71 protein-coding genes and 1 tRNA gene (1 of these 72 running past the window's edge) are annotated in these 54,259 nt (G+C 29.2%); 32 read left to right on the forward strand and 40 right to left on the reverse strand.

What is annotated here, in order from left to right; translation table 11 throughout:
- Positions 1-192, forward strand: partial view of an NAD(P)-dependent oxidoreductase gene (locus ACTTBO_RS05855; RefSeq protein WP_440656786.1) — the final stretch only. The gene continues 684 nt to the left of window position 1, outside the view; only the last 192 of its 876 coding nucleotides appear in the window; the start codon falls outside the window, past its left edge; its stop codon occupies positions 190-192.
- 3 nt (positions 193-195) lie between these two features.
- The gene (locus ACTTBO_RS05860) at positions 196-801 is read left to right on the forward strand and encodes a flavin-binding protein (RefSeq protein WP_440656787.1); all 606 of its coding nucleotides are present in this window, start codon (positions 196-198) and stop codon (positions 799-801) included.
- Here the strand turns inward: ACTTBO_RS05860 and ACTTBO_RS05865 are convergent.
- Genes ACTTBO_RS05865 through ACTTBO_RS05875 form a run of 3 tightly spaced genes read right to left on the reverse strand, consistent with a single transcriptional unit; the run spans position 798 to position 2,555 of the window.
- A complete protein-coding gene (locus tag ACTTBO_RS05865; RefSeq protein WP_440656788.1) occupies positions 798-1,088 on the reverse strand; it encodes a DUF1330 domain-containing protein in 291 nt (96 codons plus the stop codon). The two genes, ACTTBO_RS05860 and ACTTBO_RS05865, sit on opposite strands and share 4 nt — an antisense overlap.
- Positions 1,089-1,110: 22 nt before the next feature.
- Entirely contained in the window at positions 1,111-2,031 is a 921-nt protein-coding gene (locus ACTTBO_RS05870; protein ID WP_440656789.1) for an ROK family protein, read from the reverse strand.
- A gap of 11 nt (positions 2,032-2,042) precedes the next feature.
- Positions 2,043-2,555 carry a gamma carbonic anhydrase family protein gene (locus ACTTBO_RS05875; RefSeq protein WP_440656790.1) on the reverse strand — a complete coding sequence of 171 codons (513 nt, stop codon included), beginning with the start codon at positions 2,553-2,555 and terminating at the stop codon, positions 2,043-2,045.
- Positions 2,556-2,575: 20 nt separating this feature from the next.
- On the opposite strand from ACTTBO_RS05875, the gene ACTTBO_RS05880 reads away from it, so the two are divergent.
- The 3 genes from ACTTBO_RS05880 to ACTTBO_RS05890 are packed head-to-tail and all read left to right on the forward strand — an operon-like array spanning position 2,576 to position 5,099.
- A complete protein-coding gene (locus tag ACTTBO_RS05880; RefSeq protein WP_440656791.1) occupies positions 2,576-3,130 on the forward strand; it encodes a thioredoxin family protein in 555 nt (184 codons plus the stop codon).
- Complete coding sequence (locus ACTTBO_RS05885; protein WP_440656792.1) at positions 3,130-4,212, forward strand: glycosyltransferase family 4 protein; 1,083 nt, start codon at positions 3,130-3,132, stop codon at positions 4,210-4,212. The genes ACTTBO_RS05880 and ACTTBO_RS05885 overlap by 1 nt, the downstream gene beginning before the upstream one ends.
- Positions 4,209-5,099, forward strand: a complete 891-nt coding sequence (locus tag ACTTBO_RS05890; RefSeq protein WP_440656793.1) for a DMT family transporter — start codon at positions 4,209-4,211, stop codon at positions 5,097-5,099. The genes ACTTBO_RS05885 and ACTTBO_RS05890 overlap by 4 nt, the downstream gene beginning before the upstream one ends.
- Here ACTTBO_RS05890 and ACTTBO_RS05895 read toward each other — a convergent pair whose 3' ends face one another.
- The 3 genes from ACTTBO_RS05895 to ACTTBO_RS05905 are packed head-to-tail and all read right to left on the reverse strand — an operon-like array spanning position 5,100 to position 8,084.
- Complete coding sequence (locus ACTTBO_RS05895; RefSeq protein ID WP_440656794.1) at positions 5,100-6,596, reverse strand: tripartite tricarboxylate transporter permease; 1,497 nt, start codon at positions 6,594-6,596, stop codon at positions 5,100-5,102. It abuts the gene before it with no gap.
- On the reverse strand, positions 6,593-7,063 hold the full coding sequence (locus ACTTBO_RS05900) for a tripartite tricarboxylate transporter TctB family protein (protein ID WP_440656795.1): 471 nt from the start codon (positions 7,061-7,063) through the stop codon (positions 6,593-6,595). The genes ACTTBO_RS05895 and ACTTBO_RS05900 overlap by 4 nt, the downstream gene beginning before the upstream one ends.
- A gap of 34 nt (positions 7,064-7,097) precedes the next feature.
- A complete protein-coding gene (locus tag ACTTBO_RS05905; RefSeq protein WP_440656796.1) occupies positions 7,098-8,084 on the reverse strand; it encodes a tripartite tricarboxylate transporter substrate binding protein in 987 nt (328 codons plus the stop codon).
- A 115-nt stretch (positions 8,085-8,199) separates the two neighbouring features.
- Here ACTTBO_RS05905 and ACTTBO_RS05910 point away from each other — a divergent pair, with 115 nt between their 5' ends.
- Complete coding sequence (locus tag ACTTBO_RS05910) at positions 8,200-8,898, forward strand: IclR family transcriptional regulator (RefSeq protein WP_440656797.1); 699 nt, start codon at positions 8,200-8,202, stop codon at positions 8,896-8,898.
- The gene (locus tag ACTTBO_RS05915; RefSeq protein WP_440656798.1) at positions 8,898-9,950 is read left to right on the forward strand and encodes an AbrB family transcriptional regulator; all 1,053 of its coding nucleotides are present in this window, start codon (positions 8,898-8,900) and stop codon (positions 9,948-9,950) included. The genes ACTTBO_RS05910 and ACTTBO_RS05915 overlap by 1 nt, the downstream gene beginning before the upstream one ends.
- On the opposite strand, the gene ACTTBO_RS05920 is transcribed toward ACTTBO_RS05915, so the two are convergent.
- Positions 9,940-10,881: a glycosyltransferase family 9 protein gene (locus ACTTBO_RS05920; RefSeq protein WP_440656799.1), complete on the reverse strand. Its 942-nt coding sequence runs from the start codon at positions 10,879-10,881 to the stop codon at positions 9,940-9,942. The two genes, ACTTBO_RS05915 and ACTTBO_RS05920, sit on opposite strands and share 11 nt — an antisense overlap.
- A 32-nt stretch (positions 10,882-10,913) precedes the next feature.
- Here ACTTBO_RS05920 and ACTTBO_RS05925 point away from each other — a divergent pair, with 32 nt between their 5' ends.
- Positions 10,914-11,303 (forward strand): DUF6165 family protein, encoded by a 390-nt coding sequence (locus ACTTBO_RS05925; protein WP_440656800.1) that lies wholly within the window; start codon positions 10,914-10,916, stop codon positions 11,301-11,303.
- On the opposite strand, the gene ACTTBO_RS05930 is transcribed toward ACTTBO_RS05925, so the two are convergent.
- Genes ACTTBO_RS05930 through ACTTBO_RS05965 form a run of 8 tightly spaced genes read right to left on the reverse strand, consistent with a single transcriptional unit; the run spans position 11,293 to position 18,018 of the window.
- Positions 11,293-12,081 carry a phytanoyl-CoA dioxygenase family protein gene (locus ACTTBO_RS05930; protein WP_440656801.1) on the reverse strand — a complete coding sequence of 263 codons (789 nt, stop codon included), beginning with the start codon at positions 12,079-12,081 and terminating at the stop codon, positions 11,293-11,295. The genes ACTTBO_RS05925 and ACTTBO_RS05930 overlap by 11 nt on opposite strands.
- A 1-nt stretch (position 12,082) precedes the next feature.
- The gene (locus tag ACTTBO_RS05935) at positions 12,083-12,760 is read right to left on the reverse strand and encodes an ABC transporter permease (RefSeq protein ID WP_440656802.1); all 678 of its coding nucleotides are present in this window, start codon (positions 12,758-12,760) and stop codon (positions 12,083-12,085) included.
- On the reverse strand, positions 12,760-13,452 hold the full coding sequence (locus ACTTBO_RS05940; protein ID WP_440656803.1) for an ABC transporter permease: 693 nt from the start codon (positions 13,450-13,452) through the stop codon (positions 12,760-12,762). The genes ACTTBO_RS05935 and ACTTBO_RS05940 overlap by 1 nt, the downstream gene beginning before the upstream one ends.
- Before the next feature lie 44 nt (positions 13,453-13,496).
- Entirely contained in the window at positions 13,497-14,348 is an 852-nt protein-coding gene (locus tag ACTTBO_RS05945) for a transporter substrate-binding domain-containing protein (protein ID WP_440656804.1), read from the reverse strand.
- A gap of 57 nt (positions 14,349-14,405) precedes the next feature.
- Positions 14,406-15,446, reverse strand: coding sequence for an adenosylmethionine decarboxylase (gene speD, locus ACTTBO_RS05950; protein WP_440656805.1), 1,041 nt, complete (start codon positions 15,444-15,446; stop codon positions 14,406-14,408).
- A 3-nt stretch (positions 15,447-15,449) separates the two neighbouring features.
- Positions 15,450-16,082, reverse strand: coding sequence for a class II aldolase/adducin family protein (locus ACTTBO_RS05955; protein WP_440656806.1), 633 nt, complete (start codon positions 16,080-16,082; stop codon positions 15,450-15,452).
- Positions 16,079-17,149 carry an S-methyl-5-thioribose-1-phosphate isomerase gene (gene mtnA, locus ACTTBO_RS05960; protein WP_440656807.1) on the reverse strand — a complete coding sequence of 357 codons (1,071 nt, stop codon included), beginning with the start codon at positions 17,147-17,149 and terminating at the stop codon, positions 16,079-16,081. Before mtnA ends, ACTTBO_RS05955 begins: the two co-directional genes overlap by 4 nt.
- Positions 17,146-18,018 carry an S-methyl-5'-thioadenosine phosphorylase gene (locus ACTTBO_RS05965; protein ID WP_440656808.1) on the reverse strand — a complete coding sequence of 291 codons (873 nt, stop codon included), beginning with the start codon at positions 18,016-18,018 and terminating at the stop codon, positions 17,146-17,148. Before ACTTBO_RS05965 ends, mtnA begins: the two co-directional genes overlap by 4 nt.
- Before the next feature lie 33 nt (positions 18,019-18,051).
- On the opposite strand from ACTTBO_RS05965, the gene ACTTBO_RS05970 reads away from it, so the two are divergent.
- From ACTTBO_RS05970 to ACTTBO_RS05980, 3 genes are read left to right on the forward strand one after another with little or no spacing between them, the layout of a single operon-like run.
- On the forward strand, positions 18,052-18,579 hold the full coding sequence (locus ACTTBO_RS05970; protein WP_440656809.1) for an adenine phosphoribosyltransferase: 528 nt from the start codon (positions 18,052-18,054) through the stop codon (positions 18,577-18,579).
- A 44-nt stretch (positions 18,580-18,623) separates the two neighbouring features.
- Positions 18,624-19,424: a class I SAM-dependent methyltransferase gene (locus tag ACTTBO_RS05975; RefSeq protein WP_440656810.1), complete on the forward strand. Its 801-nt coding sequence runs from the start codon at positions 18,624-18,626 to the stop codon at positions 19,422-19,424.
- Between the two features lie 29 nt (positions 19,425-19,453).
- Positions 19,454-20,467, forward strand: coding sequence for a hypothetical protein (locus ACTTBO_RS05980; protein WP_440656811.1), 1,014 nt, complete (start codon positions 19,454-19,456; stop codon positions 20,465-20,467).
- A 50-nt stretch (positions 20,468-20,517) separates the two neighbouring features.
- On the opposite strand, the gene ACTTBO_RS05985 is transcribed toward ACTTBO_RS05980, so the two are convergent.
- Positions 20,518-20,594: transfer RNA gene (locus tag ACTTBO_RS05985), tRNA-Met, on the reverse strand.
- Positions 20,595-20,865: 271 nt separating this feature from the next.
- Between ACTTBO_RS05985 and ACTTBO_RS05990 the strand changes: the two genes are divergently transcribed.
- Genes ACTTBO_RS05990 through ACTTBO_RS06000 form a run of 3 tightly spaced genes read left to right on the forward strand, consistent with a single transcriptional unit; the run spans position 20,866 to position 22,876 of the window.
- Complete coding sequence (locus ACTTBO_RS05990; protein ID WP_440656812.1) at positions 20,866-21,876, forward strand: HNH endonuclease; 1,011 nt, start codon at positions 20,866-20,868, stop codon at positions 21,874-21,876.
- A 23-nt stretch (positions 21,877-21,899) separates the two neighbouring features.
- The gene (locus ACTTBO_RS05995) at positions 21,900-22,274 is read left to right on the forward strand and encodes an HIT family protein (protein ID WP_440656813.1); all 375 of its coding nucleotides are present in this window, start codon (positions 21,900-21,902) and stop codon (positions 22,272-22,274) included.
- Between the two features lie 2 nt (positions 22,275-22,276).
- The gene (locus ACTTBO_RS06000; RefSeq protein ID WP_440656814.1) at positions 22,277-22,876 is read left to right on the forward strand and encodes a hypothetical protein; all 600 of its coding nucleotides are present in this window, start codon (positions 22,277-22,279) and stop codon (positions 22,874-22,876) included.
- Positions 22,877-22,879: 3 nt separating this feature from the next.
- On the opposite strand, the gene ACTTBO_RS06005 is transcribed toward ACTTBO_RS06000, so the two are convergent.
- Complete coding sequence (locus ACTTBO_RS06005) at positions 22,880-23,176, reverse strand: hypothetical protein (protein ID WP_440656815.1); 297 nt, start codon at positions 23,174-23,176, stop codon at positions 22,880-22,882.
- Between the two features lie 24 nt (positions 23,177-23,200).
- On the opposite strand from ACTTBO_RS06005, the gene ACTTBO_RS06010 reads away from it, so the two are divergent.
- From ACTTBO_RS06010 to ACTTBO_RS06035, 6 genes are all read left to right on the forward strand, one after another.
- Positions 23,201-23,518 (forward strand): hypothetical protein, encoded by a 318-nt coding sequence (locus ACTTBO_RS06010; RefSeq protein ID WP_440656816.1) that lies wholly within the window; start codon positions 23,201-23,203, stop codon positions 23,516-23,518.
- Positions 23,518-23,694 (forward strand): hypothetical protein, encoded by a 177-nt coding sequence (locus tag ACTTBO_RS06015; RefSeq protein WP_440656817.1) that lies wholly within the window; start codon positions 23,518-23,520, stop codon positions 23,692-23,694. Before ACTTBO_RS06010 ends, ACTTBO_RS06015 begins: the two co-directional genes overlap by 1 nt.
- Positions 23,695-23,868 (forward strand): hypothetical protein, encoded by a 174-nt coding sequence (locus tag ACTTBO_RS06020; RefSeq protein ID WP_440656818.1) that lies wholly within the window; start codon positions 23,695-23,697, stop codon positions 23,866-23,868.
- On the forward strand, positions 23,868-24,104 hold the full coding sequence (locus ACTTBO_RS06025; protein ID WP_440656819.1) for a hypothetical protein: 237 nt from the start codon (positions 23,868-23,870) through the stop codon (positions 24,102-24,104). The genes ACTTBO_RS06020 and ACTTBO_RS06025 overlap by 1 nt, the downstream gene beginning before the upstream one ends.
- 72 nt (positions 24,105-24,176) lie before the next feature.
- Complete coding sequence (locus ACTTBO_RS06030) at positions 24,177-24,356, forward strand: hypothetical protein (RefSeq protein ID WP_440656820.1); 180 nt, start codon at positions 24,177-24,179, stop codon at positions 24,354-24,356.
- The gene (locus ACTTBO_RS06035) at positions 24,343-24,507 is read left to right on the forward strand and encodes a hypothetical protein (RefSeq protein ID WP_440656821.1); all 165 of its coding nucleotides are present in this window, start codon (positions 24,343-24,345) and stop codon (positions 24,505-24,507) included. Before ACTTBO_RS06030 ends, ACTTBO_RS06035 begins: the two co-directional genes overlap by 14 nt.
- A gap of 218 nt (positions 24,508-24,725) precedes the next feature.
- Here the strand turns inward: ACTTBO_RS06035 and ACTTBO_RS06040 are convergent, their stop codons facing one another.
- The 6 genes from ACTTBO_RS06040 to ACTTBO_RS06065 form a co-directional block, all read right to left on the reverse strand.
- Positions 24,726-26,594 carry an AAA family ATPase gene (locus tag ACTTBO_RS06040; RefSeq protein WP_440656822.1) on the reverse strand — a complete coding sequence of 623 codons (1,869 nt, stop codon included), beginning with the start codon at positions 26,592-26,594 and terminating at the stop codon, positions 24,726-24,728.
- A gap of 370 nt (positions 26,595-26,964) precedes the next feature.
- Positions 26,965-27,561 carry an HD domain-containing protein gene (locus ACTTBO_RS06045; RefSeq protein ID WP_440656823.1) on the reverse strand — a complete coding sequence of 199 codons (597 nt, stop codon included), beginning with the start codon at positions 27,559-27,561 and terminating at the stop codon, positions 26,965-26,967.
- 30 nt (positions 27,562-27,591) lie between these two features.
- Positions 27,592-28,047 carry a hypothetical protein gene (locus tag ACTTBO_RS06050; RefSeq protein ID WP_440656824.1) on the reverse strand — a complete coding sequence of 152 codons (456 nt, stop codon included), beginning with the start codon at positions 28,045-28,047 and terminating at the stop codon, positions 27,592-27,594.
- Between the two features lie 6 nt (positions 28,048-28,053).
- Positions 28,054-28,212 (reverse strand): hypothetical protein, encoded by a 159-nt coding sequence (locus tag ACTTBO_RS06055; RefSeq protein ID WP_440634481.1) that lies wholly within the window; start codon positions 28,210-28,212, stop codon positions 28,054-28,056.
- Entirely contained in the window at positions 28,212-28,463 is a 252-nt protein-coding gene (locus ACTTBO_RS06060; protein ID WP_440656825.1) for a GIY-YIG nuclease family protein, read from the reverse strand. The genes ACTTBO_RS06055 and ACTTBO_RS06060 overlap by 1 nt, the downstream gene beginning before the upstream one ends.
- Before the next feature lie 25 nt (positions 28,464-28,488).
- A complete protein-coding gene (locus tag ACTTBO_RS06065) occupies positions 28,489-28,680 on the reverse strand; it encodes a hypothetical protein (protein ID WP_440656826.1) in 192 nt (63 codons plus the stop codon).
- Positions 28,681-28,812: 132 nt separating this feature from the next.
- Here ACTTBO_RS06065 and ACTTBO_RS06070 point away from each other — a divergent pair, with 132 nt between their 5' ends.
- Together ACTTBO_RS06070 and ACTTBO_RS06075 are read left to right on the forward strand one after the other, a co-directional pair.
- A complete protein-coding gene (locus ACTTBO_RS06070) occupies positions 28,813-29,112 on the forward strand; it encodes a hypothetical protein (RefSeq protein ID WP_440656827.1) in 300 nt (99 codons plus the stop codon).
- Between the two features lie 114 nt (positions 29,113-29,226).
- A complete protein-coding gene (locus ACTTBO_RS06075; RefSeq protein ID WP_440656828.1) occupies positions 29,227-29,463 on the forward strand; it encodes a hypothetical protein in 237 nt (78 codons plus the stop codon).
- Between the two features lie 2 nt (positions 29,464-29,465).
- On the opposite strand, the gene ACTTBO_RS06080 is transcribed toward ACTTBO_RS06075, so the two are convergent.
- The 11 genes from ACTTBO_RS06080 to ACTTBO_RS06130 form a co-directional block, all read right to left on the reverse strand.
- Positions 29,466-29,744 carry a hypothetical protein gene (locus ACTTBO_RS06080; protein ID WP_440634477.1) on the reverse strand — a complete coding sequence of 93 codons (279 nt, stop codon included), beginning with the start codon at positions 29,742-29,744 and terminating at the stop codon, positions 29,466-29,468.
- A gap of 3 nt (positions 29,745-29,747) precedes the next feature.
- The gene (locus ACTTBO_RS06085) at positions 29,748-29,990 is read right to left on the reverse strand and encodes a hypothetical protein (protein ID WP_440656829.1); all 243 of its coding nucleotides are present in this window, start codon (positions 29,988-29,990) and stop codon (positions 29,748-29,750) included.
- Positions 29,991-30,028: 38 nt separating this feature from the next.
- Positions 30,029-30,340: a hypothetical protein gene (locus ACTTBO_RS06090; protein ID WP_440656830.1), complete on the reverse strand. Its 312-nt coding sequence runs from the start codon at positions 30,338-30,340 to the stop codon at positions 30,029-30,031.
- A 30-nt stretch (positions 30,341-30,370) separates the two neighbouring features.
- Positions 30,371-30,667: a hypothetical protein gene (locus tag ACTTBO_RS06095; protein ID WP_440656831.1), complete on the reverse strand. Its 297-nt coding sequence runs from the start codon at positions 30,665-30,667 to the stop codon at positions 30,371-30,373.
- A complete protein-coding gene (locus ACTTBO_RS06100) occupies positions 30,660-31,508 on the reverse strand; it encodes a hypothetical protein (RefSeq protein WP_440656832.1) in 849 nt (282 codons plus the stop codon). The genes ACTTBO_RS06095 and ACTTBO_RS06100 overlap by 8 nt, the downstream gene beginning before the upstream one ends.
- Positions 31,508-31,852 (reverse strand): hypothetical protein, encoded by a 345-nt coding sequence (locus tag ACTTBO_RS06105; RefSeq protein WP_440656833.1) that lies wholly within the window; start codon positions 31,850-31,852, stop codon positions 31,508-31,510. The genes ACTTBO_RS06100 and ACTTBO_RS06105 overlap by 1 nt, the downstream gene beginning before the upstream one ends.
- Positions 31,852-31,995 (reverse strand): hypothetical protein, encoded by a 144-nt coding sequence (locus ACTTBO_RS06110; RefSeq protein ID WP_440656834.1) that lies wholly within the window; start codon positions 31,993-31,995, stop codon positions 31,852-31,854. The genes ACTTBO_RS06105 and ACTTBO_RS06110 overlap by 1 nt, the downstream gene beginning before the upstream one ends.
- Entirely contained in the window at positions 31,992-32,318 is a 327-nt protein-coding gene (locus ACTTBO_RS06115) for a hypothetical protein (RefSeq protein ID WP_440656835.1), read from the reverse strand. The genes ACTTBO_RS06110 and ACTTBO_RS06115 overlap by 4 nt, the downstream gene beginning before the upstream one ends.
- A 201-nt stretch (positions 32,319-32,519) precedes the next feature.
- Positions 32,520-35,078, reverse strand: a complete 2,559-nt coding sequence (locus tag ACTTBO_RS06120) for a hypothetical protein (RefSeq protein WP_440656836.1) — start codon at positions 35,076-35,078, stop codon at positions 32,520-32,522.
- A 2-nt stretch (positions 35,079-35,080) separates the two neighbouring features.
- A complete protein-coding gene (locus ACTTBO_RS06125; RefSeq protein ID WP_440656837.1) occupies positions 35,081-35,383 on the reverse strand; it encodes a hypothetical protein in 303 nt (100 codons plus the stop codon).
- Positions 35,370-36,128 (reverse strand): PD-(D/E)XK nuclease family protein, encoded by a 759-nt coding sequence (locus tag ACTTBO_RS06130; protein WP_440656838.1) that lies wholly within the window; start codon positions 36,126-36,128, stop codon positions 35,370-35,372. Before ACTTBO_RS06130 ends, ACTTBO_RS06125 begins: the two co-directional genes overlap by 14 nt.
- A gap of 222 nt (positions 36,129-36,350) precedes the next feature.
- Between ACTTBO_RS06130 and ACTTBO_RS06135 the strand changes: the two genes are divergently transcribed.
- From ACTTBO_RS06135 to ACTTBO_RS06160, 6 genes are read left to right on the forward strand one after another with little or no spacing between them, the layout of a single operon-like run.
- On the forward strand, positions 36,351-36,641 hold the full coding sequence (locus ACTTBO_RS06135; RefSeq protein WP_440656839.1) for a hypothetical protein: 291 nt from the start codon (positions 36,351-36,353) through the stop codon (positions 36,639-36,641).
- On the forward strand, positions 36,631-37,188 hold the full coding sequence (locus ACTTBO_RS06140) for a hypothetical protein (protein ID WP_440656840.1): 558 nt from the start codon (positions 36,631-36,633) through the stop codon (positions 37,186-37,188). Before ACTTBO_RS06135 ends, ACTTBO_RS06140 begins: the two co-directional genes overlap by 11 nt.
- A complete protein-coding gene (locus ACTTBO_RS06145; protein WP_440656841.1) occupies positions 37,181-37,522 on the forward strand; it encodes a hypothetical protein in 342 nt (113 codons plus the stop codon). The genes ACTTBO_RS06140 and ACTTBO_RS06145 overlap by 8 nt, the downstream gene beginning before the upstream one ends.
- Positions 37,479-37,994, forward strand: a complete 516-nt coding sequence (locus ACTTBO_RS06150; RefSeq protein WP_440656842.1) for a hypothetical protein — start codon at positions 37,479-37,481, stop codon at positions 37,992-37,994. The genes ACTTBO_RS06145 and ACTTBO_RS06150 overlap by 44 nt, the downstream gene beginning before the upstream one ends.
- Positions 37,994-41,665, forward strand: a complete 3,672-nt coding sequence (locus ACTTBO_RS06155; RefSeq protein ID WP_440656843.1) for a S8 family peptidase — start codon at positions 37,994-37,996, stop codon at positions 41,663-41,665. The genes ACTTBO_RS06150 and ACTTBO_RS06155 overlap by 1 nt, the downstream gene beginning before the upstream one ends.
- Positions 41,662-42,099 (forward strand): hypothetical protein, encoded by a 438-nt coding sequence (locus ACTTBO_RS06160; protein ID WP_440656844.1) that lies wholly within the window; start codon positions 41,662-41,664, stop codon positions 42,097-42,099. Before ACTTBO_RS06155 ends, ACTTBO_RS06160 begins: the two co-directional genes overlap by 4 nt.
- 33 nt (positions 42,100-42,132) lie before the next feature.
- On the opposite strand, the gene ACTTBO_RS06165 is transcribed toward ACTTBO_RS06160, so the two are convergent.
- From ACTTBO_RS06165 to ACTTBO_RS06185, 5 genes are all read right to left on the reverse strand, one after another.
- The gene (locus ACTTBO_RS06165) at positions 42,133-43,122 is read right to left on the reverse strand and encodes a tyrosine-type recombinase/integrase (RefSeq protein ID WP_440656845.1); all 990 of its coding nucleotides are present in this window, start codon (positions 43,120-43,122) and stop codon (positions 42,133-42,135) included.
- Between the two features lie 195 nt (positions 43,123-43,317).
- Positions 43,318-45,762 (reverse strand): GcvT family protein, encoded by a 2,445-nt coding sequence (locus ACTTBO_RS06170; RefSeq protein ID WP_440657129.1) that lies wholly within the window; start codon positions 45,760-45,762, stop codon positions 43,318-43,320.
- Positions 45,755-46,492: a WecB/TagA/CpsF family glycosyltransferase gene (locus ACTTBO_RS06175; protein WP_440656846.1), complete on the reverse strand. Its 738-nt coding sequence runs from the start codon at positions 46,490-46,492 to the stop codon at positions 45,755-45,757. The genes ACTTBO_RS06170 and ACTTBO_RS06175 overlap by 8 nt, the downstream gene beginning before the upstream one ends.
- A 64-nt stretch (positions 46,493-46,556) precedes the next feature.
- A complete protein-coding gene (gene ald, locus ACTTBO_RS06180; RefSeq protein WP_440656847.1) occupies positions 46,557-47,675 on the reverse strand; it encodes an alanine dehydrogenase in 1,119 nt (372 codons plus the stop codon).
- Between the two features lie 30 nt (positions 47,676-47,705).
- A complete protein-coding gene (locus tag ACTTBO_RS06185) occupies positions 47,706-49,052 on the reverse strand; it encodes an aspartate aminotransferase family protein (RefSeq protein WP_075505902.1) in 1,347 nt (448 codons plus the stop codon).
- A 203-nt stretch (positions 49,053-49,255) separates the two neighbouring features.
- On the opposite strand from ACTTBO_RS06185, the gene ACTTBO_RS06190 reads away from it, so the two are divergent.
- The 4 genes from ACTTBO_RS06190 (at position 49,256) to ACTTBO_RS06205 (ending at position 54,011) form a co-directional block, all read left to right on the forward strand.
- Positions 49,256-50,197 carry an ABC transporter substrate-binding protein gene (locus tag ACTTBO_RS06190; RefSeq protein WP_440633514.1) on the forward strand — a complete coding sequence of 314 codons (942 nt, stop codon included), beginning with the start codon at positions 49,256-49,258 and terminating at the stop codon, positions 50,195-50,197.
- Between the two features lie 86 nt (positions 50,198-50,283).
- A complete protein-coding gene (locus ACTTBO_RS06195; protein ID WP_440656848.1) occupies positions 50,284-51,081 on the forward strand; it encodes an ABC transporter ATP-binding protein in 798 nt (265 codons plus the stop codon).
- Complete coding sequence (locus ACTTBO_RS06200) at positions 51,081-53,006, forward strand: ABC transporter permease (protein ID WP_440656849.1); 1,926 nt, start codon at positions 51,081-51,083, stop codon at positions 53,004-53,006. Before ACTTBO_RS06195 ends, ACTTBO_RS06200 begins: the two co-directional genes overlap by 1 nt.
- Positions 53,007-54,011 carry an Ldh family oxidoreductase gene (locus ACTTBO_RS06205; protein ID WP_440656850.1) on the forward strand — a complete coding sequence of 335 codons (1,005 nt, stop codon included), beginning with the start codon at positions 53,007-53,009 and terminating at the stop codon, positions 54,009-54,011.
- On the opposite strand, the gene ACTTBO_RS06210 is transcribed toward ACTTBO_RS06205, so the two are convergent.
- The gene (locus ACTTBO_RS06210; RefSeq protein WP_440656851.1) at positions 54,000-54,197 is read right to left on the reverse strand and encodes a hypothetical protein; all 198 of its coding nucleotides are present in this window, start codon (positions 54,195-54,197) and stop codon (positions 54,000-54,002) included. The genes ACTTBO_RS06205 and ACTTBO_RS06210 overlap by 12 nt on opposite strands.
- Positions 54,198-54,259 lie beyond the last annotated feature (62 nt).

The following is a 54,259-nucleotide window of genomic DNA, read 5'->3' on the forward strand; positions in this document are numbered from 1 at the left end:
AAGTTTGATTATGGATTTGCTATTGATTGGATGAGAAAAGATTTAAAAATTGCAATTGAAGAAGCAAAAAGAAATGGTTCACCTGTGCCAATTACAGAAATCATAGATGGTTACTATGCTGAAGTTCAAGAAATGGGTGGTAACCGTTGGGATAGTTCTGCATTAATTGCTCGATTAAAAAAGAAAAAATAATCTGTGACTGAAAGCGTTCCTTATTATGAGGACTTTGCAGAGATCAAAAAGAAGCTTTGGTCTATGTTAGACAATGCTGTCAAAGACAGAAGTTCATCTTTTAGAATACCAGTATTTATTTGTGGTAGCCAATCTGATTTAGATGGGAGAATTGTAGTTCTTCGTAAATCAGATGAGGCTAACAATTTAGTTCAGTATCATAGCGATATTCGATCAGATAAAATTGAAAAATTAAAATCAAATAAAAATGCGGCGATGTTATTTTATGATAAAGAGGAAAAAATTCAGGTTAGACTGAAAGTAGAGTGCACTATTAATCATAATAATGAAGTAACTAAAGAATCTTGGTCAAAAACCCAACACATATCTAGAAAATGTTATTTAGTTGATAATGGACCAGGAACTGAGTCTGATACTCCTACATCTGGACTAAAACCTGAGCTTGATAATTTTGATTACACTAAAGAACAAAGTGAAGAAGGTTACAAAAACTTTACTGTTATTCAGTGCAAAATAAAATCAATAGAATGGTTGTATTTAGCAGCCAAAGGTCATCGAAGAGCTAAATTTGATTTAGAGAATAATAAAGATACCTGGTTAGTACCTTAAATTCCTTTTACAATTATATTACTTCCCTCAGAGTTTTGGAGACGAATGTCTTTAACTGGCTTATACTCATCAGAGTGATACCACTCCAAAGCTTTTTCATATGATGGAAATTTAATTATTACTAATCTTGGAAAATTATCTTCACCCTCTACTACTTGGTATTCACCATTTCTAACAAGATATTCTCCACCAAATTTTTTTACAACCTCTGTAACTTTAGCTACGTATTCTTTATAGTTTTCTGTATTTGTTACTTTTAATTGAGCTATCACGTAACCTGCTGACATAATTACCTCTCCTTTTTATTTATTATTCATTATTCCAAAGCCAAGCTGCCCCTCTCACTCCACTTGAATCCCCATGTAAATTTTTTAATACTTTAGTTTCTACTTTATTTGAAAAAGTATACTTTGGTATCAAAGAAGGAATATTTTTATAAAATCGATCAATATTTGACATCCCTCCACCAAGAATTATGGCATCAGGATCAAAAATTCCTATCATTACAGCCATTAGTCTTGCCATTCTATCTTCATACAAACCCAATTCTAAATTAGCTCTTTGATCATTTTCTAAATCAAGTTTAGCAATCTCTTCCGAAGTAAAATTAGTGTCATATTTTTCATTAAACCTATCTTTAAAACCAATACCAGACATAAATTGTTCTGCACATAAAGGTCTGCCGCAGTTATTTGAAGGACAACTAATTTTTATTTCCTGTTCATCTTTAGTTGGATAAGGCAAAGGTTGGTGACCCCAATCCCCTGCAATTTGATTTGACCCCTCAATAATTGATTTGTCATAGGACAATCCACCCCCAAAACCTGTACCAATAATTATACCAAAAATAGATTTGTAATCTTTTCCAGCTCCATCTACAGCTTCAGACAATGTAAAACAATTTGCATCATTCATTAATCTTACTTCTCTATTTAAAGCTAATTCCAAATCTTTTTTAAAAGGTTTGTCATTTAACCAAAGAGAATTTGCGTTAGTAATTATTCCAGTTTGTCTCGAGGAAAATCCAGGAATACCAATACCAACAGAACATACTTCTTCACTAATTTTATCAAATTCATCTACAAGCTTTTTTACAGTTTCAATTCCTGATAAATAATTTCTTTCATATGAATATCTTTTTCTTTCCAGCTGTTTGCCATCATGATCTAAAAGAATACCTTCAATTTTAGTACCTCCGTAATCAATCCCTATTTTAAATTTACTCTTCATAAATTTAACTTTTAAAAAATAGATTTAGAATATTTCTTCCAGTTATTTTGATAGTGTTTGGTATTTTCCTCTATTGCTTTTTTTTCTTCCTCGGTAACTTCTCTTACAATTTTTCCAGGTGATCCCACTACTAAAGAATTATCTGGTATAACTTTATTTTCAGTTATTAGTGCTTTTGCTCCAATGATGCAGTTTTTTCCTATATTTGCTTTATTTAAAATTACTGCACCAATTCCAATTAAGCTATTATCTCCAATGGTACATCCATGAAGCATCACTAAATGACCTACTGTAACATTTTTTCCTACTTTTAATGGGCAGCCAGGATCTGTGTGTAACACACTACCATCTTGAATGTTGGATCCCTCACCTATGTGAATATTTTCTATATCTCCTCTTAAAACAGCATTGAACCAAATGCTTGTATTTTTCTCTAATGTGACATCTCCAATTAGAGTTGCATTAGGAGCTACCCAATTTTCGCCAGAGTTTTTTGGTTTTTTATCTTTTAAATCATAAAACATAATTTATATATTCTTACAGTATGCCAATACAAACTCCAATATGTGATTTTGGTCAAAAAGCTATTCCATTTGAATTAAAATCAACAAATAATAAAATTCTTTCATTAGAAGATATCAAAGGAGAAAATGGAACTTTGATAATGTTTATTTGCAATCATTGCCCTTATGTAAAAGCAGTCACAAAAGAAATAGTTGAAGATTGTAATGAATTAAAAAAAATTGGAATAAATTCAGTTGCAATCTGTGCAAATGATGCAGAAAATTATCCTGAAGATTCTTTTGAAAATATGATTAAATTTTCAAAAGATAATAATTTTAATTTTCCTTACTTAAACGATGAAACTCAAAATATTGCAAAAGCATATGATGCTGTCTGTACACCAGATTTTTTTGGATATAACAAAAATTTAGAACTTCAATACCGAGGAAGATTAAGAGAGTTAAGAAATCTTATACCTGTTAAAGAAGGTGAAAGTGATTTGTTAAAAGCTATGAAACAAATTGCTAATACAGGTGAAGGTCCTAAAGACCAAATTCCTAGTGCTGGCTGCAGCATAAAATGGAAAACTAATTAATGTATTTAATTGTTACTAGATCTTTTCCTCCTGAGCTTGGTGGAATGCAAAGCTTGATGTGGGGTTTATCAAGAGGGTTATCTAAAAACTTTATGATAAAAGTGTTTGCAGATTATATTGATAATCATAAAGATTTTGACGAACAAGCTTCGTTCTCAATTGAAAGAGTTGGTGGAATAAAACTTCTTAGAAAATACAGAAAAGCTCAATTAATAAATGAGTTTATTAAAGATAATAAAGTTGAAGGAATAATTGGAGATCATTGGAAAAGTTTAGAATTAATTAAAACCTCCAAAAAAAAATATTGTCTTATTCATGGCAAAGAGATCAATCATCCTAAAGGATCAAGTCAAAATAAAAGAGTTTTGAATGTTCTTAATAATGTAGAAAAAGTTATTGCTAACTCACAATATACCAAAAACCTTGCTATTGAATGTGGGGTTAATGAAAATAAAATTATTGTAATTAATCCTGGTGTTGATCCAGCTCGAAAATTAAACAAAAAATCATTGGAAAAAGTTGAAAGCTTATTAAAAGTTAAAACGCCAAGATTAATTACTGTTTCAAGATTTGATAAAAGAAAAAATCATGAAAAAATAGTGATGGCTCTTAGAAATCTAAAACAAATTTATCCAGATATTGTCTATATTTGTATTGGATACGGTGACGAAGAAGAAAATATTAAAAAATTAGTAAAAGAATTGAAATTAGAGGAACAAGTAATGTTTTTTAAAGACATCAGTGATGATTTAAAAAATGCTCTCGTCACTAAATCAAATTTATTTGTAATGCCTTCTGTAATTCATAAAAAATCTGTTGAAGGATTTGGAATTGCTTATGTTGAAGCAGCACAATACGGTGTACCATCTATAGGCGGTAAAGATGGAGGTGCGGCAGATGCAATAGATCATGAAAAAACTGGTTTAATATGTGATGGAAATAATCTGGATGATATTTATTCTTCAATTAACTCAATGTTAGAAAATAAAAAATATTTAGAACATGGAAAAAATGCAAAAGAATTTGTGAATAAATTTCAATGGTCAAAAATAATTGAAGAATACAAAAAGATACTAAATTGATTTCGAACAATAAATTAGCAATTTTTTTAATTATAATCTCAGTTTTTTGTGGAACATTAATGTTAACCTTTTTAAAATTAGCACAAGAGGAAGTTAATGTTTACGTTGCAGGTTTCTTCAGATTTTTATTCGGTTTCCTTGTCATTTTTCCTTATATGTTAAAAACTAAATTTACAGTTTTTAAATCAAATCATCATAAAAAACATTTTCTTAGAGCTATTTTAAACTTGCCTTCAATGCTTTTATATTTCTCAGCTTTAACAATGATGCCAATTGAAAAAGCTACTGCAATATCTTTTGCTGTTCCTTTCATGGTAACTATTTTGGCTGTTTTGTTTCTTGGAGAAAAAATTTATATCTACAGAAGTTTTGCACTGGTTTTAGGATTTGTTGGTATGCTGGTAATTTTAAGACCAGGTATTATTGACATCTCTATTGGAGTGTATATGGCACTGGCATCTTCTTTTATGTGGTCAATAGTGATTATAATTACAAAAACTATTACAAAAGACGATAGTTCAATTACAATTTTATCTTATGGATACTGTTATATGACTATTTTTAGTTTCATTATTGCATTGTTTTATTGGCAAACACCTAGTTTACAAACTTTGATTTATTTATTTTTTGCAGGTCTATCTGGCACATTGTTACACCTTTGTATTAATCATGCTTATAAATTAGTTGATGTAAGTATGACACAGCCATATTCTTTTCTAAGTTTAGTGTTTGCTTCTCTAATTGGTTATTATGTTTTTAGTGAAACACCTGATCTCTTCACTTGGATTGGTGCAAGTATTATATTTTTAGGAGTTTTCATTATGTCATATCGTGAAATGAAGCTTAATAAAGAAATTATTAGAAAACGAATAGATATTAAATCTTAATTATTTTTTAACAAAAGCTCTGTATATTTGCCAGCCTACAATTGAAATAGTTGTTAATAAAATAATTAAAGTTAATGGTCTGTCCCATAAAAAACTAAAAGAACCATCACTAATTAATAACGATCTTCTTAAATTTTCTTCCATTAGTTTTCCTAGTACAAAAGCAAGGATTAATGGTGGCATTGGAAAATCATATAAGCGCATAAAAAGGGCTATAACAGCAATACCAATCATTAAATAAATATCAAAATTATTAAATGACATTAAATAAATTCCTGTGATTGAAAAAAATAAAATTAAAGGAATCAAAAAATTTCTTGGAACAGCAAGTATTCGAGCAATGTAAGGAATTAATGGTAAATTTAAGATAAGTAATACTACCATTCCAATATACATAGACATAATAACTGACCAAAAAATTTCAGGATTAGTTTGATATAATCTTGGACCCGGTTGAATTCCAAAGCCTAGTAATGCACCTAACATTACTGCCGTTGTTCCACTTCCAGGAATACCTAAAGTTAATAATGGAACAAATGATCCAGAGCATGCTGCATTATTTGCTGTTTCTGGAGCTGATAAACCGTGAACACTACCTTTTCCAAATTTTTCTTTCTCTTCATCATTTACATAATTTCTTTCCATTCCATATGCCAAGAAAGATGCTATCGTTGCTCCTGCTCCAGGCAAAACTCCAATTAAGAATCCTAAGATAGAAGAACGAGGTATAGTTTTTGCCATTTTAATTGTTTCTTCTTTATTAACTTTAATAGATCCTAATTCTGTTAATGAAATTTGTTTTGCTGCCCTATTTGGATCTTTTCCTCTAAATATGATTGTTAATGCTTCACTCATTGCAAATGTTGCCATAACAATTAATACAAAGCTTATTCCATCTGACAAATTCATATTACCAAAAGTAAATCTTGAAATATCAGACAAAGAATCTTGACCAATTGAAGATAACATTAAACCTAAAACTACCATCATCATTGCTTTTAAAAATTGTCCTTTTGAAGAAAATGCTGAAACAGCAGTTAATCCCAATACCATCAGTGCAAAATAATCTGGAGATCTAAATGATAAACTAATTTTAGATAAACTGGGAGCTGCTATTAATAAAAATATTGCAGAAATTGTTCCACCAGCAAATGAACTATAAGCAGCAATTGCAAGAGCCTTACCGGCTTTACCTTGTTGTGCCATAGGGTAACCATCAAATGCTGTTGCAACTGTACCAGGTACACCTGGAGCGTTTAATAATATTGAAGAGGTAGATCCTCCAAAAACTGCTCCATAATATACTCCAGCCATTAAAATTAATCCTGAAGCTGGATCAAAACCATATGTAATTGGTATCATTAATGCAATTGCAGTCATTGGACCTAATCCTGGAAGCATTCCAATTATGGTACCTGCAAAACATCCAATCATAACAATTATGATGTTTTGAAAAGATAAAGCAGTGTTTAAACCAATTAAAATTCCATCAATCATCCGATAATTCCTAAATATTTTAATAATGGATCTCTTAGATAAATATTAAGCAATCCATGAAGTAAAAACATAAATACTGCTACAAATGGAAATGAAAGTAAAAACATCCATAACCATCTTCTTTCACCTAAGAAATAGTAAGAAGCAATTAAAAATAACGAAGTAGATAAAAAGTAGCCAATTTTTAGAATTACTGCTCCATAAATTAATGAAATTAAAACTAGATAAATAATACTTTTATAATCAAGGTGTTTATGGTTCACCTCTATCTTAGTTTTTTCGGGTAATATTATTATCAAACTTGAGATTAAAATTCCTGCCCAACCTAAATAAATTGGAAAAGTTCTTGCATTAAACGGGGCATTCTCATCAAAAGTAAAAACCACTATTTGATGTGCTGTATATAAATAAAAAGCTGAAAAAATAAAAAAGAGCAGTGAGATAAATTTAGTTGGACTAATTCTCACTGCTCTTCCTATATATTACTTAATCCAAACTGGATTAAATAACTCCTAGTTTTTTCATTAGATCTGTCATTTCGTCAGTTTGTTTTTCTAAAAACTTAACGAAATCATCACCTGGGTTATAAATATTTACCCAAGCGTTTCTTGCTCTTACAGCTTCCCACTCTGGAGTTTTTTGTACATCGCCAAGCTTTTTAGCAAGAGCTGATTTTTCAGAATCACTCATGCCTGGAGGTCCAAAGAAACCTCTCCAGTTAACAAACTGTACATCATAACCTTGTTCTTTTAGCGTTGGTACGTCTGGTGCATCAGAAACTCTTTCAGGTGCAGTGATACCAATAATTCTTACTTGGTCTCTTGCTCCCATAAGTTCACCTAAACCTGTAGAAATCATTTGAGTTTCACCAGATAAAAGTCCAGCTAATGCTTTTCCACCTGCATCGTAAGGAACATAAACTACATCATTTGGATTAGCTCCAGCAGTTTGGAATGCTAAAGCACCAATTAAATGGTCCATGCTTCCTCTTACAGATCCACCAGCCATTTTTACAGACTTAGGATCTTTTTTGTATGCATCAACAACGTCTTTAAAGTTGTTGTATGGTGAGTCTTTTGCAACTGCAATAGCACCATAGTCACCAATTACACCAGCAATTGGCACAACATCCTTATAAGATAGTACTCCGCTTCCACCACCAGTCACATATCCTTCGTGTCGAGTAATTGATCTTAATACTAACGGTGTTGATTGAACTAAAATAGTGTCAGCAGGCTTATTGTTAATCATATAAGCAAGTGCTTTACCACCACCACCACCTGACATATTTTCAAATGATGCACTTTTTAACAAACCAGCTTTTGTTAAAGCTTCTCCAGTACCTCTAGCAGTTCCATCCCAACCACCACCAGCACCACCACCGATCAAAAAGTGCAATTTTTCATGCGCTACTGAGCTAGTAGTTGTTGCTGAGAACAATAGGATTGCTGAGAATAATACTGAAAATAGTTTTTTTATGTTTTTCATTATTTTCCCTCTCTATTTAATTAAGTTGGATTTAATTTATTTTAATGACCGGTGTCTAAATAAATAAATAATATTGTTCTATTGAATAGAACAATATATTCTATCCAATAGAATTATGAAAACTGACAAAAAAACTATTGGTGTAGATGCAGTAAATAAGGCTTTAGAAATCCTAAATTGTTTTACCGAAAAAAATGAAGCTTTAACGATAACAAAAATAGCTAATATTACAGGAGAACATAAAAGTAGAATTTCAAGAATATCTAAATCACTTGAGAATTTTGGATACATTAGGAAAATAAAAAGTGGTGAGTTTAAAATTGGTCATACAATCTCAAGATTATTTGAAATTTATGAGAGTAGTTTTAATTTAAAAAATTCTATCAAAGCTGAATTAGATTTCATATCATCCAAAACAAAAGAGACAGCAAGTTTTTTTGTTAGACAAAATGATGTAAGAGTATGTATCCAATCAAGTTCACCTAGTAAATCAATAACTCACCGAGAAATTATTGGAGGTAAAAAACCTATTAACAAAGGTTCAAGTGGTCATGTTTTGTCGGCTTATAATAATTTAGAAATTAAAGATAAAGATAAAGTTTTAAAAAATGGATATGCTATGACTTTTGGAGAAAGAGATTCTGAAATGGCATCTATATCAGTTCCAATCTTTAGAAAAAAAAATCAAATTCTTGGTGCATTAACTGTTGCAGGTCATATTTCTAATTTTAATAAAAAAAACTGTATTAGCTTTCTAAATGTTCTTAGATCTTCTAGAGTTAAAATTGAAAAGAATTTAATTGAAACTAGATAATGCTAAAACAGATTAATCAAATTTTTACAGTTAAATTTATTTCTGTTTTAATTATTGCTTTTCCTAGTGCAATATTTGCAGAATATTTAAATCTACCTCTAGCTTGGTTTTTGGGGCCAATGATAATCACTTCAATTGCTGCATTATCAGGACTAAAAATCATTATGCCTAAAATTGTATTAAGTTTTATCTTGATAATTTTAGGTTTGCATATTGGAAATTACATCGATCAAAATCTATTTAATCAAATGTTTGATTGGATTTGGACTTCGCTAATTATGCTAATCTACATAATAATTTGTATTTTAGTTGTTGCTAAATACCTCCAAAAATTTGCTAGTTATGAAGAAAAAGCTTCCATCTTTTCGGCAGCTCCTGGTGCGCTGGGTCCTTTAATGATTTTAGCTGAAAATGAAAAAACGGATTTATCTCAAGTTGCAACCTCCCACTTAATTAGATTAATCATCATAATAACTGTCATTCCATTTATTATAGTTAATAATACTGACAACAATGTTTTATTAAATGATAACTTCAATTATTTAACTCAAAATCATTTAAATTTAATTTTACTTATTGTTGCATCTTTATTCTTTATTTTTGTTTTTGATAAAATTAGAATTCCTGCTGCTTTACTATCTGGAACATTATTTGCGAGTGGTTTGTTACAAATAACAGATATAGCCTCATATAAATTACCAGACGAAACGGTAAATTTTTGTCTGCTAATTCTTGGCTCTTCTGTCGGATGTAGGTTTGCTGAAAAAACTGTTAAAGAGATAGCCAGTAATTCTCTTCATAGTATTGTGGCTACCACTATTTTGGTAGTATTAGGTTTGGTTGCAGCCTATGTTGCGACATTCTTTGTTGATACGAATATTTTAACTTTAATATTATCTTTTAGTCCTGGAGGAATTTATGAAGTGGCAGTTATTGCAATTGCTTTTGATTTAAACCCAGACTTTGTTGCTTTTCATCATATTATAAGATTACTTTTTATCCTTTTCACAGTTCCAATATTTCTAAGATTTTTAGAAAAAATTAAGAAATAATTTCAGAAAGTCTTTCAAAAACTTTTTCTACTGAGAGTTTTGATAATTCGGGGACTTGTATTGCTTTAAAGTTATCTCTTTCAATACTTACTTTAAAAGGAGTTGTATGAGAACCAAATAAAGCAATTCCTTTTGATCCTAAGTGTGCTGTTATATGTGCAGGTCCAGTATCATTAGCAACGACAAACGAACTATCTTTAATCAATGCAGATAATTGCGAAATATTTAAAGCTTTACCGTTATCTAGAACACATAAAGCATTTATATTTTTTGCATCTTCAATTTCATCAGGTCCAGGTGCAGTAACCACTTTAAATATATTTTCGAATTTTTCATTAATCATAGTAATTAGATCGTTATAGTAAGGCCATTTCTTTGAGGTTAAATGAGGTGAGCAAAAAGGAAAAAGTATTATGTATTTATCTAGTTCATAACTTTTTTTTATTTCTGAAATATCAACTGTACTCCATGAAAAATCTGGTTTCATTGTATGATTGGTATTAATTCCTGAAGATTTTAACTGATGATCAAATCTTGAAAGAACTGAATCTTTATCAAAATCTTTTTTGGTTGTTCCCTCTGGAAGAGTTGTTTCTGTTGAACACCAGATAGTTTTGTCAGCTTTAGGGAATAATATATTTTTGTAAAATGATGTTCTGCTAGAATTTTGAAGATCATAAACTTTTATGAAATTATATTTTTTGATCTCTCTCATTAGTAAATATAAATAAATTAAGTTAATTTTTGATAATCTCTTATCTAGAATAACATTTGAAATATGTGGGTTTTTTTTAAATAGCTCAAAATAAGGTTTGGTTGTTAATAAATGAATTTGATCTCCTTTATGATATTTAGAAATATCTTGAATTGCCCCGCATGCTTGAGCTATATCGCCTAAAGATCCATGTTTAATGATTAAAATATTAGACATAATTCTAACAACTTAACATAGTATAAAGTTTTATGAATAAAATTATAGTAGAGGTTTCAGTTGGAGAGCTTTTAGACAAGATTTCAATATTAGAAATCAAACAAGATAAAATTAAAGACCCAGAAAAATTAAGTTATATAAATAACGAACACTCTATTCTTAAAAATCAGTTAGAAAAAAATGTTAAGTCTGATGAGAAGCTTGAAAAATTGTTTCAAGACTTGAAAGATATAAATGTTAAACTTTGGGTTATTGAAGATAACAAGAGAGATTGTGAAAAAAATAAAGATTTTGGAGAAAAATTTATAAAACTTTCTAGAGAGGTTCATTTTTTAAATGATGATCGTGCAAAAATAAAATTAGAAATGAATAACCATACTGGCTCTGCTATTAAAGAAATTAAAGAGTATACTAGTTACTAAAAACTTTTGGGAACCAATCCTCTCTCATCTGATCCCCTGATTTTAAATTAATTCCATCAAATGGTGGTGATGTTGGACCACCTCTTTCAACAAATGTAACATCATCACCTATAAATCTCATAGAAAATGCTCTACGAGATTGAGTACTTTGATTTCCAGTTGATCCATGAACAGTTTTAAAATTAAACAACACTGCATCACCTAATTTTAGATCAGGAACTAATATATCTTCTTCAAATTCTTCTATTTGAGGAAGACTCATAAACGATCTATCATCTTCATACCAAGGTTGATCGTTAGACCATTTAGTAGGTCTTAAAAGTTTTTGCCATTTGTGAGATCCTAAAATTAATTTAAGGTTATTTTCTTTATTTACTTCATCTAATGGTATCCAAAAACTTCCTGTGTCATCTCCATTAACACAGTAATATGGCATATCTTGATGCCAAGGTGTTTCTTTGTTTGTTCCTGGATCTTTAATAAAAAGATGATCATGAAAAATTTGTATAGATTTTGAATTTGTAGCTTCAGCAACTATTTGAGCTGCAAGAGAATTAAACATACAATCTTTGAATTCTTTTATTCTTTCCCAATTACAATAATCTTCAAAAAATCTTCCCTCATTTTCTCTAACATTCTCTCTTCCATGTTGACTTGGGTTGTCTAAAACTTTTTGAAAACCACCTCTTAATGTTTCGATCCAATCTTTAAATGCACCTTTAATAATAATTGCACCAAGATTTTGATAATCATCAATCTGTTTTTGAGATAAATACATTTTATTGTTGGAAACTATATTTTTTTTCTAAATACTTAATCACATTATGAATAACAAAAGTCATAAACAAATATATTCCACCAGCTACAACAAATACTTCTATAGGCTTAAATGTTGTTGATATGATGTATTTTGCAACACCAGTTAAATCCATTAGTGTTACGGTGCTTGCTAATGAAGTACCTTTCATCATTAAAATTATTTCATTTCCATATGCTGGAAGTGATTGCCTAATCGCAATAGGTATTTGAATTTTATAAAATATAATTTTATTTGAAATACCTAGACTTTTTCCAGCTTCAATAACTCCGGGTTTTATAGTTTGAAATGCAGATCTCAATATTTCAGAGGTATATGCCCCAGTATTTAATGTGAAAGCAATTATTGCACACCAATAAGGTTCTTTTAAAACAACCCATAAAAATGTTGATCTTAAATATTCAATTTGTCCTAACCCATAGTAAATAATAAAAATTTGAACTAATAAAGGAGTACCTCTGAATAGATAAGAATATCCATAGGCAAATTTATTAATAAATATATTTTTGTTTAATCTTAAAATTGCAAAAAATAATCCAAGAAATAATCCAAAAAATAAAGAAGCAGACAAAAGCTTTAAAGTAATAACAGTTGCTCCTAATAGTTTTGGAAAACTGGTGATCATTAAATCAAAATCCATTAATAACCCCTACTATATTTGGCTTCTAATTTATTAATTAACTTCATGCTTATGTAAGTGAGCATTAAATATAATACTGCTGCAAAAGAATAAAAAAATAATGGGTCTCTTGTAGATCCTGCAGCAATATATGATTGTCTCATGATTTCAACTAATCCAGTTACAGATATTAAAGAAGTATCCTTTAAAGTGATTTGCCAAACATTGCTTAGATTTGGAATTGCTAATCTTAACATTTGAGGAAAAATTATTTTATAGAATTGACCAAATTTGCTGATACCTAAAACTTTAGCAGCTTCAAACTGCCCTTTATCAATTGATTGTATAGCTCCTCTAAAAACTTCTGTTGAATATGCTCCTGAAATAATACCAATAGCAACAGCACCAGTAATAAATGCATTAATCTCTATATATTCGTAATAACCAAATATTGACGCAACATACATGATAGCGCCACTGCCACCAAAAAATAATAAATATATTACTAATAATTCAGGAACACCTCTTATTACTGTGGTGTAAAAATTACCTATAAAGTTTAGTGTTTTGTATTTTGAAAGTTTAAGTGGAGTAAATATTAATGCAAAAAGAAAACCAACCAACATTGCTGTAACAGATACAGCAACAGTCATTAAGGTTGCATAAAATAACTCGTCACCCCAACCTGTTTTTCCAAATGCAAGAAGTTCCATATAGACTGGCGACTATATATTATAGTCGCCAAATCCAAAATTAATTACATAGAAGCGTCGAAACCAAAATGTTTAATTGCAAGTTTGCTGATTATTCCTTGTTTTCTAGCTTTGTTAATTGCTTTATTGAAATCTTTTAAGATTTTAGCGTCTCTTTTTCCAATAGCACTATCGCTCGCTTGTCTGATTCCAACACCAACTCCATTTCCAAATGCTCCACCTGAAAAAGTTGGTCCAACTAAAACAACTGGCTTACCAGATTTATCTGCATAATCTGTAAATGCTACAGCCGCAGCAAGTGCAACATCGCATCTTCCAGAAGTTAAATCTAAATTAACCTCGTCTTGAGTTTTATAAGTTCTAACATTAACACTTCCAACATCACCAGACTCTAAAAAGTTTTGGTGAATTGTTCCTGTTTGCGTACATACAGTTTTTCCTGCAAGAGCATCTGTTAGAGTTTTAAGTGCTTTTTTAACACTTGAACCACCTAAAGATAAGTTAATACCTTCTGGTGTATCCATGCCTTCTAAGCTTGAACCTTTCATTACAGCAAGAGATGCAACTTCATCAGCATAACCTTGTGAGAAAGTAATTGTTTTCTTTCTTTCATCAGTGATTGACATACCGGCCATGATTGCATCAAATTTTCTCATTACTAATGCAGGTATCATTCCATCCCAATCTTGCTCAACGATTGTACATTCATACTTCATAATTTTGCAAAGCTCTTGAGCTAACTCAACCTCAAATCCAATCAAATTGCCAGAAGCATCTTTTGAATTCCATGGAGGATAAGCACCTTCAGTTCCAATTTTAATTTTCTCAGCGGAAACATTTCCGATGATTAAAAAAGAAGCCATAACTGTTAAAATTGTTTTTTTGAATATATTCATATTTTCTCCTTTAATTGGAATAATTATTTCACAATTTTTAGAAAGAAAAAAGAAAAATTAATGATTTATTGAAGATGAAAAGTTCCAAGCACAATCAAAACTTGGTATATAAACTCTAGATAATTTGGCATTACCAAAATTTTGATTAAATACATTTAACCAACTATCAACTTGCTTAGGTTTTTTATCCTGACTACCAACTTGAGCTGTAATTACTCCTTTTGGTTTTAATATTCTCACCAAAGAGTCCATATTTTTTGCTGCTAGGTCTATGCAAAACTGATCATCATTTAGATCAACAAAAATATGATCGTAAGTATCATCAGCTACTGATTTAATACTTTCAAATGCATCTCCCCAAACACATTTAACAGAATTTTTTTCTGTCGCTTTTTTTCCAATATCACCAAGATGTTTATTGCATACTTCCACAACTTCTGGATCTAATTCATACCAATCAATAAAATTAAAATTTTTTGAAATACATTCTCTTGCAACTCCACCATCTCCACCTCCAATGATAGCTGCTCTTTCGTTATCTTTGTTTAAATTTAAACCTGAACCAACAAATGTAGAGCTGTATAAATGTTCATCAGTTGCAGCAACTTGAATTTCACCATCTATAAATAATGATTTTCCAAACTGCTCAAGATCTAAAATTTCAATATGTTGGCCAACTTTAGATATAAAATCTTCTAAAACATCATTTACGACATAAGATTTTTGTAAACCTGGAGAACTATATATGTCATGATAAAGTGATTTTGTGTCTCTATTAAATTCTTTTTTAACAATTCTTGTATGTTCAAATTCTTTTTTAATTATATCAATTGCAACTGAAGGACTTACTTTCCCACAAGTAAAAAAATCAAAACTAATAATTCCTTTTTCAGGAAATGTATGAAAACTAATATGGCTTTCTGCTAACAGAGCCAATATTGTGAAACCTTGTGGTTCAAATTTATATTTAGAAATATTTAATATTGATACTTTTGCAGCTTTTGCAATTGCATGAATTACTTTTTCATAAACAGAAGGATCGTATTCTTTTGTAGTTCCAATGATGTCTAGAGTTATATGTTCTCCAACTTTGGTCATTAGCTATCCTTTTTTATAATTTTTAGCTTTAGATAAAACTTTATTCATTTCTGCTATAGAAAGAATTTTAGGCTTACCCAATTTCAGGCTCGTTATATACTGAAGCGATATATTTTCAACCTCTTCAGCTAACTCAAAAGCTTTAGGCAAATTATCTTCAAATGCAATCTGACCGTGATTTGCAATTAAACAAGCTTTTCTACCTTTTAGAGCTCTCAAAATATTTTTTGATAATTCTCTTGTTCCAAAGGTTGCATATTTTGCACATTTAATGTCATGGCCACCAGCCATTGCAACCATATAATGAAAAGAAGGGATTCCTTTATTATGAGTAGATACAGCAGTTGCATTTGTTGAATGAGCATGAACAATCGCTTTAGCCTCTTTTTTATTTTTATAAATATCTTGATGAAATTTCCATTCTGATGACGGAATACCCTTTTTTTTATCAAACTTACCGTCCAATGTAACGAAAACTATATCTTTATTTTTTAAAGTTGAGTATTTTTTTCCAGTCGGGGTAATTAAAAAACCATTTTTATACCTTACTGAGATATTTCCAGATCTTAAAGCTGATAATTTTTTTGTATTCAAAATTTTTGAATATCGAATAATTTCAGAACTTAAATTTTTCATTTAAATAAGTTTTTTAGTCCATTGGTGGAAGCTTCACATACTCCTCTCTCAGTAATTAATCCACTTACATATTTTGCAGGAGTTACATCAAAAGCTAAATTCATTGCTTTACTTTTTTGTGGGTATATCAAAACTTTCTTAACTTGATTGTTTTCATCAATGCCCTCAACATGAGACAATTCCTCAGAATTCCTTTCCTCAATAGGAATGTCTTTTGCATCTTTAATATTCCAATCAATTGTTGAACTTGGAAGTGCAACATAAAAAGGAACTTTATTATCATGTGCAGCTAAAGCTTTTAGATAAGTTCCAATTTTATTACATACATCTCCATTCGATAAAGTTCTATCTGTTCCAACAATACACATATCAACTTCCCCTCTTTGCATTAAGATACCTCCAGTATTGTCTGCAATAATTGTATTTGGAATTTCTTCCTCATTTAGCTCATATGAAGTTAAATTTGCACCTTGGTTTCTTGGTCTTGTTTCATCTACCCAGACATGAACTGGAATTCCTTTTTTATGAGCATGATAAATCGGTGAAGTTGCTGTTCCCCAATTAATTGTTGCTAACCAACCTGCGTTACAATGAGTTAAAATATTTATTGTATTTTTTTTTTTATTGTAGATTTCTTCAATTATTTTTAATCCATTAATACCTATATTCTCACAAAATTTTTCATCCTCATCACAAATTTCTTTAGCTTCTTTTAAAGCTATATTTAAAATTTGATCGCTATTGATCCCTGATAATTTTTTCATCATACGATCTACTGCCCATTTCAAATTTATCGCTGTAGGTCTTGATTTAATTAATTCTTCTGAACATTTGTTTATAAATTCTTTATTAGTATTCTCCTGAATAGCTAATACCATCCCATAAGCGGCTGTTCCTCCTATTAAAGGAGCGCCTCTAACTTCCATAACTTTGATTGCGTTGATTGCATCTTTAACTGATTTAAGATCTTTTATTATAAATTGATGTGGAAGTTTTGTTTGATCAATTATTTTTACTATTTTATCCTCGTGCCATATTGTTCGGTATTCTTTTCCTTGAATTCTCATTTACTTAAAACTCTACCCGCAACAGTTTTTAACTTATCTATTGTTTTTTGGGTTCGTTTTTCTGGAGCAGTAATAATAGCTACATCTAAGCAATTATTAGTTGGATCATTTGGATCTATATGGCTTTCAAAATTATCAATTAAATTTTTAATCATCACTTTTGCTTTTTGGGCATTTCCTAACAAAACTTTTATCACTTGTTGAACATCAACGTTTTCATGATCTGGGTGCCAACAATCAAAATCTGTAACCATTGAAACTGATGCATACCTAATTTCTGCCTCTCTTGCGAGTTTTGCCTCAGGCATATTAGTCATACCAATTACATCTGCTTTCCAAGATCTGTATAAATTAGATTCTGCCAATGTAGAAAATTGTGGACCCTCCATAACAACATAAGTTCCATTTCTTTGATATTCGATATTGGATTTTTTAATCGCATCTTCACATGCATTCATAAGTCCATTAGATGTAGGATGTGCCATCGATACATGGGCTACGATTTCATCATCAAAAAAAGTTTTTACTCGTGCAAAAGTTCTATCAATAAACTGATCAACAATAACAAATTTTCCAGGTGGCAATTCTTCTTTCAAAGATCCTACAGCTGACACTGAAACAATATCAGTAACACCTAATTGTTTAAGTGCATCAATATTTGCTCTAAAATTTATATTCGATGGAGAAACAAAATGTCCTCTCCCGTGTCTAGGTAAAAAATAAACTACTTTATTATTATAATTAGTTTTTAATATTTGATCAGATGGTTTACCCCATGGTGTATTAATTTCTAATAATTCTCTGCTAGTAAATTCCTCAACATCATAAAGACCACTGCCGCCAATTATTGCTAATTTATTTGTTGTCATAATTTAAAATATATTTATTTATAATTAAGTATTATGAATTTAAAAGATCATATTAGATCAATTCCTGATTATCCAAAAAAAGGTATTTTATTTAGAGATATAACTACTCTAATTAAAAATGAGGAAGCTTTTGCTGAAACAATTAATCAAATTATTGAAAGATCTAAAAAATATAATTTCACTAAAATTGCAGCAATCGAATCTAGAGGATTTGTGTTTGCTTCTGCTGTTTCTTATAATCTAAAAAAACCATTTATAATGTTAAGAAAAAAAAATAAACTTCCCGCCGATACTTATTCTGTAGACTTTGAACTTGAATATGGTACTGCAACCATAGAAGTTCACAAAGACTCTTTTAATAGTAATGATAAGGTTTTAATAATAGATGATTTAATTGCGACTGGTGGAACTGCTGAAGCAGCAGCTAAATTAGTAAGTATTTCAAAAAGTAAAGTTGCAGCGTTTATATTTGTTATAAATTTGTTTGATCTTGGAGGCTCTGATAAACTCTCAAAATCTGGTTATAGTGTTGAAAATTTAATTAGTTTTCCAGGTCATTAAATTAAATAATATTTGCTATGAATAAATGAATTTAAAATAATTTTATGTCCTATAAAAAAACTGAAACATATAAACATTTTATTAAAAGTAAATATTATTGCTTAAAACATAAAAATTACTTTCATATTTACGATTTATTATTAAAAAAATTTAAAAATAAGCCCATTACTTTTGTGGAAATTGGAGTTTTTTCTGGTGGATCACTTTTTATGTGGAGAAACTTATTTGGCAAAAGAGCGAGGATTATTGGTATAGATTTAAATCCAGATGTTAAAAGATTTGAGAAGTATGGTTTTGAAATTTATATTGGAGATCAAAGTAAAGAAGAATTTTGGAATTATTTTTTTAAAAAAATTGGAAAAGTAGATGTAATACTTGATGACGGAGGTCATACAAATTATCAACAGACAATTACAACTAATAAATGTGTTCCAATGATTAAAGATAATGGTATGTTAATTGTTGAAGATGTTCATGCAAGTTATATAAAACATAATTGGTATAACCCAAGCAAATATTCTTTTATAAATTACGCAAAGAAAATTGTTGATGATATAAATACTAGATTTCCTGGAATACCTGATTTTAAATATTCATTAAAAAAATATATTTATAAAGTTGAATTTTTTGAAAGTATTGTAAGTTTTCATATAAATAGAAAACTTTGTAAGAAAAATTCTTTTATCAATAATTCAAAAAAAACAACTTCACCAATAGAGTTTCGCAATAAATTGGATGAAGGGTCGATTTTGTTTAAAATTAAAAATTATTTCAATTTAAAGAATAACTTTACCTACCCAACATTTATAATAAATGCGTTAAAATTAAAAAAATTTTTTAAATAATCTATAGATAGAATTTGAGTTATTTTTTCATGAAAAAAATTTTCACACTATTAATTATACTTTTATTATCAATCTCTCCAGTTTACGCAAAAAAGGACAAAGGTGGCAAAGATAACTCTTCATCAAGTTCAAATTCTGGAAGCTCATCATCTTCATCAGGTTTAGGCAAATCAGAGTCTAAATCTGCAAAGTCTGAAGATAAGGCTGCAGAGAAAGCTGCAAAAGAAGAAACTAAATCATTAACTCAAAATGTTAAAGCACCTAAAGGAGCTAGCAAACAAGAGAAAGAGAAAGTTAAAGCGATCAACAAGTCTTTAAAAGAAACTAGAAAACTTGAGAACAAATTAGCAAAAGCAAAAAATGATCAACAAATACAAAAAGCTTTAGAAAATTTTGATAAGAATGTTTCAAAAATTAATAACGGTCAAAAAGTTTCAACTTATGTAAAAGTTGCAAAAAGCCTGGGATTGAATGCTTCAATTGGTGCTTTACAGGCTAATTTTGGCACTCCACAAGAAACTGGAATTTTAGAATTACAAAATCAAATTCAATTAACTAATTCTCTAATTAGCTCACTGCCAAATCAAATTCAATCAATTGAGTTAACTATTAATAACTTAAATCAATCAATTTCAGAATTAAATGGATCAATCGATACTTTGCAAAATGAAATAGATGAATTGAATACCCGGCTTAATCAAATTAATGAAGAATTAACAAATACAGAATTAACTGAAGAACAGATTGAAGATTTAAATAACCAAAAAACTTCTATTGAAAATCAAATATCAGATACTCAAAATTCACTAGATAACTCTCAGTCTGAATTAAATACAAATACAGATCAATTAAATACTGAAAATCAAAACTTAAACAACTTTCAAAAAGAGTTAGATGCTGCAACGGCAAGCCTTTCTCAATTAGAACAACAACTAAATGAGACCGTTGAGAGTGTTAATATAGGAAAAAGGGATAGTGGCTGGACTACAGTCAATCTAGATGCAAACAATGATGGCATCATAGATGAAAACGATATTCAGTAACTGATATAATTGACACCTCAGAGACGCAAAACAGACTAATGCTTCTAGAATGGTAGCGGGAAGTGGGATCGAACCACTGACCTCGGGCTTATGAGTCCCGCGCTCTAACCAACTGAGCTACCCCGCCATTACTTAATCGTAAACATTGTCCAACAATCACAACGTTTTTTGTTTGCAACATAGTATAAAAAAATAAAATTAAAAGCGATTATTTTATTCTAAACTAATGCTGTGTGACCATGCGTGGACCAAAAATAAGGGTCCCAAATTTAATTCTAAATTAGATTAATAATTAATTAATTTTAAGTGTTAACTTAAGTCTAATGTTGCTTATATATTGACCTTTAGCAAAAACAGATAAGTTAGACTCAACGTTCAGGATTTGGTAATCTTCTTAAATGCCCACTTTTTTCGAAAGTGATTTATCATTACCAAGCTTTTGGAGATCAATAATCTTATACGGCAAAAATACAGCTTCATATAAATTTGCGTTAGCAAAATCTTTAATTGAACTATCTAAAAATAATGACGATTTAATCAAAATCGATGCTCTTGCAGTGCCATTTAGTAAAAATTTATGTGAACACTTAAAAGTTAATGAAAAACAAATAACATCAAAAAATAGTAAATTTTTAGAAAATCTGAAAAGATTTAACAATGGTGAGATAAGTGAAGATGAAAGAAATCTAGTTACATCCAAGTTAGGATTTACAAACGTGATCGATAGATTTCATATTGTTAATCAAAAACCTATTGATAATCTTTTTTATATTGATGAACGAAATACCAACAAAGGTATTCGGTTAACTAAAAATTTCTATAATCTTTTAGAACTTCAAGAAAGTGAGAATTTTTCTAATGAGGTTGAGGCAAGATGGTCTTTAGTTGAAACTGCGTGGAAGGTTGGTACTTCAATACGTCTGCACCAGGCTAAATATGATGATGTAAGTGGAAATATTTCAATAGATAGATCCACTGTTACATCAGCACGTAATGCCCTTAATGGTTACCAAAAAAGTAAATGTTTTTTTTGCTTTGATTATATTTCAATCATTAATCATTCAGAAAATTTGTGTGATGTTGATCACTTTTTTCCACATTATTTAAAGGGTAAGAATTTTTCTGGCTATATTGATGGTATTTGGAATTTAGTTTTAGCATGTGGCAGTTGCAACAAGGGTGAACATGGTAAGTTTGCAAAACTTCCTAAAGTTGAATTATTAGAACGTCTAAATAAAAGAAATGAATATTTTTGTTCTAGTCATCATCCCCTAAAAGAGACGATTATGCTACAAACAGGACAAACTAAAGATATAAGAAGAAAGTTTTTACAAAAATGCTTTAATGAAGCTAAAGATATATTGGTTCATACTTGGTCTCCAGAACAAAAAGGATCTTCAATATTTTAGGAATTTATGTTTTATAATCTTTTATGAGTGATTGTATTTTTTGTAATAAAGAAAAACTAAACATCATTTACGAGGATGATATCTTTTATGTAATAAGAGATGCATACCCAGTAACCAAAGATCACACACTAATTATTTTAAATAATCATAATAAATCTTATTTTGATTTAAGGCATAAGGATATTCTTCAACTTTATGATGTTATTAAATTTCAAAAAGAAACTTTAATGGCAAATGATCAGTCTATTACAGGTTTCAATATAGGGATTAACCAAGGAAAAGATGCAGGGCAAACAGTTATGCATCTTCATATTCATCTAATTCCTCGAAGAAAAGGAGATGTTGACGATCCGAGAGGTGGAGTGAGAGGGGTTATTTCATCTAAGCAAAAATATTAAATATGGACACTAGACCTTTTGAGTTAGGAAGATTAGGTTCAGCACCTAGTGATTGGATAAATTCAACTATCGATATTGCAGTCAATATTTTAGAACATAGAATAAAAACACTAGATCAATATAGTCTCGAAGGTAAAAAAGTTAATAACCTAATAACAAGAGAGTTATTGGGTAGAAGTATTTGGAAATATAGTGAGGCTTTTGGTAAATTTAAAGGATGTCCATTTTGGAGTGAAAAAGCGTATAAACTATTTATTAAAAATAATTCTTCATCAGTTGGAAAATTAGGCAAATATTTAAGACATGAACATACTTATCCTCAAAGACTTTTAATAGAAAAATTGTGGAAAATAGAAAAACCAAATAAAAAAATTGTCAGAGAACTATATGATAAGTTTGCAGTTGCAACTGTTATTACAAAGGAAGAAAATGATAAATTAAATAGTAAAGAAATTGGGTTAAGGGTTGCTACTATTGATGAAAGTAACATTTGGCTAAGATATAATAATTCTAAAATCAAGATTAAAATTATTAAGAATCCTTTAAACAATATTTTTTATAAAAATCATTATAATCAAATGATTTTAGCTAAAGTATTTTAAAGTTTAAAAATATTGAAAATAAAAATAAGTAGGAAAAAAAAATATTTGTAATGCTCTAAAAAAACCAACTATTGAACCAGCTAAAACATTTTCTATTTGGCAAGATATACTATCTCTGTAACATGAATCGTAACTAAAAGCAGAATATAAAAAAGTTATTATAGATATTGCGATTAATATTAAAAAAAAATTATTTACATACTCTGTGATTTTTTTATGTTTAAAATCATCTTCATTTATAAGATTTAAAATAATACCATAAAAAGCAAAACAGAAAAAATAAGCTACAAGTAGTTCCATTAGAATGTTATATTGTATTATATCATGACATATAAAGGTCACTATAATCAATTCTTCAACTGTTTATCTTGTAATAAAAGAACAGATATAATGCTAGATAACTGTACGTATTGTGGATCAACAACACCTGTAGATCAAAAAGATTATAGACGAATGCGAACTAGAAAGCTTAATGCAATTTTAATTTCTAAACTTGAAAAATTAAACAAGGAACTAGTCCATTTAATAAAGATAAATCCTGATCTTAAAACTTACTTACCTAAACGTTCAGTATGGGGCGATATAAAGTTTAAGGCAGGCCTTTATAAAGGATTAATAAAACACAAATTAGATTTATATTAATGAAAAACGTGCTTGATACAATTAACCATCCAAAAGCAACTCCAGAGAAAATAAAACAAATGAAAAATAATGGGTGGACTGATCAAGAAATAGCTGAAAAATTTGCTTATATGGAAAAGATCCATACTGAAATAGATGCTATAATTGGTAAAGCAAAAAATGTTTCAAATAACTAAATGAAAACCTTCCAAAAATACTTCACAGAAAACACACCTGAAAAAACTATAGATAAGTACATCAAACTAGTTTTAAAAACTATTGATCCAGATGATCAAGTTGAGATTTATTATGACTTTGAAGAAGGAATGCAGAAAGTGAATATTAAAGTCTTAGATAGAGTTTTGCATTAATGTCCTTAAGGAGTATTTTTGAGTCAATTTGGAACTATGATTTCTCACATTGGTTTATTTATTTAATTATAGCTTTTTATGTTATATTTAATTTAGTCATAATTTTAAGACTTGTTGCAAATATTTTTAAATTTAAAGAACTTAAAAAAGATTTTAGTTATTTTATAGAAACGATTGGTATACCTTTATTTCTATTTGTTGAAATATTTATTGCTTATAATATTTATTTTGATTAAAATTAATTATCCGTGATTTAGAAAAAACTCTACTTGCTTCGGATATAAAATATTAACGCTAAAGGAGGCAATATGGCTACCATTAAAGGTATCTACGAACTAATCAAAAAAGATCAGCTAGAAGGCAAAGAAATCAACTCATTTGAACAAGCTATTGTTGATGCAGTTGAAGCTGAACAATTCACAACGACTAAGGAAGTAAATCTTACTTTTATCAAAAACAAAGATGGAGGTGAAGATGGCAACTATTAAAGAGTTATATGATTATATAAAACTACAAATAAAACTTGGAAAACCTATTACCCCTTTTCATCAGGCAATTGTTGATGCTTATGAGATAGAAAACACTAGAACTTTTAAAGAGATTAGTAGTTCTCATATAGTTAAAAAAAAGGTTAAATAACAATAGTTCGTAGTTCGTGGGCCTTGGAACATGTACCATTGCTCACGGATCACGGATCCTTGACCGATTAAAATTCAAGTTATTTATTATTTATTTGAAATAATAAGGTCAAATGAGGTCAATAACTTGCTTTAAGGGCTCAAGTAAAGAGGTCTAAAAAATATTCATTTTAAACACCCTGCATAAAATGAATGAATGAATATTATTATTATGTTCATTCATTCATAAGCCCCTGGATGATTATTTTTCATCCATGTAGAATAATATTCATTTAATATTTTGTTAACCTTGCCTACAGCCATATCAAGTTTTTTAGCAATATCTTTTTGGGATACTTTATACTTCTTATTTATAGCATTTTCTTCTAGCCTATATTGTGGAATATTAATTTCATTCATCCGTAATTGATATTTAAGGTCCTCTAATTTCTTTTCCTTTTCGATTTTTGCATCTTCATATATATCAAATATTTGTTTACAGATATTTCCGACTTCTATGTTTTGAGGTATCTGAGCAATTTCCCAATTCCCATTAAAATCGTATTCACATTCAAAATCTTCAGTTTCATCAGGTCTAAGCCCTCGCGCTTTATCAAATTTTAATCTTAATCTGATTTTATTTTTTGTTCTACCCTTCTGCACTGAATTCACAAATAATGAAACATTTGCCCAATCTGTTTTAGAAGAAGATCCTCTAGGCCCCCCATCAGAATTTTTACCATGGTGATCAATTACAATTGTAACAATCTCAAGAGCTCTTAGTTGCAATAACCAAAGCCCAATAGGTCTCCATTCGTCACTATCATTTTCTTTATAATTTGAAAGAGATCTTAAGTTATCTAGAACAAGAACAGGTTTTTTAGTTGTTTTATTTTCTATTTCTTTAATAGATTTAAGAATTAAATCTTGACCTTCTTTAAATTTAATATCTGGTAACTTTTGATCTTTTTGGTGAGAGTAATTAATAATATTAAAAAAATAAGGATCTGGGAATTTATTTTGAGTATAAGAAATAGACCTTTCCTTTATATCAAATGGGTCCATCTCTCCATCTACATATATAATTGGCCTTGGTTCGTGAGCCGTGTACCTCAAAAACTTTCCTCCTGATGCAATAGCATGAGTGAGACCTAAAGTGAATTCTGTTTTACCATTACCTTTAGGTCCTGAAATAAAATTAATTGAGTTTTCTTTAATTAGTCTTTCAATAATAAATGATGGTTTTTGAATATCTAAATTAAAGTATTCCTGAAGGTCATACATCTTTAGATCTTGAACTTGGTTGTCTTCATCTTTATCTTTGCCATAGATATCAATTATTTTAAAAACGTCCTTAATTGCAGCAACTGAAACATTTGTAATTTCAGAAAGCGTTTTTAGCCCCATTATCTTTTGATTTTTAGCTATTTGATCATGAGCATGAGAGCCTTTATTGCTTCTCTCAAAAGTGTCATCATTGTTAACTTCTGAAAGCCTCTCAATAAATTGATTTATCTTGTCAGCACTCCATCCACCCCACTTAGCTAATACACAAGCAACAGCGTAACAAAATTGATCTCTATTCCCCTCAGCTGGATAGATAACTGACAATATAGTTGCAAAAACAACTAAATTTAAATCTTGCTCTAAATTACCATTGTACTCTGTTGCAGTATCAAACTTGCTCCATTCTACTGGTTCACCATTAATAATTGATCCTGGAACAATTGACTGTTTTCCTTTCCCAGATCTAAGTTCAAGAATAGTTCCCTTTTTGTCAAATTTAGAAAAATAATTCTCAAACTCTTTAGGGAATGACCATTTTTTAAATTTTGATTTGCCTTTAAAAAGAATATGTGAGTTAGGATTGGATTTTCTTCCATAGATCAAATTACTTCTAGATTTAATTTGATCTAAAAACTTGTGACAAAACGGATTGTCAATATCAATATCTATAAAATTTAAAAGATGTAGTCCAATATTGTCATTCTCTGAAAAGTTATTTTTATCAGTGATTTGATCTTGCCAATTTAAGCCCTTTGGTTGTTTTGAATTTTTTTGACATGGAATAATGTCAAAACCTTTTGAAATATACTCATCAATATTCATTTGTAATTACCTCGTATTAAAATTTATGTAACTCGGTCTAATGACAGAGCGGAAAAATGATTATTGGTTCGTGATTCGTGATTATTGTTTCTTGGGCCTAGCAATTACCTATTATGCGAACGGGCTAGTTTTGACGCCGTACATCTAACTTAAAACACTAGCAAAAAGTTAAATATTATTTACATAAAAGTAAACTGAAACGTGATTACATTTATTTTTATAAAATATCAATAGCTATTTACTAAAAAAAATTAAGATTTTGATTAATTTACATAACTTGTTGGGATGGGCTGAGTTCTGATAAAATATAATAGGTTACATTGGGATTAAGTAAGTTGCTGTTTAATATATATCTATGGACTCTTATTAATTAATGCTTTCTTTTAGTAGTTTTATCTTTTGCAATTTTTTTGATTAATGAAACTAATTTTTTAAAATTTTGTTTGAGAACTTTATTTCCTCTAAGATTTTTATTGTAGCATTTTAGTAGGCTTTCATAATACCAGTAAATTTTTGTTGGTTTGGCATTGAATCTTTTCCACAGCTTCTTTCCTATCCGATCGTAGTCATTGACAATACAAGATGCGTTATGAGTTTTATCACAAATTGATACTAGTAATGATGATTGAGATTTTTTACTTAAATCTAAAATATATTGTTTTTTTCTCTCCAGCCATGGAGGTTTAGGAGTCACTTTTGTATCAGTGCAATCTTCTACTATTTTTGCAACTTTATTGCCAAATTTCCTTTTAATTAATTTAAGAGTTTTTTCACCTCCTTGATCTTCAACAGCATCATGTAAAAGCCCAGCGATTGCCTCGTCTGTGTTTCCTCCATTTTCAATAACAAGATTACTTACGGATGATAAATGGAAAAAATAAGGAATTTTAGTATCTTTTCTAAATTGTTTTGAATGAAGTTCAAAAGTAAATATTAATGCTTTTCGATATCTATCTTTATTTATCATTTAATCTTTATAGAATTTTAAGATAATTTTTTACTTAACTGACAATTTTAATCTTGCCATCTTCTCTTCTACTTCTTTTATGGCCTTATGAATTTTATCCTTTTCAATATCACTTATTTTTTCACCACTATGACTTTTAGGATCTAAAGACTCGTTCGTTACATCCATTAAATCCCCTATTCTTCCTCCAATGTTAATTAAAGTATTGGAAATATTGTCAGAGCTATTAATGTCTTTTAACTCTTCATTTAATAATGTTTCAAAATTATCTAAAAATGGAGTTCCCTTTTGATTTTTTTGTAAAATCAGATCTAATTTAATTGCATCAATAAAATGTAAATTATGATCTTTATCATCTGGATCACTACATTTTCTAAAATGAGATAGCGATTTTCCAGTTAGCTCCTTAACATTATCCTCATTTAGATCTTTAATTACCCCTGATAGTATACTTTCAATTGATAATGGTTTTCTAAGTTTAGTCATAAAATCTTAATAAGTAGGCATTTTAGTTAAAATAATTGTTTTTGCATCCGAATATTGACCTTCCAAAGCTTGCTTAGCTTCAGACATTGTTCTTCCTTTTTGAACAACCTTAAACGCCTTGCCATCTTTTAAGGTCACATAAAATTCATAATCTTTCATTTCCATTATTTATTCTTCCTATAATTAAATATGGGTTTTAATCTTTTAAATAAACTTTGCTCTAAAGTAGAGTTTTCACTGTTTATATTAGAAATTACAATATTGATATATTTGGTATCTTTAATCATATCTTTATTAAAATTATTTTTGTCTTTAAAAAAATGATTATTAATTCTGCCTATACAATCATTTGATGTACCTACATACAAGGTTAAATTTTCCTTATTTTTAAAAATATAATTACCTTTAATTTTCATAAGATCAGGTTTGAATTATTACTAGTTAATCAGGTCTATCAATTTTAGTTATTATTGGGGTCCAATACCTTCTACCAGTAATTGATACTTTCATATGTTGTATAATCCCACTTTTTAATAACCTGCCCCTTTTATAAGGTTTAGGTTTTTTAAATCTTATTGATTTATACGTAGATTTTTTTCTTATTTTTATTTTAAAAGGTTTATATGTTTTCATAATTTAATCATAAAACAGAACCTCAATCCGTCAACCTAGGATACAGTGAAATAATGATTAATGGTTTTCACTTCTACCCCAGTTGACAGATTTAAAATCTATAGGATTATATTCATTAAAAAGGAGTTAATAATGGATAAAAAAATAAAAGTTCAAGTGCCCAGTACTAGTAGTGATTATTTTATTGATGTTTATTTAACAGAAAAACAAAATAAGTTTTTAAATAAATTTAATCAAATAATAGATAAAAAATTATATAATATTTTTGACTCTCTCATAGAGGAAATAGCAAACACACCTGAGTATAAAAATGTTGATAAATTTGAACTCTTTCAATTATATCATGATATTCCTGGTTCTATATGGAGTGGTGCTGCTGTAGATCAATTATTACCAAGATTCTATGGCAAAAAAATAAAACCACACGTTTAGTTTTTAATATTTATTTAAAACACAAAATCAAATTTAAATATATTTCTTCAAATAATCTTTATTTTTATATATGATTTAATTATGGGAAATTTATTTACAAGAGTAAGTGAAATAATGGATAAGATTTACGAGGATAGTGTATTCAGTGTAGATCGTGAAGAAGAATTAGCAAAATTACTAAAAGAAAATTTTGAAGATTGCTTTAAGAAAGCATTAACTGAACTTGAAAATCCAGAAGAAGAAATACCCTCACCTGGTCAAATAGTAGGTTACATCGAACAACTTCCAGAAGTTGAACAAGCAAAAGCCTTGGCCATTGTTAATGATTGGTTTGATAATTTAGATGATTAATTTTATCTAAACATTTTAACTTGCTCTGAAATAGCTTTGTAATCATCATCTGTATCACATACAGGATTTTTCATCATTTCATCACAAGCATTAGCAAAGTCTTTAAGAAAAATATCTTTTTCTTCATCAGTTTTTAAGCTTTGATAAATGCCTGATGGCAAATCATCAGTATCATAAATCATTTGAAGAATTGTATCTACTTTGTCTCTAGCATCGCCATCAAAAGTACCCTCGGAAACTAGATCTTCATATTTCTTGTATAATTGATCAAATTTATTCACGATTTAAAGTGTATCAGGTTCGTTGTGGTCATACCAAGCTTGAACTATATTTCTCAGAGCTAAACCTACATAGTTATCTAATTTCTCATCCTCAGCTGCTTTATCAATTTCGCTTATTTGTTCTTTTGTAAGCTCTACCGAGTCATTAACTCCATGTAGATCCTTGATATAACTTTCTATCCATTCAGTTGCTTCTGCCTCTAAGTGATCTTGAAGTTTACCGAGTTTTTTATATTCAAAAGTCATTTATCCTAACCTTTGCTTTTTTTATAACAAACTATCATTCACTTACAATCAACAAAGCAATCTCTTTGTAAAAATAACTCCAACCTGTCAATTAAAAGGTCTTTACGCTCTATTTCATCTAGTTTTATCTCTTTTATTAAATTTTTAATTTTATTAAATATTTTAGTATTGTGTTCTAAATCTTCACCCTGCAAACCAAAATCATCTACAACATTGAGCCTTGATTTAAGTACATCTTCAAACTCGTCTACATACTCTCCTAAATCAACTTCTTCAGAATTAATCTTTTCCAATGTTACATCTTGAGGGTAATGATTATTAAAAATATTTATTAACTCTTTTTTATCCATTAAGTTTTTTTTAAATAGCTTCTTATTCTTTTAAAAATCTAAATCTGATCCACTTTCAACTAAATTCTTTAGCGCTGACTCATATTCAGTAATAAATTCATCTTCTCTGTCACCCATATATTCACCTATTCTTCCAGGAGTAATGTCTTCTGGGTCCTCATCAGGTTCATCTTTTTTTTTAGCCTCAATGGTTAATTTATATTCTTTTGGAAATTTATTTTTTAGATGTTCTAGTAATTCATTTTCAAAATTCATTTCTGGATCATACTCAGAGTTGATTTTCTCTAATTTCTTATGAAGTTCTTCTAATTTTTTTAAATTACTCATGTATTTCAAGATTATTTAAGAATGAGCTTATCTTAATTATTTGATCATTTGAAGTTATTATTTGTTTATAATTTTTTAAATTTTCCTCATTAAATTCATCATTAGCTATAGGTTTAAAATTTTTAATACATTTTTTCTCTACTTGATTTTCTAATATTTTTTCTGAAATTTTTTTATCACCTACATATCTAAAATAAACACATTCAAAATGGTCTAGAATATTCTTATTATCTTTTTTTTTAAACTCGTCCCAATTTTGTAAGCAAAATTTTAATCTATTGATTGTAGTATTTGAACCTTCGTTTGTTAATAATTGAATAACTTTTTTATCATCAATAAATGTAATTTTGTTTAAAAATATAAAAATTTCATGATCTTTTTTAAGAATATTTTTATATTTATTTTTTAATTCACTTTTTTTTAATTTAATATGTTCTGATAAAATTTTTTCTATTATAATTTTTTCATTATCATTTTGAAGCTTTTGATAATAGTCAATCAATTTATTATAAGTAAAATTTTTATAAAATTTAGTAAACTCACTATTTTTCTTATCAGGGTATTTGGTTTTATCGGCCGATAAAAAATTAAGAGGTAAAAATCTAGATGTAAAACTTTTTATATGTTTTTCCCAACGATCCACAACATTGCCTTTTCCGTGATGCAATCCTATGTAGACTAATTTATCTTTAAAAAAAATAGCATAAATACCTTTGGACTCACCTCCATTAAGTCTTTTTATTTCTTTAAGTTGTAAATTAAATGGATAATATCCAGATTTTTTTTTCTCAATAACTTGGAAATATTCTTTAAGATTTACTTTTGGGATAGTTTTAAACATCAAGAGATATAATCATCCCATTGATCTAAAATTGTTTCTAATCTATGCCAAATTCTTTCATCAAAGTTTTTTGTTTTTTGCTTAAAGATTTCTATAATTTTTTCTACAGTTTCAATTGCTAACTTTTTTTCACTAATGTAGTTCGATAAATCTACAGGAAATTCATCAACATAATTAAATCCAATAATTTCATCACTCCAATCAACTTCGTTTATATTAATATCATCCTTACCTTTAAATATATCAGGACTTTTATCTCCAAGAGGATATTCAATTCCTCCACTAAATCTTTTCTTAAATAAAGCTCTCATAGCTTCTACGTGTAAATTTAGATCTTCTGACATTATTTTGTCTCCTGAATGGTTTTAGAAACTTCATGCTGCCCAATTAAATCTAAAAAAATTTCATCAATTTCACCTGGAATGCCAGATTGATTTTTAACCTCATTACTTAATTTTTCTATAAATATATTTTTTTTGTATGTCATTGATTATTAATCTTATTAATATACCACTCATTGTATTTGTCATCTTCCTCACCATAGAATCTATGTGCCATATCTCCATACTCTTCTAAATCTTCATCTGTTTCATTTAAAATTTCATCAAGAGCATCTCTAAAAACTTTTGCAATAGTATTTTCTTTTACTAAATTTTCTGCTTCTGCTCGTGTCATATTTAATTCATCACAAACATCTTTCAAATCATCTTTACCTGTAAGTGTGTTCCAACCATCGTATTCTAACCACTTGTTGAAACGTTTACTAAAGATTAAAGATCTTTCTTTGCTAATTTTTGTTTTATCGGTCATTGTTTCTCTTTGTAAAATTCAAAATTCTTATCATATAATAAATTTGTTAAAAAACTAAGATGAGGTTCAGGTATTAACTTATAGTGTCTAATATTTATTACATCTTGTTCAGTTAGATTATTTATAATAGCAAATTCCCTCATATCTTCACTTAATTGGAATCTTAGCTTATTTTTGAGATCATATTTAGTCATTAGTTTATTATAATATATGCAAATATCTACTTTGATTAACCATTTCTAAATCATTAAAGTTTGCAATAGTTATTAACCTGTCTCCTTGATCTAGTTTAATTTTATCTGTTTGCTTAGGATTGATAGATATGTTTTTAATTTTTCTTTTTTGATTTTCATCAAAATCATAATCAATAATTCCAATTAAAGTTTCATTTTTATTTTGAAAGTGTTTTTCTAATTCACAGAAAGTAGCAGTTAGTTCTTTATCAACCAATGTATGAGCTTTAATGGTGTGAGCTCTACTAAATAAAAGATCAATTAATCTAGTATTTTTAATATCAAAGGTACCCGCTGCAATATATTTACTGATAATAGAGTTCATCTCAATTACATCATTACCAATATAAGGACTAAAATATTTCGATTTATAGTCTTCTAGGATTTTTTTACTTCGATAACCATTAATCTCAGTAATCATTGAGTGATCAGCCATTTTACCATCGCTAAGTCTTAAATTAGAAAAGCCTACAAAATTATTGATCATAACATGATCTTCAGTGGGGTTTTCTCTAAATTTTTGAATTTGTTGATTGGTTTCATTGAAGAAAATATAGCAATTATCATTTTCGTATTCAGATACAGTTCCAAGGCCCATGTCTTTTGTTAGCTCATTTAAATCTTTTTCCTCAAAATTAACGTTGTCCTTTAAATCGTTAATCATTGTTTGTCTGTTCGCTTGAATTAAATTAAATTCATCATTTACTAGTTTTTGATCTTTTAAGATTTGATCTTTTTTAATTTCAATAAATTCTATTTTTTGAGTTTTATGCTTTTTGATGATTAAATAAATTTCATCATTGTCATCGATTAATTTTCCAACATGTTGCTTAAATTGATTTTGAAGATTGGGTTTAAATTTATACCTTAATTCACTTTCAGATTTATTTTTTAAATTATCAATTTCTGATTTAGAAACAGCATTCACTATATAATCACCAGCGTTAATTGATGATTTTAGGCTAGAGTTTTTGTTAATAACATAAACTTGTAAATCAAATTTATTTTTCTCTCCAATATTTACTGTATGAAAAATTAATCCCAATAAAGAATGATTTTTTTGATCTTTATTTATTTCATAGTCAGGTGATGTTGGTAAAAACTTTTTGTCAGATAAATTATTTTCAATTTTGTCTTTATAAACTTTTATACCTTTTAAATTATTATAATAATTACTTGCAATTATTGACCTTAAAAGTTCAATTAGATAAAGATTATCTTGTTCTTTACTGTAATCAAACATAGCAATGTTGATGTCTTTGTTATCCTCTTTAAAATTAGCATTAATATCTGCAACTTCTTTTACTTGATTTTCGATGCTATTTAATTCCTGTAAAATTTGATCTTCATTTTTAGCAATACAAATAAGACCAAAGTTATCAGATAGTGGAAAATCTTTAGGACTATTTATAAATATCTTATTCCAAGTAATATTATGTTTTTGGTCGTTTAGATAAAAACCTATGACAATAATATTGTCACAAAGAGCATTAAAATCTTTAATCGTTTTACCGATATTCTTTTTTAAAATATCTGAATATTTTTGATCATTAGGATTTACAAAGTAAATCTCAGACCCCTCATAACCAAATAAATTATCATAGATCTCCGATAAATCTGGAGTATTGGTGCACTGTGAAAGTAAGGTATTTTTTAAATTAGCAGAGCTGATGATGTCAGGATCCTGCCAAGAGAAACCTTTATTATTCATTTGTTTAACAATTAAATCTCGACAAAAATCTAAATATAAAAAGCCTCTCATTTCATCATGAAATTCAGCAAGAACTTTACATGGATTTTTTTGCCAAGCATCACTTCCAAGTAAAGAGGCGAAGCTTTTACCTACTTCCACATCACAGTCTAGTTCAGTTTTAAAAGTTTCACTTACATCGGGTTTTAAAATAATTAATTGTTTTGCTTTTTCTAAATTTATTCTCTCTTGTAAGCTTTTCTGCCAAGCGTAACCTTTTCGTGCAACAATAGTAATATTTTTTGGAACTTTAATTACGTTATTAATTTTTTCTAAAACCTTTAATGGCTCTTCATTACTAACAATTACAAAGGATTTTTTTTCTTTTATATAAGCATTGCAAAGTTCAGAAATTAAAGGAATGAGCCTTCTGCTAAAATTAAAAAAGATAATGTGATTTTCTTCCTCAATTTTTGTTTTACCTGTTCTTAAAGACTCAATTTTATTAGAAATAAAATTTGTAATTATTCCAATTAACGCTGAAAAAATTAAAATACCAAATATTGTTACATTAAATTTAAAGAAAAAATCAAAGAAGTTATTTTTATCTACATCTAAACCAAAAATGGCATTTTGATCAAAAAATAAATTAAACGCTTGCCAAACGGTAGCTGTAAAAAAGTTATCATCACCAAGTAGCCCTATTTTTTGTAATGCAAAAAAAAGTGTAGAAAATAATAAAATTCCAACAACACTAATACCAATTAAAAATAAAACCAAATTAAATAAATTTTGTTCAAAGGCTTTATTGAATCTGTATTTTAAAAATTTCCACATATTTAATTTAACCTTTCCTCTTTTATTCTTTTAAAGTTTTGAACCAAATGGACCAAGGTATCGTATGCTTCATCTTTTTCTATATCTTTGATGATTTTAGCTTTTGCCTCTTCAATTAAATTATTTCTTTTAAAATCTAAATTGTATCTTTTTTTTAAACGTGTCATTACTATTTTCGAAATCAGCACTAACTCAGCACATAAATCAATATCTTTATCTATTTTTTCTTTATCATATTGTTCTAATATAAAAGCCACCACTTCCATGGCTTTAATTTCTATTCGTTTATTATTATCTATTTGCATTCAAAATCTCCTCTCTATATTTACAAGTTCCACATGAAGAACTTGATGGAGGGGCATCATTTGCATAAAGGATATCTTGGATTTTAGTGATATATTTTAATAGAGATTGATCATCTCTTTTGATTTCAAACCATTTGGTATCAAAAACCATATTGCAATCAGTACTTTTAGCATCTTTTATGCTGCTTGGTTCAAAACAAAATATTCCAAGCTTTTTGACTGGTTCTAATTTTAAACTTCCAGATTTTGGATTTTCCATCATCAGAGCATAGCTCTGTAGCTGAGTTGCATAGGTATCAATTTTTTTTTCATTGATATTAGTTGTTTTAAAATCAACTATGGTAAAACTATCTTTATGTTTAATATATGCATCAATTTTTCCACCCATAGTAAATGGTCTTTCCTTTAAATCATAAAGAACGTCAGATTTTAACATTTTATTGTGATCTGTAAAAATAACACCTTCCTCAAGTTCATCAGAAATAACTTTGCTAGATTTATTATGGTAATAATGTTTGTGAACTAAATCAATTTTAGAAAATATTGAGGGAAAAGCTGTTTTTAATTCGAGCTTATTCACTTTTCTATCGTAAAAACATTTCTGACAACCTTCAAATCCAAATGCAAATTCACTAGGTGAAAAATTAAAATAATCTTGTTTCAATTTAAAATTTCTTTCTAAATTAAATAGTTTTTTCTTCTCTTCATTATAAGCATTTTTGACGATTTGATAATCATTATACATTCAGTTTTTCCTTTATTAATTGTTTATACGTAAACAGAATTACACAGAATTGAAATCTGTCAACCTCATGGAGCGTGAAATAATTTTTAATTATTTTCACTCAAAAAAATTCAAAAAAAACATTTTTAATTTCTAAGTGAAAAATAAATTTAAAAATTTCACTTCTTGCCCTGGTTGACGGATTCAGAATCTGTGGAATAGTAATTTTTAAAAAGGAGAAAAATGAAAAAAAAAATATGTTTAATCTTAATTGTTTGCTTTTCTTTTTTTATAAACAATATGGTTACTGCTGAAGAAAAATGCAAACAAAAAAATAAAGAAAATAAAATTATCACTTTTGTTAAACAAGAAATTTGTAAAACAAAAAAATTTCAAAAAGAACAATGGCAAAGTGCATATAACAAATCAAAAGAAACTATTGACGTTGCCAAAAACACGGTAACTAAAACTAAACTAAAAGGTTTCTTTTATTTATTTCCACTAGGAGAGGAAGACAAAAAAGATGTTCAGTAAAATATCTATATTAATACTGCTAAGCTTACTATTAAATCAATGTAGTACTTATACGGTTAAGAATGATATGTCCAAGAAGGGAGAATTAACCAAAACTCCTAAATGGTATATAAAATTTGATCGTGAAGATAAGTCTTGGATGTATGAGACAGCTTCAAGTGTCTCACCCGATCTTGAGCTTGCTATTAAAAAATCTACTCTTTTAGCAAAAGCAAAGTTGGCTGATCGAATAAACGGTAAGATGAATAGTAAATCACTCATTATTAAAAATGAGGAAGGATTAAATGAAAATCTATCTATTGACGCTAATGCTCAGGATGAAATTAAAAATGTAATTAAAGATACCTTAGTTCGTTATTACATCGTTGATAAAGTTGATGTATTTTTTACTCACTATAAATCCTACAGAGCCTATGTAAGGTTAAAAGTTTCAAAAGATCACGTTGAAGCTGTTTTACAAGAAATAAAAGCTGACAAGAAACTGGTTCAAAAACCAAAAGCTAATAACCTAAAAACAAAGATTAATGAGGTTTTAAATAATGATTAAAAATCTCTTAATCATTGTTTTATTTGTTCTGTTGTATTTTTCAAATAGTTCAAAAAGTCTATCAAAAGAACAAAATCAATACTGCAATATTGAAACAACATTAATCAAAACTGTTAATGAAAATGGCGAGTTAATAAAAGAAGAAACTGAAGAAAAAGTTGTTTGCAATGATGGTGTTAAAAATATTTTAAAAGAAGCTGGTATTGCGGATAGTTGTAATTTTTTTACTTATCAAATTCCTTTAGGTGGAAAATTAGTCGAGAAAAGATCTTTAGCTTGTCACAAATTAGATGGAGGTTACGAAATTGTTCCGGGTTATTCTGGCGTTAATTAGTTTTATTTTCGTTGCTCAATGTGGTGTACCCACAAAAAAAATTAGTCATCATAAAATCCTTTTAAAGAAAGACTTCATGCTGCCCCCTCAATACAAAAGCACTGAAGCTCAATATCAATTCATGCGTTGGGGTTATAATGAGATGCAATATCTAGATTTTAGATTTTGGAACTTAACTGGATTTAATAGAAAAGAAAAAAAACAACATAAAGATGCTGTTTACTATGCACTTAACAATGCAGAGGATTTTGAAATTGTTAGTTGGTACAGCACAACAAGAGAGGCATCGGGTAAAATAAGAATAATCTTCACTCACCCTATTAGTTCAGGCTACTGTCGAGACTATCAGGTTCAATTACAGATAAAAAAAAGAATAAGAAGTAAAACGCTTACAGCTTGCAAACGTGTTGGGGCTTTAGATTGGGGCTTTCATTACTACGAACTACCTGAGGATAAAAAATTTTTTAATTAATGAATAGATTTAAAAAAATTTTAGCTACATCTATTTTTTCACTGTCTTTATCTGCATGCGGAGGTGGTGGCGGAGGTGGATCCGCTGTAAATGTTATTTCAAATTTTATTGAACAAGATCTAACAAATTTAAATGGAAGTGAATTAATAATTTCTGATTACACGAATTTAATTAGTAATTTTCAAAATATTATTTCTAACGGTGAGTACTCATCTTTATCAGCAGTGATTACAGGTCCAAACTCTGAAGATATTAAGAAAGCAAATGATCTTTTAAGTATATTAAATCAAACTGAGCAACTTTGGTTACAAACTGAAGATTTAATCAATCAACAAAATGATAATGAAAAATATAATATATATAACTCTAAATCATATAAAGAAGCCTATGCTGCTTATCTTTATTTAATCAATGATGTAGAACCAATTATAGAAAAAGTTTCAAAAGGTAGAAGTGTTACCCTTGCGGATTATAATAAAGTTGCTCAAAAAGAAAAAGCTGATGAAATAATTAAAACTGAAAAGTTTTTAAATGCTGAACAAGTTGTTTCAAAGAAAGTAATTAAAGAAACATTAATTATTGAGGAAAATAGACAAGAAACTAGAGAATATTCGAGTGATCCTGAAATTTCTTACACAAGTTGGTCTCCAATATTTAAAGGAGGTGGTGAAGAAAATAGAACAAAAAGTACTAAAATTAAAAATTTTAAGGAAACAACTAATTTTAAATGCTCCTTCAAAAGAATAAATTATTTAAATGGAAGCACAGTTGATGAAGAGCCAGTATGTAAAAAAATCAATTCAAATATATCTGAATTAAAACCAATTATTACTGAAGAGATAGAAAAAAAAGAAGGCGATAATCCAATAGTAAAAACTGTCAGTTTGGAACCTTTAACTAATAAAACAATTGAAGAAAGTGAAACATATACAGAGACTACATTTAAAGACTCTCTTGAGCTAATAGAAGAAATCACTGAAGGATCAGGAATAACTAAAACAATTTCAAGAGACACTACCTTTAGAAAAAATTTAAAAGATAATAAAGCTATTGTAACAATTAAGCGATTTGTAGATACCATCACTACAATTCCAGTTACAAAAAAAATATTCAAAACAAGACATTACACTGATTTAATAAAAAAAAGAGAGAGACAAGTATTAGTAGAAATAAAAAGAGAGAAAAATTTTTACAAAGATGGTTCTGATGAAATAATTGAAAAAGATAAAGAAACTACTTATGGGGATTGGATAGAAAAAATTTTAAAAACTGAAAATAGATCAGAAAATATTCTAATAGACACACAAACATCAGAAAAAATTTCTACTGTTACTGATCAAGGTGCTATTATTTCTGAACAGCTCGTATCTAATGAATATACTAATAATGACATCAATTTAGGTCAAAAAACGGTTGGTTTAAGTTCCAATATTGATGATCATAAAACTTATGAATATAAATCTAATCGAGGTTTAGATATCATTAATGCTGCCTCTGCTTATTCAAAAGGTTGGACCGGTAAAGGAACTGTACTTGGCGTAATAGACACCTATCAAGATATCAATCATAAAGAATTTGGAGATAAATACCTATATTTCAAAAATTATGATCTCTATAGAGATACCTTAAAAATTACACAAGGGCATGGATCTCATGTAGCTGGTATAATGGCAGCTAATAAAGATGGTGATGCGTTTGATGATGAGGGTAAACTCATTACAGGTGTATACAACGGTAATCAACTTTTAAGAAATAATAATGTTCACGGTGTTGCATATGATGCAAAATTGGTTGGAGCAAATGTCGATAGATTCAGTAATGGATTTATAAGCAAAGGCCAAGCTCAGAACGCGTTAAAAGATTTTGCAAAATTAAAATCTCCAAAATCTGAAGGTGGTGAGGAGCTTAATATTGTTGCAGTCAATATGAGTTTTAACTCTCCTCAACTATTCTTAGATAGAGAGGGAAAAACAACAACAAAATTAAGTGATGGAACATTTAAAGCTGAAGAGCTTGTTTCTAAAATGAGATTTGATGGTCAATACATCAATGATACTGGAAGTTCTAAATATTATAAAACTGCAACTGATAACGACATTATTTTAGTAAATTCAGCTGGTAATTATGGATTTGAGCATGCTGGAGATCCAGGAATTTGGGCAACTGAAGTAGATGACAATGGCAAACTTATTTTAGGTGGAAAAATGGTAATTGTTGGAGATTGGAATGGTGTTGGAGTTTCTGGAAACAAAGCTGGTCATGTCTGTTTAGATATTAATACTTCAGATAACACTTGTAATGATAAACATAGGATATCAGATTTTTATATATTGGCCCCTGGTACAAACATCTACAGTAGTATCACCAACAACGAATATGTTTCATTAAGTGGAACATCAATGTCGGCTCCGCATGTAACAGGAGCTTTTGGAGTTTTAAATCAAATGTGGCCATATATGAAAGGTGACAATCTAGTTAAACTAGTAATGAATACCGCAAACAAAGATTTACAAAATTATAATGTAAATATTCATGGGCAAGGCTTACTAGATTTAGATGAGGCAACAAATCCTCAAGGAGCCTTAGGTATACCAACAACAGGTAGAGTGGATCATCCAACTATAAATCTACAAAACACTTACTTTTCAACAGGAACTGCATTGCCTTCAAATCTAGATAATTTAAAAATTATGGTTTTGGATGACTATGATAGAAATTACTATTTAGAAATTGGTAGTTCTTTTACCATTCAAGATAAAAGGAAATATTCTGATATTGAAATGATTTCAGAAAAAAATAATTATTTTTTACCTTTAAATCAAATGTATGGATCATTTTCTCAAGGAGGACAATATTCTTTAGATAAAAATTATAATTTAGGTTTTTATACAAATGAAAATGGAAATGGAGACTACTCTTTAAATGTTGGAAAAGATTTTTTTCCAAGAGATAATATCAAAATAAAAACTTCTATTTCTCATTTAAGTGAACAAAATACCTGGCTTGGAAATAGTTCTAATGGAGCTTTAGGTGTTGGTAAAAATAATATTAGTAATTCAGGAAATGTAGGTTTTGATTATCTATTGGGAAATAACATTGTAAGTTTTGATTACTCATTGGGTAAAACAAAAATAAATACAAAATCTAATAGTTTAATTAAATCTTTTTCTGATCTTAATACAAACTCATACCGGTTAGCTTATAAAATTAATAAAGATAAAAATAATTCCTATGGTTGGTCATTTTCTGTGCCTAATTATATACAATCAGGAGAAATGAATTTAGAATTAGCTGAAAGTGTTAATCTTGATGGTTCTATAAATTATAAAAATTTAACAAGTGACTTATCATCAAATACTCTAGAAAAGAATTTTGGATTTTTTTATAATAAAAAAGGTGAGGAATTATTTGATCCAAGTTTTAATTTCACAGCTGAATATAGGCAAGATATATCAGGACAAAGGGATAATGATGGATTAAATGTTAACTTATCTTTTACTAAAAAAGTAAACTTTGCTTGTAAACTTTTGTGGTTTAAAAATCCTAAATGTTTTGATGAGAATGGAAAACTTAAAAATATTAATGTTAAAAAAAATCCAGTTGAAAAATACGGACTTGTTTACAATTTAAAAACAGACAAATTTGAACCAATAAATTCTGATAAAAAGTGAAAAAATTAATTATTTTTGCTTTTTTATTCTTAGTCGGTTGTTCATCAAATAACCTTGGTTATCCTGACAAAGAAGTAGTTAAAGTTCAATCAAGTGTTAGTCCAACAATTGGTAAATTTGCAGGTGAAACTTCAGCTGGATTATTATTTTTAGCTTTCGATATATATGGATACGTGAATTTTAATCTTAATAAAAAAGAAATTAATCTACATACAGATGCAACCTATTTGGCCTTAAATTATGGAAAAAATGGTGAGTTTTTTTCATGGCATAGCAACGAAAGAATGTCTTCAGGCAAAACAAAGGTGATAGCAAGTTATTATAGAGATGAGAATTATTGTAGAATAATCCAATCTCTTATTAATTTAAATGGCGCATCCAAACATAAAACTTATAATTTATGTTTAGTTAACAAGCGGTGGATAATAAATTAAATATATTTTTTAGCATTTTAATGAAAAATAACTTTATTTAACTATTTGCAATTTCTTTGCTAAATGCTCAGCTGAAATATGAGTATATCTTTTCAATACTTTTAGATCTCTCCATCCACCTTGAGCTGATATTTCAGTAATACTCCAACCGTTCATAGATGCTCTTGTTGCAAAAGTATGCCTTGTTGAATGAAATCTTTTATTAATTCCTGTCCATTTCTTTAACTGTTGCCAATAAAAATCAACTGTATCCCCTCTCTCACAATTAATAAGTTTCCCATTAATATTGATTGGAAGTTTATTGATTTCGTCCATAGCTCTTTTAGATAAACCTACTTTTCTAGATAAACCATTTTTAGTTTCTCTTAAAATCACAGTATTTTTATTAAAGTCTATATCTTCTCTTCTTATCTTAAGTATTTCACCTCGTCTTATTCCACAATCTAAACCAAGCATAATAACTAACTTTAACCATTTGGCTTTTGAATGTTCTGCCTTTTCTAAAAGAACTTTCTCTTCATCAGGCTTAATCACTTCACCTTTAAACTCTGGTTCTCTTAGTCGCTTAATAAACTCACACGGATTTTTAGGTAAATAAATTGCAAGAGTTTGCTGCCCATACTTAATCGCCATCGAAATTAATGTCATGTATTTATTTACAGATGATGGTCCATGATCCAGTGACCACGCATCACGGAACTCTCTTAGCTTTAAAACACTTAGCTTAGATAACTTGGTATTTACTATTTCATGTCTACAAAGTTTATCAATTTTATAACTTTCTTCTTTAAAACCCTTCTTCTTAATAGTTTCATTCTTTTTGTAGCTTTGAAGCAATTCCTTTAAGGTGATCTGATCTGCTTGATTTAAATCTTCTATTAATCCTTTTTGGATCTTAACCTCACAATCCCTTGCCCACTTAATTGCATCCTCTTTTAGAATAAATGTTTTTGAGATTTGTCTTTCCTTGTTAAGTCTTACTCTTGCACTCCATTTACCATTTCTTTTTCTATAACTTGCCATATATCCTTTCTTGTGTGACCAAGAGTGGACCAATGACACTAATATCGATTAAAAGGTAATGGGGATCGGGGCAAGAACCACTGACCTCGGGCTTATGAGTCCCGCGCTCTAACCAACTGAGCTACCCCGCCATAAAAAAGTTTACTTTTATTATAAATCAGTAATTTTTCAATAAACTTTTAATCTAAATCAAAACTAATTATTTTTAAAATTAGTTTGTTTCAATGGTTTGAAGATAATTTCTGCTGGATATTTAACTTTTTCAATTTCTATTGAAATATTGCCATTTAAAAGTTCATTATCTGAATAGTCGTTGTTTATAAAACCAAATGCTAGATTTTTTTTGAAGTTAAAAGAATAATTACCTGATGTGGTTCTTCCAACGATTTCATTATCTTTATAAATTGGTTCATCATGAAGTAAAAGAGGTTTTCCAGGTTCATTATTTTTAAGAACAAACATAGCAAACTTCCTATCAACTTTTTTATCTTTAATTTTTTCCAATGCTTCTTTACCTATAAAATTAAAGTTTTTCTTGTAACTAATTGTAAAGTTTAGACCCGCCTGATATTGATTTTCTTCAGGTGAAATATCATGACCCCAATGTAAAAAACCACTTTCCATTCTCATTGTATCTAATGCATGCATTCCACAATTAGATAAATTATATTTCTTTCCTTTTTCTATTAATTTCTTATAAATATTTTTAGAATCTGAATTTTTAACATAAAGCTCATAACCTAACTCACCAACATAAGACAATCTTTGGGTCCATATTTTGATTCTCTCAATTTCTATATATTTTGAATTTGCAAATTTAAAATTTTCATTACTAAAATCATCTGAACTTAAATCTTGCATTAATATCCTACTCTTTGGACCAAATATTCCAAACACACAATAATCGTCAGTAACATCAGTTAACTCTACACCTTCTGATAGATGTTTTTTAATGTGAAATTTATCTCTTTCTCTTGTTGATGCAGAACTAATAATTCTAAAATAATTTTGATCAATACAAACTACTGTGAGATCTGTTTCTATTCCTCCATCCTTATTAAGCATATGAGTGTAAGTACACTTTCCAGGTTCCTGTTTTATATTTGATGTGCAAATTCTCTGAAGATTTTCATAAGCTTTATCAGATTTAATTTCGAATTTAGAAAACGGAGATAAATCATATAGACCAACATTTGTTAATGTATTGTTAGTTTCGTATTCAACTGAAGGATACCAGTTTTGGTAATTATAACTATATTCATACTCTGCTTTTTCTCCATCAAGAGCAAACCACATTGGTCTTTCATATCCAGCTGAAACTCCAAAGCATGCGCCAAAACTTTTCAATTCATCATGGTATGGTAGTTTTTTTACATTTCTAGATGTTTTGTATTGTTTATAAGGCCAATGCATTCCATACAAATCTCCAAGAGATTCTGTGATACGATCTTTAATAAAACCTAATTCTGAATGAAACTTTTGAAATCTCTTTATATCGTAATTAAAAATATCTTCATTGATATGACCAGTCATTAACCATTCAGCAGTTACTTTTCCAACTCCGCCTCCACTACCAATACCAATGCTATTTAAACCACAGCTAACAAATAAATTTTTAACTTCAGGAACTTCGCCTAATAAAGAATTTGTATCAGGTGTAAAAGATTCTGGTCCTGAAAAGAACTTTCTTATTCCAGCTTGCTCTAAAACTGGAAATCGTTTCATAGATTTTTCTAAATACGGTTCAAAATGATCAAAATTTTCTGGAAATTCACCAAACGAAAAATCTTCTGGAACTTTATTAGTATCTTTAAATGCAGGGATTGATTTACCTTCAAATATTCCAATTAAAAGTTTTCCAGCATCTTCTTTAATATATGTACTGCTGTCAAAATCTCTTATTACAGGTAATGTTGGTGAAAGATTTTCAATAGGCTCAGTAATTACATAAAAATGTTCCGCTGGATATAAAGGAATACTAACTCCTATTTTTTCTCCAATTTGTCTAGACCACATACCTGTTGCAAGAACCACATATTCACATTCAATATCTTGCCCATTAACTCTAACACCACTAACTCTACCATTTTTAGTTAATATTGTTTCAACGGGTGATTGCTCAAATATTTTTGCGCCACCTAATCTTGCACCTTTTGCCAACATGTGTGTAACTCCACTTGGATCAGCTGCACCATCTCCTGGCATTAACACTCCACCTTTTAAATCCTCTGTGTACATGATTGGATAATTTTTCTTTATTTGATCTTTATCTAAAATCTTAATATCAACATCATACAATTGAGCGGTAGTTGCTTGTCTTTGAAGTTCTTGCCATCTAGCATCAGTTTGGGCAATAGATAATGCTCCATTAATTCTTAAACCAGCTGAGTGATCAACTTCTTTTTCTAATTTTTTATAAAGATCTAAAGTATATTTTCTAATTTTTGTAACTGCAGCTGTAGGTCCTAACTGACTAACTAATCCTGCTGCATGCCAGGTTGTACCTGATGTTAATTGATCTCTTTCTAAAAGAACAACATCTTTCCAACCAAATTTTGTTAAATGATAAGCAACAGAACAACCAATAACACCACCTCCAACTACTACTACTTTTGTGCTTTTAGGTAATTCTTTATTTATAATCATATATTCTTACTGCAGAAAATAGAACCATAGTAATTAATTTAAATACTCTTAAATATTTTATGAACAATGAAAATGGATTAAACAAAAATCTCACAAACCAACCTAAATAATATTTATCTATAAAATCATTAATTGGAGCTTGGTCTTTAGTAAAAAAAGAAATTGCAGCACCAGTACAAACGATTTTACATTTATGATTTAATTTTTTTTTTAAATAAAAACCTAAAACTTCTTGAGTACCTCCACCAATATTGATTACAATGATTGATGGTTTGAATTTTTTAATTTGTTTTAGTAAGTGTTTATCTTCAATATGTCTACTTTTGTATATTGGGCAAACATAGTTTTTTATATTATTTTTTTTTATACCCAATCTCATTAAGTATTTGAAATTATTTAAAGAAAAATTTTTATTAGGATCAACTAAAAAAATTTTTGGTTTTTGTTGTTTTATTTTTTTAAACAAAAATTTTAAAAATTTATACCCAGAAAATTTATTAATATTTAAATTTTTAAAAATTTTAAAAAGAATAACTAAAAAACCACTATCGAAAAATACTAAATCAGCCTTTTTAAGAGAATTATAATATTTCTTATTTTTATATATATTTACTAATGCAGTTGCTGCAGGAAAAACAAACAAACCATTTCTATTTAAAATTTTATTTATATTATTTTCAGAAAAATCTATAAAACTAATTCCTTTAAAAAAAATTCTTCTCATTTAAATTTTATTATACAGAATATTAAAGTATTACATGCTTTAAAATTTTTAAATGTTTAAAAAATTAATTATTTAAAGCTGTAATTGGATCTACAAAAGTATAACCAAAAACATCAGCTACAGCTTTGTAGGTAATTTCACCTTTACAGATATTTAAACCTGCTAAGAAATTTTTATCTTCACTCAATGCTTTTTGATAACCATTGTTAGCAAGTTTAACTAGATAAGGTAAAGTTGCATTGTTTAACGCTAATGTTGAAGTTCTTGGAACTCCACCTGGCATATTTGCTACACAATAATGAACAACATCATCAACAATATAAGTTGGTTCGCCGTGAGTAGTTGGTTTACTTGTTTCAACACATCCACCTTGGTCAATTGCAACATCAACTATAACAGAACCTCTTTTCATTCTTTTAATCATATCTTTAGTAACTAATTTTGGAGCTTCAGCACCTGGAATTAAAACACCACCAACCAATAAGTCTGCTTGTGAGACTAATTTTGGAAGATCAATTTTATCACTTTGCTCTGGAATAATTTTATCACCAAACATCTCTACTAATTGTTTTAATCTAGTTTCAGATTTATCAACAATATGCACTTTAGCTTGCATACCTGTTGCTATTACTGCAGCGTTTTCACCTACAACACCACCACCTAAAATAACTACAGTTCCACCAGTTACTCCTGGAGCGCCACCTAACAAAAGTCCTCTTCCATTTTGATTTTTCTCTAAACAGTGTGCTCCTGCTTGTATTGACATTCTGCCAGCAACTGCACTCATTGGAGCTAATAATGGTAATCTACCATTATCATCTGTTACTGTTTCGTAAGCTATATTAACACTCTTTGATTTAATTAACCCTTCAGTTAATTCTTTCGCTGCTGCTAAGTGTAGATATGTGTAAATAATTTGATTTTCTCTAATCATATCAACCTCAACTTTTTGAGGTTCTTTAACTTTGACAATTATATCTGCATCATTAAAAATATCCGCTGCAGTGCTTGCTATTTTTGCACCTGCATTTGTATATTGATCATTTTCAAATCCAGCCTCAAAACCACCATTGTTTTCAACAATAACTTCGTGACCTTCTGAAACTAAAGTTTTAACACTATCTGGTGTTAACCCTATTCTGTTTTCCTGGGGTTTTATCTCCTTAGGTACACCTATCTTCATAAGCACTCTCCATGTCTTTTAAAAAACTAATTAGTTCTTTTGGTTTTTTTGATAGTTTGTAATACCTGTTCTAAGTTTATCAATAATCTCATCTATATGTTTTTCTTCACATATAAATTGAGGAGCGATAATTAAACAGTCACCAGTTGCTTTAAAGTTTACTCCTGCTTCGTAACAAGCTTTAAAACATTCATAACCTGCTTTACCTGGTTTAGTATTCATTTTCATGTCAATACCACCCATCATTCCATAACCTCTTATGTTCTCAACGGACTCTAAGTCTTGAAGAGAAAATAATCCCTTTTGGAAATAAGGTGCTAAATTTTTTGCTCTGTTAAAGATATCTTCTTTTTCAAAAATATCTTGAACAGCTAAACCTGCAGCTACTGCAACTGGAATTCCTGAATAAGTGTATCCATGAAATAATTCAACAGATCCCATTGGAGAAGCATCCATTACTGCATCATAAATTTCATCTTTACATGCAACTACACCCATTGGAACAACACCATTTGTTGTTGCTTTAGCCATAGTCATCAAATCTGGAGTAACACCAAATTCATGACTTGCAAAAGAAGAACCTGTTCTTCCCCAACCTGTAATCACTTCATCAAATATTAAAAGAATTCCATGCTTGTCACAAATCTCTCTTAATCTTTGTAAGTATCCTTTTGGTGGAACTAAAGTTCCAGTAGATCCAGCAATTGGTTCTACGATACATGCTGCAATATTTTCTGGTCCAAAGTTACTTGCAATTCTCTCTAGATCATCTGCAAGATCTCCTCCAGTTTCTGGTTGACCACTAACAAATTTATGTTCTGGTAAATGTGTGTGTCTCATGTGTTGAACACCTGGCATTAAGATACTTGCAAATGTTTTAACATTATTGATCATTCCACCAACTGAAACACATCCGATATTCATTCCGTGGTAACCTCTTTCACGCCCTACAAATCTAAATCTATGAGCATTTCCTTTTGCTCTGTGATAAGCAATTGCAATCTTAATTGCAGTTTCAACAGCTGTTGAACCGCAAATAGTAAAAAACATTTTATTTAAATCACCTGGAGTATGTTTTGAAATTTTTGTAGCTAATTCAAATGAACCACCAAAACCTTGTTGGAAAGGCTGCGCGTAATCTAAAGTCTCTAGTTGTTTAGTAACTGCCTCTGTAATTTCTCTTCTTCCATGTCCTAATGGATTACAAAATAATCCTGAGCTCGCATCAATTTGTGTTTTTCCATGGTGAGTTTTTAAATAAACTCCTTTTGCTTCAGTAATTAATCTTGGGTTTGCTTTGAAATCTTTATTCGATGTAAACGGCATCCAATGTTCATTTAATGAATTTGGAACTGAAGTTCTTGTTTCTGAGCTCATAAATTTTTTTTCTCTCTTTATTAACTGTTATAAATATTTCCAACTATTAGACTAAATGAATTACTTTGCTAGAGAAATTTTGACCACCCAAAATGATACGTCATATGTATACAACTTTTAATTGAACCTATCTTTTTGTTTTACAACCGCTCAAAATTGAATTTAAATAAGCATAATTTAATTAAATTAACATAGGGGAATAAATGAAAAAAATACTAAGTTTTATTCTAGGATCTATTTTTGCTCTTAACCTTTCAATTTCGGTTGCAAACTCTGCAGCTACTGAAGTTAGAGTTGCATACTTTCTAGAATGGCCAAGTCCAAATCTAGAGGACATGCAGAAGAAAAATTTTGCAAAAGCTCTTGGTGTACCAGTTAAGTGGACAAACTTCACTAACGGTGGAGCTATGACTGATGCAATGTTAGCAGGAGATATTGATATTTCTTACTCACAAGGTTTAGTACCTTTCATCAACGCTGTAAAATCTAACGCGCCAATCAAATTAGTTGATATCGCAATGGAATACGGAATGGGTGGAACTACTTGTGTAACATCAAATGCATCTGGAATTACAAAAGCTAACGCTACTGAATTAGAAGGTAAAAAAGTTGCTGTTCCACTTGGAACAATGGCTGAATACGTTTTTGATGAAAGTATGAAAGTTGTTGGTGCTGACAGAGGTAAAATGGATATCATTCAAATGGACCCAGAAGAAGGTGCTGCTGCGTTAGTAAGTGGTGATGTTGTAATGGCATGTTTATTTGGTGGTAACTCTATTAAAGCAGCAACTGCAGTTGGTTCAAGATTATTAACTGTAGATGAAGCAAGAGCTGCTGGTATCTTGGGTATAGATATCACATCTGTTACAGATAAATTCATGAAAGAAAATCCAGGAATGCTAAGAACTTTCATCGAAGTAACTCACGAAGCAAACGACAGATACAGATCAGGTAAATCTGATATGAATTCTATGGCAAAAGCTTCTGAAATGAAAGTTGCTGATATGAAAGAAACTTTAAGTGGATTTAAATTCTTAACTCCAGAAGAAACCAAAGCTTCTATGGAGAGCGGAAACTTAGATGGTTTCTTAAAAGGAATGGGAACTCCATCTGGTAACGTAGACACAAGTTTCTTACCTTTATAATTTTAAAGGTTTAAAACTTTTTAAATAGGCACTGATTTAAAAATTAGTGCCTATTTTTTTTAAAAAATTTCTAATATAAGGGCGCTATGAGTGATCTTGTTTCTCAAAATCTAAATATGATTTTTAAAACTCCAAAAGGAGAAACAGTTCACGCATTAAAAGATGTTAGTTTTACTCTAAAAAAAGGAGAACTACTTACTGTTCTTGGTCCCTCTGGTTGTGGAAAAACAACTTTATTAAATATTACCGCAGGATTTTTAAGACCTACTTCAGGAAAAATTACTTTAAATAATAATGAAATAGATGGACCAGGTGTTGAAAGAGGAATGGTGTTTCAACAAGGTGCTTTATTTGAATGGTTAACAGTTGCTGAAAACGTAAACTTTGGTCTTCGTATGAAAAAAGAAGACCCAGAAGTAACAGCAAAAAAAGTTGAAGAATGGTTAGATATAGTTGGCTTAAAAGGATTTGGTAACACGCCTACTTATCAATTATCAGGTGGTATGCAGCAAAGAGTTGCTCTTGCAAGATGTTTAATCAATGATCCTGATTTAATTTTAATGGATGAACCTTTAGGTGCCTTAGATGCATTAACTAGAGAAAAGATGCAGTCTTTAGTGCTAAAAATTTGGAAAGAAACTGGAAAAACAATTATTTTAATTACGCACTCTGTTGAAGAAGCTCTTTTACTTGGTGAAAGATTATATGTAATGGCACCAAGACCAGGGAGAATACATAAAGAGTACAATCTTCCATTTGCTGAAATGGGTCTTACTCAAGATTTAAGAGAAATTAAAAAAAATAAAGAATTTTCATCTACTAGAGAAGAAATTTTATCCATGATCTGGAATATGGAAGAAGAGATAATGGGGAAAGATAATTAATGTTAACCCAATTTGTAACAATACTAATTATCGTTTCAGTTATTGGATGTATTCTTTATGGAAGAAGATTAATCAGAACTGAAAAAGTTGATGCTGTTTTTGGTAACCCAGAAAGAGCTAAAGGTGGAACGCACTGGGTAATTGTTGGAAGCAGTGCAATCTTGATGCTATGGCTTTATTATTCATGGGATATTGCAAAAGGTTTTTATCCAAAATCAGCAAATGAATTATGCCAAGTCGCTAAAATTAATGAGTCGTTATTAGGTTTAAAATATCAATTCCCTATTGAAGAAAGAGAATTCAAAAGTACATCCATTATCAAAATCGAAAATAAAAATCTTACAAAAATTGCAAATGAAATAAATGGATCTCCTGATCTAAATGATCAACAAAAAACAATTCTTGTAAGTTACATTGATAGAACTTCAAAATTAATTCCACTTTTAACAAGTGAAGAATTAATGGAAATGGATACCAAAATTAAACTCCAAGAAATAACAGAAGAAATAAAACTTCTTAGTTCAAACTTCCAAAAGAAAGATTATCCTTTTGAGACAGATGCTCAAAAAACTGAAAGGCAAAAACTTATTGATGAACAAGGTGGTTGGGGAATTACTACAATAGACGCTGGAAGTGGTTCTATTGAAAATACAATTGAAATACCAACTGCACCTCAAACGAATAAAGGTTTAAAATTTCATGCAGCTGCAGCAGAATTAAAAAAAATTGACGATAAGTTTTTTAAATTAAAAAATCATAATCCACCTTTCAAAAGCTCAATTAAACAACTTAAAGATGACATTAAAGCTTACAGAAAAGGTTTAAATGACAATGAGGAGTTAGCATCTGACTATGCAAAAAATATTGTTAAAATTGCAAGAAGAATAGAATTTGCAAGTATTTACCCTCCAAATGCATTAAATGAAATGCAAGCAGCAATCATAGAATTTGATGAGTTACAAAATAAAGAACAAGCTGGATTAAGATTAATCGATATACTTTTATTTCCTGCTGGAACAATTGTAGCAAGTGGACCTACTTGTTCAGAGCAAGGTTCTGGCAGATGGTTACCTAAACCATCTGATACATTTAATAAGTTTGTTTTAATGTCTAAACCGAGTGTTGGATACAAAAATGTTCCTCTTTTATGGATTGAAATGGTTGATATTAGCAAAATGATTGGCTTCGTTTTACCAGATTGGATAGCTGATATTTTGCCAGGTGAATATCCGGTTCATACAAAAGATGGGATAGTTAAAGAGAACTTTAAAAGCAATGTTTTAAAAGTTGTTACTGGTGACTTTAATTTATTTAAAGTTCCTGTTCCTTACGGTCATATCTGGGACTCTTTTATGAGGGTATTTTTAGGATTAGTGTTTGGAATTATTATTGGTGTTCCATTAGGGTTATTTATGGGTCTTAATAGATTTGCAAAAGGTTTCTTTGATCCATTAATTGAACTTTATAGACCGGTTCCCCCACTTGCTTGGGCTCCGTTAATTATTTCTGTACTTGGAATTGATAACTCTGGAAAAATATTTTTATTATTTATGGTCTCTTTATCTATTATGATTATTTCAGCAAGGGCTGGAGCATCAGGAACTCAATTATCAAAAATTCATGCTGCTCACTCATTAGGAGCTACAAAAAAACAAATATTAAGGTATGTGATTTTCCCAAATTCTCTTCCAGAAATTTTAACTGGAATAAGAGTTGCAGTTGGTATGTGCTGGGGAACATTGGTTGCAGCAGAATTTTTAGCTGGAACAACTGGTATTGGTTTCGTGGAAAACGTTGCTAAAAAATACTTCCAATACGAAGTTATTTGGATAACAATATTTATAATGGGACTTCTTGGTTTATTGTTCGATGTAACTTTAAGAAAGATAATTGATAAAACTATTCCATGGCGTGGAAAAGGATAAATGAAAACTCCTTTATTAAAAAAACAAGTAATTAAAATTTTTCAAAAGTTTGGTTTAAGCAAAGAGCATGCTTTAATATCAGCTAATGCATTAATCAATGCAGAATTAGTTGGTGCTTATGGTCATGGTTTATCTAGACTTAAAATGTATTGTGATAGAATTTCTAAAAAAGTAATTAATCCAAAACCAAAAATTAAAATTAAGAAAATTTCATCTTCTATTTCTCATATCGATGCAAATAACAGTATTGGATTTGTAGCTGCTGATCTTGGAATAAAAACTGCAATTAAACATGCACAAAAAACAGGTATAGGAATGGTTGCAGTAAAAAATAGTGGTCACTATGGTTTGTCAGGTTATTACGCAGAACAAGCTGTTAAGAAAAATTTAATAGCAATGATTTATACAAATGCTCCGCCAGCAGTTGCTCCTCATGGCGCATTAAAAACTTTATTTGGAACTAATCCAATTTGTTTTGGAACCCCTACTGGTTCTAAAATTCCTTTTATTTTAGATACTTCAATCTCAATGATTAATAGAGGTAAAATTAGAGTTGCAGCAAGAAACAATCAAACAATTCCTGCAGGTGTAGCATTAGATAAATTTGGAAAACCGACTACTGATGCAAAAAAGGCATTAGCAGGAGTTCAATTACCTATTGCCGGTTTCAGAGGTTCGGGACTTGCTTGGATGGTTGATATTTTAAGTGGTGTACTAACTGGAGGAAATCATGCAGGTCGAGTTAAAGATCCTTTTGATGATTTTTCAGGACCACAAAATATTGGACACTTGTTTATAACATTTAAAGCAAACTTATTTCAAAAAAATTATAATCAAAGAATTAAAGACAACATTAAAACAATTAAAAAACTTCCTAAAATTAAAGGTGTGAAAGAAATAATGTATCCAGGACAAAATAAATTTAATCGTTACAAACAAAATATTAAAAAAGAAATCAATATTCCAGATATTATTAAAAAAGATTTAGAAACTTTAATAAGTTAAAAAAGTTAAAACTCCTAAAGAAGCAACAACAGAAGAAACAATAATTGTTCTTTTAACTTTTTCCTTTTTTTTCTCTTCAAGAAGTCTTTGCTTTAGAACATCCACATTCACTTTTTGTGGAGCTTCAATATTTTGAGAGGGGTTCTCAATTTCAACAGATGTTCTATTTAGGCTTTCTGTTCTCATAATATATTAAATACAACATGATTTAATCATTAATAGTTAGATTATTACATATTAGAAATGTC

Source organism: Candidatus Pelagibacter sp. HIMB1509 (assembly GCF_052047855.1).
Lineage (GTDB): Bacteria > Pseudomonadota > Alphaproteobacteria > Pelagibacterales > Pelagibacteraceae > Pelagibacter.

Bases quoted from the DNA above. Each gene is read 5' to 3' on its own strand.
- ACTTBO_RS05880 (WP_440656791.1), top strand. From the start codon at position 2,576: ATGCCAATACAAACTCCAATATGTGATTTTGGTCAAAAAGCTATTCCA.
- ACTTBO_RS05915 (WP_440656798.1), top strand. From the start codon at position 8,898: ATGCTAAAACAGATTAATCAAATTTTTACAGTTAAATTTATTTCTGTT.
- ACTTBO_RS06015 (WP_440656817.1), top strand. From the start codon at position 23,518: ATGAAAAACGTGCTTGATACAATTAACCATCCAAAAGCAACTCCAGAG.
- ACTTBO_RS05870 (WP_440656789.1), bottom strand. From the start codon at position 2,031: ATGAAGAGTAAATTTAAAATAGGGATTGATTACGGAGGTACTAAAATT.
- speD (WP_440656805.1), bottom strand. From the start codon at position 15,446: ATGACCAAAGTTGGAGAACATATAACTCTAGACATCATTGGAACTACA.
- ACTTBO_RS06065 (WP_440656826.1), bottom strand. From the start codon at position 28,680: ATGAAAACATATAAACCTTTTAAAATAAAAATAAGAAAAAAATCTACG.
- ald (WP_440656847.1), bottom strand. From the start codon at position 47,675: ATGAAGATAGGTGTACCTAAGGAGATAAAACCCCAGGAAAACAGAATA.
- ACTTBO_RS06090 (WP_440656830.1), bottom strand. From the start codon at position 30,340: ATGGATAAAAAAGAGTTAATAAATATTTTTAATAATCATTACCCTCAA.
- ACTTBO_RS06155 (WP_440656843.1), top strand. From the start codon at position 37,994: ATGAATAGATTTAAAAAAATTTTAGCTACATCTATTTTTTCACTGTCT.
- ACTTBO_RS05975 (WP_440656810.1), top strand. From the start codon at position 18,624: ATGTCCTATAAAAAAACTGAAACATATAAACATTTTATTAAAAGTAAA.
- ACTTBO_RS05990 (WP_440656812.1), top strand. From the start codon at position 20,866: ATGCCCACTTTTTTCGAAAGTGATTTATCATTACCAAGCTTTTGGAGA.
- ACTTBO_RS05895 (WP_440656794.1), bottom strand. From the start codon at position 6,596: ATGATTGATGGAATTTTAATTGGTTTAAACACTGCTTTATCTTTTCAA.
- ACTTBO_RS05935 (WP_440656802.1), bottom strand. From the start codon at position 12,760: ATGGATTTTGATTTAATGATCACCAGTTTTCCAAAACTATTAGGAGCA.
- ACTTBO_RS05920 (WP_440656799.1), bottom strand. From the start codon at position 10,881: ATGTCTAATATTTTAATCATTAAACATGGATCTTTAGGCGATATAGCT.
- ACTTBO_RS06125 (WP_440656837.1), bottom strand. From the start codon at position 35,383: ATGCAAATAGATAATAATAAACGAATAGAAATTAAAGCCATGGAAGTG.
- ACTTBO_RS06050 (WP_440656824.1), bottom strand. From the start codon at position 28,047: ATGACTAAACTTAGAAAACCATTATCAATTGAAAGTATACTATCAGGG.
- ACTTBO_RS06035 (WP_440656821.1), top strand. From the start codon at position 24,343: ATGGCAACTATTAAAGAGTTATATGATTATATAAAACTACAAATAAAA.
- ACTTBO_RS06105 (WP_440656833.1), bottom strand. From the start codon at position 31,852: ATGTCAGAAGATCTAAATTTACACGTAGAAGCTATGAGAGCTTTATTT.
- ACTTBO_RS06000 (WP_440656814.1), top strand. From the start codon at position 22,277: ATGGACACTAGACCTTTTGAGTTAGGAAGATTAGGTTCAGCACCTAGT.
- ACTTBO_RS06030 (WP_440656820.1), top strand. From the start codon at position 24,177: ATGGCTACCATTAAAGGTATCTACGAACTAATCAAAAAAGATCAGCTA.
- ACTTBO_RS06040 (WP_440656822.1), bottom strand. From the start codon at position 26,594: ATGAATATTGATGAGTATATTTCAAAAGGTTTTGACATTATTCCATGT.
- ACTTBO_RS06190 (WP_440633514.1), top strand. From the start codon at position 49,256: ATGAAAAAAATACTAAGTTTTATTCTAGGATCTATTTTTGCTCTTAAC.
- mtnA (WP_440656807.1), bottom strand. From the start codon at position 17,149: ATGAGAATTCAAGGAAAAGAATACCGAACAATATGGCACGAGGATAAA.
- ACTTBO_RS06010 (WP_440656816.1), top strand. From the start codon at position 23,201: ATGACATATAAAGGTCACTATAATCAATTCTTCAACTGTTTATCTTGT.
- ACTTBO_RS05995 (WP_440656813.1), top strand. From the start codon at position 21,900: ATGAGTGATTGTATTTTTTGTAATAAAGAAAAACTAAACATCATTTAC.
- ACTTBO_RS06100 (WP_440656832.1), bottom strand. From the start codon at position 31,508: ATGTTTAAAACTATCCCAAAAGTAAATCTTAAAGAATATTTCCAAGTT.
- ACTTBO_RS06095 (WP_440656831.1), bottom strand. From the start codon at position 30,667: ATGAGTAATTTAAAAAAATTAGAAGAACTTCATAAGAAATTAGAGAAA.
- ACTTBO_RS05980 (WP_440656811.1), top strand. From the start codon at position 19,454: ATGAAAAAAATTTTCACACTATTAATTATACTTTTATTATCAATCTCT.
- ACTTBO_RS06075 (WP_440656828.1), top strand. From the start codon at position 29,227: ATGGATAAGATTTACGAGGATAGTGTATTCAGTGTAGATCGTGAAGAA.
- ACTTBO_RS05955 (WP_440656806.1), bottom strand. From the start codon at position 16,082: ATGAAAAATTTAAGTTCTGAAATTATTCGATATTCAAAAATTTTGAAT.
- ACTTBO_RS06175 (WP_440656846.1), bottom strand. From the start codon at position 46,492: ATGAGAAGAATTTTTTTTAAAGGAATTAGTTTTATAGATTTTTCTGAA.
- ACTTBO_RS06055 (WP_440634481.1), bottom strand. From the start codon at position 28,212: ATGGAAATGAAAGATTATGAATTTTATGTGACCTTAAAAGATGGCAAG.
- ACTTBO_RS06135 (WP_440656839.1), top strand. From the start codon at position 36,351: ATGAAAAAAAAAATATGTTTAATCTTAATTGTTTGCTTTTCTTTTTTT.
- ACTTBO_RS06140 (WP_440656840.1), top strand. From the start codon at position 36,631: ATGTTCAGTAAAATATCTATATTAATACTGCTAAGCTTACTATTAAAT.
- ACTTBO_RS06145 (WP_440656841.1), top strand. From the start codon at position 37,181: ATGATTAAAAATCTCTTAATCATTGTTTTATTTGTTCTGTTGTATTTT.
- ACTTBO_RS06195 (WP_440656848.1), top strand. From the start codon at position 50,284: ATGAGTGATCTTGTTTCTCAAAATCTAAATATGATTTTTAAAACTCCA.
- ACTTBO_RS06060 (WP_440656825.1), bottom strand. From the start codon at position 28,463: ATGAAAATTAAAGGTAATTATATTTTTAAAAATAAGGAAAATTTAACC.
- ACTTBO_RS05945 (WP_440656804.1), bottom strand. From the start codon at position 14,348: ATGAATATATTCAAAAAAACAATTTTAACAGTTATGGCTTCTTTTTTA.
- ACTTBO_RS05970 (WP_440656809.1), top strand. From the start codon at position 18,052: ATGAATTTAAAAGATCATATTAGATCAATTCCTGATTATCCAAAAAAA.
- ACTTBO_RS05905 (WP_440656796.1), bottom strand. From the start codon at position 8,084: ATGAAAAACATAAAAAAACTATTTTCAGTATTATTCTCAGCAATCCTA.
- ACTTBO_RS06115 (WP_440656835.1), bottom strand. From the start codon at position 32,318: ATGACCGATAAAACAAAAATTAGCAAAGAAAGATCTTTAATCTTTAGT.
- ACTTBO_RS06150 (WP_440656842.1), top strand. From the start codon at position 37,479: ATGGAGGTTACGAAATTGTTCCGGGTTATTCTGGCGTTAATTAGTTTT.
- ACTTBO_RS06045 (WP_440656823.1), bottom strand. From the start codon at position 27,561: ATGATAAATAAAGATAGATATCGAAAAGCATTAATATTTACTTTTGAA.
- ACTTBO_RS05910 (WP_440656797.1), top strand. From the start codon at position 8,200: ATGAAAACTGACAAAAAAACTATTGGTGTAGATGCAGTAAATAAGGCT.
- ACTTBO_RS05925 (WP_440656800.1), top strand. From the start codon at position 10,914: ATGAATAAAATTATAGTAGAGGTTTCAGTTGGAGAGCTTTTAGACAAG.
- ACTTBO_RS06005 (WP_440656815.1), bottom strand. From the start codon at position 23,176: ATGGAACTACTTGTAGCTTATTTTTTCTGTTTTGCTTTTTATGGTATT.
- ACTTBO_RS05865 (WP_440656788.1), bottom strand. From the start codon at position 1,088: ATGTCAGCAGGTTACGTGATAGCTCAATTAAAAGTAACAAATACAGAA.
- ACTTBO_RS06070 (WP_440656827.1), top strand. From the start codon at position 28,813: ATGGATAAAAAAATAAAAGTTCAAGTGCCCAGTACTAGTAGTGATTAT.
- ACTTBO_RS06110 (WP_440656834.1), bottom strand. From the start codon at position 31,995: ATGACATACAAAAAAAATATATTTATAGAAAAATTAAGTAATGAGGTT.
- ACTTBO_RS06020 (WP_440656818.1), top strand. From the start codon at position 23,695: ATGAAAACCTTCCAAAAATACTTCACAGAAAACACACCTGAAAAAACT.
- ACTTBO_RS05930 (WP_440656801.1), bottom strand. From the start codon at position 12,081: ATGTATTTATCTCAAAAACAGATTGATGATTATCAAAATCTTGGTGCA.
- ACTTBO_RS06025 (WP_440656819.1), top strand. From the start codon at position 23,868: ATGTCCTTAAGGAGTATTTTTGAGTCAATTTGGAACTATGATTTCTCA.
- ACTTBO_RS06185 (WP_075505902.1), bottom strand. From the start codon at position 49,052: ATGAGCTCAGAAACAAGAACTTCAGTTCCAAATTCATTAAATGAACAT.
- ACTTBO_RS05965 (WP_440656808.1), bottom strand. From the start codon at position 18,018: ATGACAACAAATAAATTAGCAATAATTGGCGGCAGTGGTCTTTATGAT.
- ACTTBO_RS06130 (WP_440656838.1), bottom strand. From the start codon at position 36,128: ATGTATAATGATTATCAAATCGTCAAAAATGCTTATAATGAAGAGAAG.
- ACTTBO_RS06165 (WP_440656845.1), bottom strand. From the start codon at position 43,122: ATGGCAAGTTATAGAAAAAGAAATGGTAAATGGAGTGCAAGAGTAAGA.
- ACTTBO_RS06085 (WP_440656829.1), bottom strand. From the start codon at position 29,990: ATGACTTTTGAATATAAAAAACTCGGTAAACTTCAAGATCACTTAGAG.
- ACTTBO_RS06120 (WP_440656836.1), bottom strand. From the start codon at position 35,078: ATGTGGAAATTTTTAAAATACAGATTCAATAAAGCCTTTGAACAAAAT.
- ACTTBO_RS06210 (WP_440656851.1), bottom strand. From the start codon at position 54,197: ATGAGAACAGAAAGCCTAAATAGAACATCTGTTGAAATTGAGAACCCC.
- ACTTBO_RS05940 (WP_440656803.1), bottom strand. From the start codon at position 13,452: ATGGAACTTCTTGCATTTGGAAAAACAGGTTGGGGTGACGAGTTATTT.
- ACTTBO_RS06205 (WP_440656850.1), top strand. From the start codon at position 53,007: ATGAAAACTCCTTTATTAAAAAAACAAGTAATTAAAATTTTTCAAAAG.
- ACTTBO_RS06200 (WP_440656849.1), top strand. From the start codon at position 51,081: ATGTTAACCCAATTTGTAACAATACTAATTATCGTTTCAGTTATTGGA.
- ACTTBO_RS05885 (WP_440656792.1), top strand. From the start codon at position 3,130: ATGTATTTAATTGTTACTAGATCTTTTCCTCCTGAGCTTGGTGGAATG.
- ACTTBO_RS05875 (WP_440656790.1), bottom strand. From the start codon at position 2,555: ATGTTTTATGATTTAAAAGATAAAAAACCAAAAAACTCTGGCGAAAAT.